General features: G+C 73.3%; 52 protein-coding genes, 1 other RNA gene and 2 pseudogenes (2 of these 55 only partly in view). 31 read left to right on the forward strand and 24 right to left on the reverse strand.

Annotated features, from left to right (window positions below; genetic code table 11):
• The 5 genes in view from ACN267_RS01050 to ACN267_RS01070 are tightly spaced (at most 48 nt apart) and all read left to right on the forward strand, a layout consistent with a single transcriptional unit that may run on beyond the window.
• Positions 1-1,388, forward strand: partial view of a DUF1800 domain-containing protein gene (locus tag ACN267_RS01050; protein ID WP_421487714.1) — the 3' portion only. 589 nt of this gene lie to the left of the window's left edge; only the last 1,388 of its 1,977 coding nucleotides appear in the window; the start codon falls outside the window, past its left edge; the stop codon is at positions 1,386-1,388.
• A gap of 20 nt (positions 1,389-1,408) precedes the next feature.
• The gene (locus tag ACN267_RS01055) at positions 1,409-2,800 is read left to right on the forward strand and encodes a DUF1501 domain-containing protein (RefSeq protein ID WP_307821280.1); all 1,392 of its coding nucleotides are present in this window, start codon (positions 1,409-1,411) and stop codon (positions 2,798-2,800) included.
• Positions 2,797-4,218: a ferric reductase-like transmembrane domain-containing protein gene (locus ACN267_RS01060; RefSeq protein WP_421487715.1), complete on the forward strand. Its 1,422-nt coding sequence runs from the start codon at positions 2,797-2,799 to the stop codon at positions 4,216-4,218. The genes ACN267_RS01055 and ACN267_RS01060 overlap by 4 nt, the downstream gene beginning before the upstream one ends.
• 13 nt (positions 4,219-4,231) lie before the next feature.
• A complete protein-coding gene (locus tag ACN267_RS01065; protein ID WP_204959427.1) occupies positions 4,232-4,822 on the forward strand; it encodes an FMN-binding protein in 591 nt (196 codons plus the stop codon).
• Between the two features lie 48 nt (positions 4,823-4,870).
• Positions 4,871-5,593 carry an FAD:protein FMN transferase gene (locus tag ACN267_RS01070; RefSeq protein ID WP_281902918.1) on the forward strand — a complete coding sequence of 241 codons (723 nt, stop codon included), beginning with the start codon at positions 4,871-4,873 and terminating at the stop codon, positions 5,591-5,593.
• 360 nt (positions 5,594-5,953) lie between these two features.
• Here ACN267_RS01070 and ACN267_RS01075 read toward each other — a convergent pair whose 3' ends face one another.
• On the reverse strand, positions 5,954-6,625 hold the full coding sequence (locus ACN267_RS01075; protein WP_204959426.1) for a bifunctional DNA primase/polymerase: 672 nt from the start codon (positions 6,623-6,625) through the stop codon (positions 5,954-5,956).
• 250 nt (positions 6,626-6,875) lie between these two features.
• On the opposite strand from ACN267_RS01075, the gene ACN267_RS01080 reads away from it, so the two are divergent.
• From ACN267_RS01080 to mctP, 7 genes are all read left to right on the forward strand, one after another.
• Entirely contained in the window at positions 6,876-8,102 is a 1,227-nt protein-coding gene (locus ACN267_RS01080) for a helix-turn-helix domain-containing protein (RefSeq protein WP_204959425.1), read from the forward strand.
• Positions 8,103-8,118: 16 nt separating this feature from the next.
• Positions 8,119-8,700: a flavoprotein gene (locus ACN267_RS01085; protein WP_421487716.1), complete on the forward strand. Its 582-nt coding sequence runs from the start codon at positions 8,119-8,121 to the stop codon at positions 8,698-8,700.
• 90 nt (positions 8,701-8,790) lie between these two features.
• Entirely contained in the window at positions 8,791-9,621 is an 831-nt protein-coding gene (locus ACN267_RS01090; protein WP_204959656.1) for a Nif3-like dinuclear metal center hexameric protein, read from the forward strand.
• Positions 9,618-10,355, forward strand: a complete 738-nt coding sequence (locus ACN267_RS01095) for a zinc ribbon domain-containing protein (RefSeq protein WP_204959423.1) — start codon at positions 9,618-9,620, stop codon at positions 10,353-10,355. Before ACN267_RS01090 ends, ACN267_RS01095 begins: the two co-directional genes overlap by 4 nt.
• Positions 10,356-10,359: 4 nt before the next feature.
• On the forward strand, positions 10,360-11,571 hold the full coding sequence (locus ACN267_RS01100) for a bifunctional RNase H/acid phosphatase (protein WP_421487717.1): 1,212 nt from the start codon (positions 10,360-10,362) through the stop codon (positions 11,569-11,571).
• Positions 11,572-11,769: 198 nt separating this feature from the next.
• Positions 11,770-12,012, forward strand: coding sequence for a DUF3311 domain-containing protein (locus tag ACN267_RS01105; protein ID WP_421487718.1), 243 nt, complete (start codon positions 11,770-11,772; stop codon positions 12,010-12,012).
• Entirely contained in the window at positions 12,012-13,667 is a 1,656-nt protein-coding gene (gene mctP / locus ACN267_RS01110) for a monocarboxylate uptake permease MctP (protein WP_281895290.1), read from the forward strand. Before ACN267_RS01105 ends, mctP begins: the two co-directional genes overlap by 1 nt.
• Before the next feature lie 310 nt (positions 13,668-13,977).
• On the opposite strand, the gene ACN267_RS01115 is transcribed toward mctP, so the two are convergent.
• Positions 13,978-14,457, reverse strand: a complete 480-nt coding sequence (locus ACN267_RS01115) for a MarR family winged helix-turn-helix transcriptional regulator (RefSeq protein WP_204959419.1) — start codon at positions 14,455-14,457, stop codon at positions 13,978-13,980.
• A 72-nt stretch (positions 14,458-14,529) separates the two neighbouring features.
• Between ACN267_RS01115 and ACN267_RS01120 the strand changes: the two genes are divergently transcribed.
• Positions 14,530-15,762 carry an MFS transporter gene (locus ACN267_RS01120; RefSeq protein ID WP_421487719.1) on the forward strand — a complete coding sequence of 411 codons (1,233 nt, stop codon included), beginning with the start codon at positions 14,530-14,532 and terminating at the stop codon, positions 15,760-15,762.
• A 16-nt stretch (positions 15,763-15,778) separates the two neighbouring features.
• Here the strand turns inward: ACN267_RS01120 and ACN267_RS01125 are convergent, their stop codons facing one another.
• Positions 15,779-16,540, reverse strand: coding sequence for a sulfite exporter TauE/SafE family protein (locus ACN267_RS01125; RefSeq protein WP_421487720.1), 762 nt, complete (start codon positions 16,538-16,540; stop codon positions 15,779-15,781).
• A 136-nt stretch (positions 16,541-16,676) separates the two neighbouring features.
• On the opposite strand from ACN267_RS01125, the gene rnpB reads away from it, so the two are divergent.
• An RNA gene (gene rnpB / locus ACN267_RS01130) (RNase P RNA component class A) lies at positions 16,677-17,094 on the forward strand.
• Positions 17,095-17,106: 12 nt separating this feature from the next.
• On the opposite strand, the gene ACN267_RS01135 is transcribed toward rnpB, so the two are convergent.
• Together ACN267_RS01135 and ACN267_RS01140 are read right to left on the reverse strand one after the other, a co-directional pair.
• A complete protein-coding gene (locus tag ACN267_RS01135; protein ID WP_204959406.1) occupies positions 17,107-17,373 on the reverse strand; it encodes a hypothetical protein in 267 nt (88 codons plus the stop codon).
• Between the two features lie 172 nt (positions 17,374-17,545).
• Complete coding sequence (locus ACN267_RS01140; protein ID WP_204959405.1) at positions 17,546-17,743, reverse strand: hypothetical protein; 198 nt, start codon at positions 17,741-17,743, stop codon at positions 17,546-17,548.
• Between the two features lie 89 nt (positions 17,744-17,832).
• Here ACN267_RS01140 and ACN267_RS01145 point away from each other — a divergent pair, with 89 nt between their 5' ends.
• Complete coding sequence (locus tag ACN267_RS01145) at positions 17,833-18,027, forward strand: helix-turn-helix transcriptional regulator (protein ID WP_228543537.1); 195 nt, start codon at positions 17,833-17,835, stop codon at positions 18,025-18,027.
• An 82-nt stretch (positions 18,028-18,109) separates the two neighbouring features.
• On the opposite strand, the gene ACN267_RS01150 is transcribed toward ACN267_RS01145, so the two are convergent.
• The 4 genes from ACN267_RS01150 to ACN267_RS01165 all read right to left on the reverse strand — a co-directional run bounded on the left by ACN267_RS01150 (position 18,110) and on the right by ACN267_RS01165 (position 21,551).
• Positions 18,110-18,583, reverse strand: coding sequence for a hypothetical protein (locus ACN267_RS01150; protein WP_204959404.1), 474 nt, complete (start codon positions 18,581-18,583; stop codon positions 18,110-18,112).
• A 161-nt stretch (positions 18,584-18,744) separates the two neighbouring features.
• A complete protein-coding gene (locus ACN267_RS01155; protein WP_421487721.1) occupies positions 18,745-19,350 on the reverse strand; it encodes a hypothetical protein in 606 nt (201 codons plus the stop codon).
• A 1,335-nt stretch (positions 19,351-20,685) separates the two neighbouring features.
• Positions 20,686-21,183: a roadblock/LC7 domain-containing protein gene (locus tag ACN267_RS01160; protein ID WP_421487722.1), complete on the reverse strand. Its 498-nt coding sequence runs from the start codon at positions 21,181-21,183 to the stop codon at positions 20,686-20,688.
• On the reverse strand, positions 21,180-21,551 hold the full coding sequence (locus ACN267_RS01165; RefSeq protein ID WP_204959401.1) for a hypothetical protein: 372 nt from the start codon (positions 21,549-21,551) through the stop codon (positions 21,180-21,182). Before ACN267_RS01165 ends, ACN267_RS01160 begins: the two co-directional genes overlap by 4 nt.
• Positions 21,552-22,335: 784 nt before the next feature.
• Between ACN267_RS01165 and ACN267_RS01170 the strand changes: the two genes are divergently transcribed.
• From ACN267_RS01170 to npdG, 4 genes are all read left to right on the forward strand, one after another.
• Positions 22,336-22,539 (forward strand): hypothetical protein, encoded by a 204-nt coding sequence (locus tag ACN267_RS01170; protein ID WP_204959653.1) that lies wholly within the window; start codon positions 22,336-22,338, stop codon positions 22,537-22,539.
• An 82-nt stretch (positions 22,540-22,621) separates the two neighbouring features.
• Positions 22,622-23,629 carry a histone gene (locus ACN267_RS01175; protein ID WP_421487723.1) on the forward strand — a complete coding sequence of 336 codons (1,008 nt, stop codon included), beginning with the start codon at positions 22,622-22,624 and terminating at the stop codon, positions 23,627-23,629.
• Between the two features lie 65 nt (positions 23,630-23,694).
• Positions 23,695-25,125 (forward strand): RNB domain-containing ribonuclease, encoded by a 1,431-nt coding sequence (locus tag ACN267_RS01180; protein ID WP_421487724.1) that lies wholly within the window; start codon positions 23,695-23,697, stop codon positions 25,123-25,125.
• 80 nt (positions 25,126-25,205) lie between these two features.
• The gene (gene npdG / locus ACN267_RS01185) at positions 25,206-25,904 is read left to right on the forward strand and encodes an NADPH-dependent F420 reductase (protein ID WP_204959398.1); all 699 of its coding nucleotides are present in this window, start codon (positions 25,206-25,208) and stop codon (positions 25,902-25,904) included.
• Positions 25,905-25,994: 90 nt separating this feature from the next.
• Here the strand turns inward: npdG and ACN267_RS01190 are convergent, their stop codons facing one another.
• From ACN267_RS01190 to ACN267_RS01200, 3 genes are all read right to left on the reverse strand, one after another.
• Positions 25,995-26,507 (reverse strand): hypothetical protein, encoded by a 513-nt coding sequence (locus tag ACN267_RS01190; RefSeq protein WP_421487725.1) that lies wholly within the window; start codon positions 26,505-26,507, stop codon positions 25,995-25,997.
• A 115-nt stretch (positions 26,508-26,622) separates the two neighbouring features.
• The gene (gene panB, locus ACN267_RS01195; protein ID WP_421487726.1) at positions 26,623-27,468 is read right to left on the reverse strand and encodes a 3-methyl-2-oxobutanoate hydroxymethyltransferase; all 846 of its coding nucleotides are present in this window, start codon (positions 27,466-27,468) and stop codon (positions 26,623-26,625) included.
• A gap of 159 nt (positions 27,469-27,627) precedes the next feature.
• Positions 27,628-29,388: an NAD+ synthase gene (locus ACN267_RS01200; RefSeq protein WP_421487727.1), complete on the reverse strand. Its 1,761-nt coding sequence runs from the start codon at positions 29,386-29,388 to the stop codon at positions 27,628-27,630.
• A gap of 245 nt (positions 29,389-29,633) precedes the next feature.
• Between ACN267_RS01200 and glnA (ACN267_RS01205) the strand changes: the two genes are divergently transcribed.
• The 4 genes from glnA (ACN267_RS01205) to ACN267_RS01220 all read left to right on the forward strand — a co-directional run bounded on the left by glnA (ACN267_RS01205) (position 29,634) and on the right by ACN267_RS01220 (position 32,950).
• Positions 29,634-30,983: a type I glutamate--ammonia ligase gene (gene glnA / locus ACN267_RS01205; protein WP_088644813.1), complete on the forward strand. Its 1,350-nt coding sequence runs from the start codon at positions 29,634-29,636 to the stop codon at positions 30,981-30,983.
• Positions 30,984-31,140: 157 nt separating this feature from the next.
• Positions 31,141-31,566 carry a DUF350 domain-containing protein gene (locus tag ACN267_RS01210; RefSeq protein WP_088644812.1) on the forward strand — a complete coding sequence of 142 codons (426 nt, stop codon included), beginning with the start codon at positions 31,141-31,143 and terminating at the stop codon, positions 31,564-31,566.
• A gap of 76 nt (positions 31,567-31,642) precedes the next feature.
• Positions 31,643-32,335 carry a helix-turn-helix transcriptional regulator gene (locus tag ACN267_RS01215; protein WP_204959394.1) on the forward strand — a complete coding sequence of 231 codons (693 nt, stop codon included), beginning with the start codon at positions 31,643-31,645 and terminating at the stop codon, positions 32,333-32,335.
• Between the two features lie 240 nt (positions 32,336-32,575).
• Complete coding sequence (locus tag ACN267_RS01220; protein WP_421487728.1) at positions 32,576-32,950, forward strand: VOC family protein; 375 nt, start codon at positions 32,576-32,578, stop codon at positions 32,948-32,950.
• Positions 32,951-33,179: 229 nt separating this feature from the next.
• Here ACN267_RS01220 and ACN267_RS01225 read toward each other — a convergent pair whose 3' ends face one another.
• Together ACN267_RS01225 and ACN267_RS01230 are read right to left on the reverse strand one after the other, a co-directional pair.
• Positions 33,180-33,647, reverse strand: a complete 468-nt coding sequence (locus ACN267_RS01225; protein WP_204959392.1) for a hypothetical protein — start codon at positions 33,645-33,647, stop codon at positions 33,180-33,182.
• A 235-nt stretch (positions 33,648-33,882) separates the two neighbouring features.
• Positions 33,883-34,818: a S66 peptidase family protein gene (locus ACN267_RS01230; RefSeq protein WP_204959391.1), complete on the reverse strand. Its 936-nt coding sequence runs from the start codon at positions 34,816-34,818 to the stop codon at positions 33,883-33,885.
• 79 nt (positions 34,819-34,897) lie between these two features.
• Here ACN267_RS01230 and ACN267_RS01235 point away from each other — a divergent pair, with 79 nt between their 5' ends.
• Together ACN267_RS01235 and ACN267_RS01240 are read left to right on the forward strand one after the other, a co-directional pair.
• Positions 34,898-35,662 (forward strand): type 1 glutamine amidotransferase, encoded by a 765-nt coding sequence (locus ACN267_RS01235; protein ID WP_421487729.1) that lies wholly within the window; start codon positions 34,898-34,900, stop codon positions 35,660-35,662.
• 1 nt (position 35,663) lies between these two features.
• Positions 35,664-38,687, forward strand: a complete 3,024-nt coding sequence (locus ACN267_RS01240) for a bifunctional [glutamine synthetase] adenylyltransferase/[glutamine synthetase]-adenylyl-L-tyrosine phosphorylase (RefSeq protein ID WP_421487730.1) — start codon at positions 35,664-35,666, stop codon at positions 38,685-38,687.
• 30 nt (positions 38,688-38,717) lie between these two features.
• Here the strand turns inward: ACN267_RS01240 and ACN267_RS01245 are convergent, their stop codons facing one another.
• A complete protein-coding gene (locus ACN267_RS01245) occupies positions 38,718-40,481 on the reverse strand; it encodes a methyltransferase domain-containing protein (protein ID WP_421487731.1) in 1,764 nt (587 codons plus the stop codon).
• Between the two features lie 224 nt (positions 40,482-40,705).
• Here ACN267_RS01245 and ACN267_RS01250 point away from each other — a divergent pair, with 224 nt between their 5' ends.
• Positions 40,706-41,323: a helix-turn-helix domain-containing protein gene (locus ACN267_RS01250; RefSeq protein ID WP_421490364.1), complete on the forward strand. Its 618-nt coding sequence runs from the start codon at positions 40,706-40,708 to the stop codon at positions 41,321-41,323.
• 269 nt (positions 41,324-41,592) lie between these two features.
• Here the strand turns inward: ACN267_RS01250 and ACN267_RS01255 are convergent.
• Both ACN267_RS01255 and ACN267_RS01260 read right to left on the reverse strand, forming a co-directional pair.
• A pseudogene (locus tag ACN267_RS01255) lies at positions 41,593-42,771 on the reverse strand (hypothetical protein); the annotation flags it as partial.
• Positions 42,772-42,912: 141 nt separating this feature from the next.
• A pseudogene (locus ACN267_RS01260) lies at positions 42,913-43,347 on the reverse strand (hypothetical protein); the annotation flags it as partial.
• 44 nt (positions 43,348-43,391) lie between these two features.
• Here ACN267_RS01260 and mptB (ACN267_RS01265) point away from each other — a divergent pair.
• The 3 genes from mptB (ACN267_RS01265) (at position 43,392) to ACN267_RS01275 (ending at position 47,195) form a co-directional block, all read left to right on the forward strand.
• Entirely contained in the window at positions 43,392-44,825 is a 1,434-nt protein-coding gene (gene mptB, locus ACN267_RS01265; protein ID WP_421490365.1) for a polyprenol phosphomannose-dependent alpha 1,6 mannosyltransferase MptB, read from the forward strand.
• On the forward strand, positions 44,809-46,311 hold the full coding sequence (gene mptB, locus ACN267_RS01270) for a polyprenol phosphomannose-dependent alpha 1,6 mannosyltransferase MptB (RefSeq protein ID WP_421487732.1): 1,503 nt from the start codon (positions 44,809-44,811) through the stop codon (positions 46,309-46,311). The genes mptB (ACN267_RS01265) and mptB (ACN267_RS01270) overlap by 17 nt, the downstream gene beginning before the upstream one ends.
• A gap of 140 nt (positions 46,312-46,451) precedes the next feature.
• Positions 46,452-47,195 (forward strand): LamG-like jellyroll fold domain-containing protein, encoded by a 744-nt coding sequence (locus tag ACN267_RS01275; protein WP_421487733.1) that lies wholly within the window; start codon positions 46,452-46,454, stop codon positions 47,193-47,195.
• 316 nt (positions 47,196-47,511) lie between these two features.
• Here ACN267_RS01275 and glnA (ACN267_RS01280) read toward each other — a convergent pair whose 3' ends face one another.
• Complete coding sequence (glnA, locus tag ACN267_RS01280; RefSeq protein ID WP_088644628.1) at positions 47,512-48,936, reverse strand: type I glutamate--ammonia ligase; 1,425 nt, start codon at positions 48,934-48,936, stop codon at positions 47,512-47,514.
• Positions 48,937-49,275: 339 nt separating this feature from the next.
• On the opposite strand from glnA (ACN267_RS01280), the gene ACN267_RS01285 reads away from it, so the two are divergent.
• The gene (locus ACN267_RS01285) at positions 49,276-49,686 is read left to right on the forward strand and encodes an RDD family protein (protein WP_421487734.1); all 411 of its coding nucleotides are present in this window, start codon (positions 49,276-49,278) and stop codon (positions 49,684-49,686) included.
• Positions 49,687-49,772: 86 nt separating this feature from the next.
• Here ACN267_RS01285 and ACN267_RS01290 read toward each other — a convergent pair whose 3' ends face one another.
• From ACN267_RS01290 to lipA, 3 genes are all read right to left on the reverse strand, one after another.
• Positions 49,773-50,462 carry a DUF4191 domain-containing protein gene (locus ACN267_RS01290; protein ID WP_204959385.1) on the reverse strand — a complete coding sequence of 230 codons (690 nt, stop codon included), beginning with the start codon at positions 50,460-50,462 and terminating at the stop codon, positions 49,773-49,775.
• A 77-nt stretch (positions 50,463-50,539) separates the two neighbouring features.
• The gene (locus tag ACN267_RS01295; RefSeq protein WP_204959384.1) at positions 50,540-52,057 is read right to left on the reverse strand and encodes an NAD(P)/FAD-dependent oxidoreductase; all 1,518 of its coding nucleotides are present in this window, start codon (positions 52,055-52,057) and stop codon (positions 50,540-50,542) included.
• Positions 52,058-52,295: 238 nt separating this feature from the next.
• Entirely contained in the window at positions 52,296-53,345 is a 1,050-nt protein-coding gene (gene lipA, locus ACN267_RS01300) for a lipoyl synthase (protein WP_204959383.1), read from the reverse strand.
• 358 nt (positions 53,346-53,703) lie between these two features.
• Between lipA and aspS the strand changes: the two genes are divergently transcribed.
• Positions 53,704-54,990, forward strand: coding sequence for an aspartate--tRNA(Asn) ligase (gene aspS, locus ACN267_RS01305; RefSeq protein WP_421487735.1), 1,287 nt, complete (start codon positions 53,704-53,706; stop codon positions 54,988-54,990).
• Positions 54,991-55,538: 548 nt separating this feature from the next.
• Here the strand turns inward: aspS and ACN267_RS01310 are convergent.
• The 3 genes from ACN267_RS01310 to ACN267_RS01320 form a co-directional block, all read right to left on the reverse strand.
• On the reverse strand, positions 55,539-55,931 hold the full coding sequence (locus tag ACN267_RS01310) for a VOC family protein (protein ID WP_088644634.1): 393 nt from the start codon (positions 55,929-55,931) through the stop codon (positions 55,539-55,541).
• A gap of 4 nt (positions 55,932-55,935) precedes the next feature.
• Complete coding sequence (gene lipB / locus ACN267_RS01315; protein ID WP_204959381.1) at positions 55,936-56,574, reverse strand: lipoyl(octanoyl) transferase LipB; 639 nt, start codon at positions 56,572-56,574, stop codon at positions 55,936-55,938.
• Between the two features lie 88 nt (positions 56,575-56,662).
• On the reverse strand, positions 56,663-56,918 hold the 3' end of the coding sequence (locus ACN267_RS01320) for a DUF2079 domain-containing protein (RefSeq protein ID WP_421487736.1). 1,568 nt of this gene lie beyond the right edge of the window; 256 of the gene's 1,824 nt are visible here — the last part of the coding sequence; its start codon lies beyond the right edge, outside the window; the stop codon is at positions 56,663-56,665.

A 56,918-nucleotide genomic window follows, 5' to 3' on the forward strand; every position in this document is an offset into this window, starting at 1 on the left:
CCCCGAAGGTGCTCGCCGACATCCGTCGGATGGGCATCGACGCCTGGGTGCGTCAGCAGCTCGACCCGGAGAAGATCGCGCCGAGCGCCGCCGAGCTGAAGCTCGCCGAGCTGCCCACCCTCGCCCTGACCAGCCAGCAGGTACGCGACCAGCGGGAGCAGCTCAACGAGCGGGGCGCGCAGCCGGAGAAGGAGATGGTCGACGGCACGCTGGCCCGGCAGATCTGGTCGGAACGGCAGCTCTACGAGGTGATGGTCGACTTCTGGAACGACTTCCTGCACGTCGCGGCGGACTTCGACGGCGGTGAGGCGTACCGGAACTCGTTCGACCGGGACGTGATCCGCAAGCACGCCATGGGCAGCTACCCGGACATGCTGGTGGCGGCGAACAAGCACCCGGCGCTGCTGCTCTACCTCAACCAGAACGACTCCCGCGCCGACGCGGTCAACGAGAACCTGGCCCGGGAGAACCTGGAGCTGTACTCGGTCGGGGTCGACGGCGGCTACACCGAGAAGGACGTCCGGCAGGCCGCCCTGCTCCAGACCGGCCGGGGCGTCGACGACGGAAAGTACGTCTTCCGCCACGACCGGCACTACCGGGGCAAGGTGAAGATCCTCGGCTTCAGCCACCCCAACGACTCGACCGACCCGAAGAAGGCCGACCAGGTCATCGACGCGTACCTCACCTACCTCGCGCTGCACCCGTCGACCGCCAGGTACGTGGCCCGCAGCCTGGCCACCCGGTTCGTCTCGGACACCCCGCCGAAGTCCCTGGTGGACCGGCTCACCCAGATCTACATCGTCAACAAGGGCTCGGTGAAGCCGCTGCTGATGTCGCTGTTCAGCTCCTCGGAGTTCTGGGCGGCGGTCGGCCAGAAGGTCCGCCGGCCGATGGAGTACCTGGTCGCCACCTACCGGACGCTGGGCGTCGGACCGCAGGCCGGGCCGGGTTTCCGGCAGGGCGACAGCAAGCGCACCGCGTTCGCCCAGGGGCTGCGCCAGATCCACGACAAGCTGCGCGAGCTGGGCCAGTACCCGATGGGCCAGCCCACCCCCGACGGCTACCCGGACGTCTACGTCGCCTGGACGTCGGCCGGGACGATGGTCAACGGGTGGAACGAGGCCGCCGACCTGATCGCCGGCCGCCGCACCCAGTTCACCTACACCAGGCCGGAGAAGCTGGTGGCCAGGCCACCGTCGACCGCCGGGGCGTACGTGGACGCGTTGGCGCAGCGGCTGGTGCACCAGAAGCTGTCGACCCGGGAGCGGAACCTGATCCTCGGGGTGGCCGGCGTGTCCGCCACCGCCAAGGTCGACGCCACGTTCGACGGGGCGATCGCCGCCGTCGCGCGGGCGATCCTCGCGTCCCCCCAGCACCACCTGCGGTGAGGCAGACGATGGAGAAGCCGGTGACGCACCCGATGGAGAAGACCGTGCCCGCGTTCCCCCTGCACCCCGAGTGCCCCGACCTGCGTCGGCTCGCCGACGACCCGGCGCAGGCGCTGCTGCGCGCCGAGGCCGACATCGTCGCCGCCGAGAACGCCGCCGAGGCCGACCGCTACCGCCGACTGGAGGACCTGGAGGAGGCCCAGCAGGACGGGCGCGGGGTGACCCGACGGACCTTCGTCGCCGGGGCCGCCGCCACCGCCACCGCGCTGGCCACCGCCCAGTTCGTCACCACCTCCGCGTCGTTCGCGGCGACGAGGACCGGCACCCTGATCCACGTGTTCCTCTACGGCGGGCTGGACGGGCTGAGCCTGGTCGCCCCGGCCGACGACCCGGTGCTGGCCAAGGCCCGCCCCGACCTGCTGCTCGGCGACGACTCACTGGCCCTGGGCCGGGGCTTCAAGCTGACCAGCGCGTTCGCCCCGCTGGAGAAGTGGCTCAAGGCCGGCCAGCTCGGCTTCGTCCCGGCGGCCTCCGACGAACGGCTGTCCCGCAGCCACTTCCAGGCCGCCGACGCCTGCAACCTGGGCGGCCTGCCCAACGAGACCGGTGGCCGGGGCTGGCTGGACAGCCTGGTCGACTCCCTCGGCAAGGGCACCGCGTTCCGCAGCGTCGGCATCGGCAGCACCCTGCCCCGCTCGCTGGTCGGCACCAACGGCGCGCTGTCGCTCAACAGCGTCGGCTCGCTGCGGCTCAACGGCGACGACCGCTACCGGGCGGCCACCGAGAAGGCGATCCGGGGCCTGTTCACCGGGATCAACCACCCGGTGGAGGAGGCGGTGATCGAGGGGATGGGCGCCTTGTCGACCGCCCAGCAGCTCGCCGCGAAGCCGTACCAGCCGGCGGAGGGCGTGAAGTACGAGGGCGTCGGCTACGCCTTCGGGCAGCTCGCCCAGCTGATCAAGGGCGGGGCGAACGTCCGGGTCGCCACGGTCGGGATGGGCGGCTACGACACCCACGAGAACCAGGGCACCCGCTCCGGTGGCCAGTTGCACCGACGCCTCGGCGAGCTGGCCACCGCGATGGCCGCCTTCTTCACCGACCTGGGCGACCGGGCCGCCGACGTCACCATCATGGTGTCCAGCGAGTTCGGCCGTCGGGTCGCCTCCAACGGCGGCGGCACCGACCACGGCCACGGCGGGGTGGTCACCATCCTGTCCGGGCGTAAGCTCGCCGGCTCACTGCTGGGCCGCTGGGACGGGCTGGGCGATCTGGACTCGGGGGACGTCCCCGAGTACAACAACATGTTCGACGTCTACGGCGCGGTGGCGCAGGGCCGGTTCGGGCTGACCACCGCCCAGGTCGACCGGATCTTCCCGCGGCGCAAGTACACCCCGATGAAGCTCTACGCGTGACCTACCGGGACACGCACGCCGCCGGTCGGCGTACCCGGGAGCCGTCCCGGTACGCCGGCCGGCCGGCTGCGTCCGTATCCCCGCCGCCGGCCCGGCCCCGGCGTGGGTCCGCCGGCCGGCGGGTGCTGTCCGGGCTGTTCTGGGCCGGTCTGGTGGCCGCGGTGCTGCCGTGGTGGCTGGACACCCCGGCCGGCTCGCTGACCGGCACCGCCGACGTGCTCACCGCCGCCGGTCGGGTCACCGGCCTGGTCGCCGGCTACCTGCTGCTGGTGCAGGTGCTGATGATGAGCCGCCTCGGCGTGCTGGAACGCGGGGTCGGCGGCGAGCGGCTGTCCCGGGTGCACCGGGATCTCGGCGCGACGCTGCTGGTGGCGGTGCTGGCGCACCTGTCGCTGCTGGTGGTCGGCTACGCGCGGACCCAGGGCAACCCGGTCACCGCCCAGCCGGGGGTGCTGCTGCGCGACTTCGACGACATGGTGTCCGCGTTCGCCGCGGCGGGCATCCTGGTGCTGGTCGGCGGCACCGGCATCCGGGCGGTCCGCCGGGCGCTGCCCTACGAACTCTGGTACCACCTGCACCTGACCAGCTACCTGGCGCTGCTGCTCGGCTTCGGCCACCAGTTCAGCAACGGCGCGCAGCTCTTCCCGCCCGGCCCGGTCCGCACCGGCTGGATTGCCGCATATCTGCTGGTCGCCGCCGCCCTGGTGTGGGGTCGGCTGGTCGCGCCGGTGCTGCTCAACCTGCGGCACCGGCTGCGGGTGGCCGACGTGGTGGCGGAGAGCCCGGACACCGTCTCGATCTACCTGACCGGCCGCCGGCTGCACCAGCTCGACCCGCTCGGCGGGCAGTACCTGCGCTGGCGGTTCCTGGCCCGGGGCTGCTGGTGGCAGTCGCACCCGTTCTCGCTCTCCGCCGCCGCGAACGGCCGCTGGCTGCGGCTGACCGTGAAGGTGGTCGGCGGGCACACCAGGGACCTGCGTGACCTCGACCCGGGCACCCGGGTCTGGGCGGAGGGGCCGTCGGGCACGTTCACCGCCGCGCACCGGACCCGGGACCGGGCCCTGCTGATCGCCGGCGGCAGCGGCATCGGCCCGTTGCGGGCGATGCTTGAGGAACTGCCCGCCGGCGCGGCCCTGATCTACCGGGCCCGCACCCCGGCCGACGTGCTGTTGCAGCACGAGCTGGACTGGTTGGCCCAGGCCCGGCGGACTGACGTCTGGTACGTCGTCGGCTCCCGCGACGACGCCGGTCCCCGCCAGGTGATGAACCCGGACGGGCTGCGCCGGCTGGTGCCCGACCTGACCCGCCGCGACGTCTACCTGTGCGGGCCGCAGGGGCTGGTCGACTCCTCGGTGCGGATGCTCCGGCAGGCCGGCGTGCCCCGCCGGCAGATCCACCTCGCCCCGTTCGAGCTGTAGGAGGACACCTGACATGCGTCGCGCGCTGCTCGCGATCACCGGGCTGGCCGCCGGCACCACCGCCCTGGTGGTGCTCAAGGGCGCACCGCAGGACCGCCAGGTCGCCGTGGACCTGCCAGCCGGTGCGCCGGTCGGCACGGCGGACCGCACCGACCCGGTCACCCCCGGTGCGACGCCGCAGCGGACCGCCGCGACACCCCGGCCGACCGGCCGGCCCGACGCCACCGTCAGCCCTACCCCGGCCACCCGACGGACCACCCCCGGCGGGGACGCCGGCGCCCGCCGCACCCCGGCCGCCGGCCGGACCACCGCGCCGAAGCCCACCACCCGTACGGTCACCGGCCCGGTGGTCTCCACCGAGTTCGGCAACGTGCAGGTGCGGATCACCGTCGCCGGCACCCGGATCGTCGACGCGGTGGCCCTGGAACTGCCCCAGGGCGGCCAGTCCGACCTGCGCAGCGACCGGGTCGACGCTGCCTACAGCGGCACCACCGGCGACGTGGTGCGCCAGCAGGACGCCAACCTGGACACCGTCTCCCAGGCGACCGCCACCAGCGACGGCTACCGGCGGTCGTTGCAGGCCGCCCTCGACCAGGCCCGCTAGGTGGGCGCGGCGTCGACCCGGCCCGGCCTGCGCCGGGTCGAACAGGTGATGGGTACGGCGATCAGCCTGGACCTCGCCACCGACCTGCCCGCCGCCACCCTGCGGGAGTTGGCCGACGAGACGTTCCGCTGGCTGCGGGAGGTCGACGCCCGGTTCACCACCTACCGCGAGGACAGCGAGGTGCGCCGCGTCGACCGGGGGGACCTGCCGCCGGCCGGTGCGTCGGCGGACCTGCGCGCGGTGCTGGCCCGCTGCGCCGACCTGTGGGCCGACACCGACGGCTTCTTCGACGCGTACGCCACCGGCCGGCTGGACCCCTCCGGCTACGTGAAGGGCTGGGCCGCCCAGGTCGCCTCGGACCGGCTGGTGGCCGCCGGGGCGGTCGACCACTGCCTCAACGCCGGCGGCGACGTCCGGGTACGCGGGCACTCGTCGTCCGGGCTGCCGTGGCGGATCGGTGTGCGGCACCCGTGGGACGCGGACGCCACCTGCCTGGTGCTCACCGGCACCGACCTGGCCGTCGCCACCTCGGGCATCTACGAACGGGGGCACCACGTGCTCGATCCGCGCCGGGGCGTACCGGCCCGGGGGTTGCGTTCGGTCACCGTGGTCGGCCCGGACCTGGGTGTCGCCGACGCGTACGCCACGGCGGCGGTGGCGATGGGCGTGGCCGGCATCGGCTGGCTCGACCGGCTCCCCGGCCACCTGCACGCGGTGGTCACCGACGACGGGCGGCTGCTGCGGTCGACCGCCCTGCCGCTGGCCGACTGAGGCGTCGACGTGGTGGCGGGGTCACCTGCCGGTGGGTGCGTTCACCGGGCCGTGCGGTGGGTGCCGGCCGGTCGGGAGCCGGTCGGCCGGGGGCGACCCGGGCGGGAGCCGGCCGGCCGGGTGTCCGACCAGTGGCGGGGCCGTCGCCGGTACGGCGGTTCGGTGCCGCCGGTGTGCCGCATCTCGTCCCTGGCCATGTCGTACCCCCGCTCCGGTGGCGCGTGCGCGCCGTCGTGGTGTGCAACGAGTCCGGCGTGGGCGGGGACGCTGGCGGGAACCCGACCCGGCCACGTCCCGCCGCCTGCGGCCGGCCGGTCAGCGGCCGTCCGTCCGGTGGCCGGCCGGTGTGGGGCTGGCTGGTCAGTGGCCGCGCCGGGGCAGGGGGAGCTGGCCGGGCAGCAGCTCCGGGGTCAGCGTCACCCCGTCGGCCCGCAGGGCGTCGATCAGGCTGTTCTGCAACAGGTACGAGTCGGGCAGCCGCCAGCGGGCCTGTTCCGGGGCGACCGCCCAGCGCACCGGGCCCTCGGGCAGCCGGGTGGGGGGCGCCGGGATCCACGAGCCGGTGCCGTGCCGGACGACGTGGAAGCAGTGTTCCAGCTCGGGGCGCAGCGGGTCGCCGGGGCGGACCAGGAACATCCACCGCCCGGTCGGGGTCACCACCACCGGACCCCGGACGCCCGGCCCGGCGGGGTGCCCGGGTACGGCGTCGAGCAGTCGCCGGCCCAGGTGCGCCGACACCTCCAGCACGTCGAACGCCCGGCCGGTGGGCAGCAGCACCCCGTGCGGGCGGCTGCGCCACCAGGTGGCCACCCGGGCCGGGTCGGTGCTCGCCCCCCGCTCCCAGTTCTCCAGCGCGGGGTGGCAGCCGACGGTGGGACAACCGGCCCGGCCGCACACGAAACGGCTGCGTGCCAGGCAGGCACCGGGGGTCACCTCCCAGCCGTGCACCGCGTACCGGACGGCGATCCGGCGCAGGCGCACCCGTTCGATCGGTGCCAGCTGGGCGACCCGTGGCCCGACGTTCCCCCACATGTCCCGTGCTCTCCTCTGGCTTCGACCGGTCACCGCCACCCCTCACGTCGAGCGCCGTCACTGTCGTGATCCGGGATCGTTTGACCTGACGAACGGCTCGTGCAACTTGCACGAAGGTATGAGAACTGGCTGTACGTGTGACGTACACGCTGTGCGACCAGCGACAACCTGGGCGGACGGATCGGAGACGCCCGGCGTGGGGCGTCCGGAGCCCGACCGGACGACCCACGAGGGGGAGGAACGGCAGAAGATGGACGAGCTTCCGATCGGGCGACGGGTGGCCTACTGGCGCGGGCGACGCAAGATGTCCCAGCAGGTCTTCGCCGACCGACTCGGCAAGTCCAAGAGCTGGGTCGACAAGGTCGAACGCGGGGTCCGCCGGCTGGACAAGTTCTCCGTGCTGTACGAGATCGCCGTGATCCTGCGGATCGACGTGCAACTGCTGCTCGGCAAGGACCCGGAACGGCGTACCGACGCGATGAGTTGCATCGACCAGTTCGAGGTGCAGGAGATCCGGGCCGCCCTGGAGCAGTACTCCTCGATGACCGCGTACTTCGACGGGGTGTCGTACCCGCCGCCCCTGACCGACCTGCGCAAGGCCGTCACCCACGCCTGGCTCACCTACCAGTACGGCCGCTACGCGATGCTCACCCGGGCGCTGCCGAAACTGCTGCGCGACGCCCAGGCCGCCGACGCCGGCTACGGTGGCGAGCCGGGCCGCGACGCCGCCCACCTGCTCGGGCAGGTCTACCAGATCGCCTCCTCGGTGCTGCGCAAACTGGGCGAGTGCGAGCTGGCCTGGCTGGCCGCCGACCGGTCGATGGCGGTCGCCCAGCGCGCCGACGACCAGCTGCTGGCCGGTGTCGCCACGGCCCGGGTGTGCAACGCGCTGGTGGCGATGGGCCGGGCCCGGCCGGCGCTGGAGCTGAACCTCAGCATCGCCAACCAGCTCGCCCCCGGCGGCATGAACGACAGCACGCCGGACCGGCTCTCCGTCTACGGCATGCTGCTGTTGCAGGGGGCGATGGCCGCCGCCCGGTTCGGCGACTCCGACGCCGTCGAGGATCTGCTGTACGGGGCAGGCGAGGCGGCGCTGATGCTCGGCAGCGACCAGAACCACTACTGGACCTCGTTCGGCCCGACCAACCTGGAACTACACCGGGCCGCCGCCGCCGTGGAGCTGGGCGACGGCGGGCGGGCGGTGGAGATCCACCAGCGCATCCCCGAGCCGAGCTTCAACGGGCTGCTGCCCGAGCGGCGGGCCCACCACCTGCTCGACCTGGCCCGGGGCTACGCCCAGCTCGGTGACGTCGCGATGGCGGGGGAGATGCTGCTGCGCGGCGACCGGCTCGCCCCGTCCGAGATCCGCTGCCGACCCATCGCCCACGAAGTGATGACCGACGTGCTGCGTCGCACACGTGGTGCGTTGCCCGCGCCGATTGCGGAGTTGGCTGAGCAGATGGGAGTCGGAGTATGAACACGGCGGCGGCCGGATGAGCGGCAGCCCCCACCAGAGCAGTGAGCACCGCGGAGTGCTCTACGTCATCGCCTGCGGTTCGCCGCTGGCCCGTCACCTCGACCGACTCGTCGGCCTGGCCCAGGACGACGGCTGGGAGGTCTGCGTCGTCACCACGCCCGACGGGGCGAAGTTCGTTGACCGGGCCGCGCTGGCCCGGCAGACCGGGCATCCGGTGCGTACCCACTACAAGAACCCGGGCGACCCGGACCTGCTGCCCCCGGCCGACGCGATGCTGGTCTGCCCGGCCACCGTCAACACGGTCAACAAGTGGGCGGCCGGGATCACCGACACGCTGGCGCTGGGTCTGCTCGTCGAGGGGCAGGGCCGGGGCGTACCGGTGGTGGTGGTGCCGTTCACCAACGTGGCGATGGCCGCGCACCCGGCCTTCCTCAGCGGCCTGCGCCGGCTGGCCGAGTGGGGTGCCACGGTGCTCTTCGGCGACGACGTCTACCCACTGCACCCACCCGGTACGGGGGAACGGCACCTGCACGCCTTCCCCTGGGAGGCGGCGGTGGCGGCCCTACCGGGCCGCTCCCGGGCCACCTCGGCGGCCTGACCCGGCGACGGGCGTGGGCGTGGCCGGCACCGTGCGCCGGTAAGCTGACCGGCCGTGAGCACAACCGCGTCCCCGCCGTCCGTCGCCGATGTGGTTGCCGAGCTGGATCGGCGTTACCCGCCCGCCTGGGCCGAGGAGTGGGACCGGGTCGGTCTGGTGCTCGGTGAGCCCACCGACCCGGTCCGCCGCGTCTTCGGCACGGTGGACGTCGTCCCCGAGACCGTCGCCGAGGCGCTCGCCGCCGGTGCCGACCTGATCGTCGCGCACCACCCGCTGCTGCTGCGCGGCGTCTCCTCGGTCGCCCCGACCACCTGGAAGGGGCGGATCGTGCACGACCTGATCCGCGCCGGGGTGGCCCTGTACGTGGCGCACACCAACGCCGACATCGCCGCGCCGGGCGTCTCCGACGCGCTGGCCGCCCGGTTCGGGCTGACCGGTCTGCGTCCCCTCGCGCCGTCCGCCCCCGGTTCCCCGTCCGCCGGTGGCGGCCGGGGCATCGGCCGCATCGGCGAGCTGCCCGCCCCGCTGACGCTCGCCGAGCTGACCGGGCACGCCGCCGCCGTCCTGCCGGCCACCGTCTGGGGGGTTCGCGCCGGAGGCGATCCCGCGCGTATCGTGCGTACCCTCGCGGTCAGCGGCGGCTCCGGCGACGGCTTCCTGGCCGCGGCGACCGCCGCCGGTGCGGACGCGTTCCTCACCTCCGACCTGCGGCACCATCCCGCCGGTGAGCACCTCGCCGCCGGTGGGCCCGCCCTGCTGGACGCCGCACACTGGGCGACCGAACGACCCTGGCTGGACGACGTGGCCGCCCACCTGCGGGCCGGCTTCGGCGTCGAGACCGTGGTGTCCGACCTGGACACCGACCCGTGGACCGTGCACGCCGCCGCACCCGCGATGGACGACAAGGAGCCCCGACCGTGAAGGCTGAACCCCAGGTCCAGCGCCGCCTGCTCGACCTCCAGGCGATCGACACCACACTCGCCCAGCTCGCTCACCGCCGCCGGTCGCTGCCCGAGCGGGCGGAGCTGGAGGGGCTGGCCCGGGAGCTGTCCGCCCTGGAGGACGAGCGGGTCCGCGCCCAGGTCGCCGTGGACGACCTGGACCGGGACATCGCCCGCCTGGAGAAGGACATCGACCAGGTGCGGGCCCGCAAGAGCAAGGACGAGGCCCGGCTGGCCAGCGGCAGCGGGCCGGCCCGGGAGTTGGAGGCGCTCCAGCACGAGCTGGTCTCGCTCAACCGTCGCCAGGGTGACCTGGAGGACGCCGAGCTGGAGCTGATGGAGCAGCGGGAGACGGCGCAGGCGACCCTCGACGGGATCGAGACCCGCATCGCCGAGGCCAGGGACCGGCGGGCCGCCGTCGAGCAGCGCCGCGACGAGAACCTGGCCGAGATCGCCAAGGAGGAGGAGTTCAAGCAGGGCGCGCGCAAGCCGCTCGCCGCCGACCTCCCCGCCGACCTGGTCACCCTCTACGACAAGATCCGTGAGGACACCGGCCTCGGCGCGGCGCTGCTCACCGCCGGCCGCTGCGGCGGCTGCCGGCTGGAGCTGTCCGGCGCCGACCTGGCCCGGATCCGCCGGTCGGCCCCGGACGAGGTGGTCCGCTGCGAGGACTGCCGCCGGATCATGGTGCGTACCAACGAGTCGGGGCTGTAGCCCGGTGGCGGTGCGCGCGGTCGTCGTCGAGGCCGACGGCGGGTCCCGGGGCAACCCCGGGCCGGCCGGTTACGGTGCCGTGGTCCGGGACCCGGCCACCGGCGAGGTGCTGCTCGAACGGGCCGAGTCGATCGGGACGGCCACCAACAACGTCGCCGAGTACCGCGGTCTGATCGCCGGGCTGGAGGCCGCCGCCGAGCTGGGTGCGGCCGAGGTCGACGCCCGGATGGACTCGAAGCTGGTGGTCGAGCAGATGTGCGGCCGGTGGCAGATCAAACACCCCGGGCTGCGTCCGCTCGCCGCGCGGGCCGCCGCGCTGGTCGACCGCTTCGAGTCGGTCCGGTTCAGTTGGATCCCCCGCGACCGCAACCGGCACGCCGACGCCCTGGCGAACGCGGCGATGGACACCGCCGCCGGCAAACCGTCCCGCGCGACGCCCGTGCCGGCCGGCGGCGAGGCGTCCCGGGTGGTGGCGGGCGTCGACTCGCCGGGCCGGGCGCAGGCCCGCGAGGTGGCCGCCCGTGCCGCCACCCGGTCCACCGGCACCGACCCGGCGACCACCAAGGCGTCCTGGGAGCCGAGGCCGAGCTTCACCGCCACCCGGCTGATCCTGGTCCGGCACGGGGAGACCGAGTGGACCGTGCAGCACCGCTACGCCGGCCGCGCCGACGTGCCGCTGTCCGAGTCCGGTCAGGCCCAGGCGCGGGCCACCGCCACCCGGGTGGCCGCGCTGGCCCCGTCCGTCGCGGCCGTGCTCAGCTCACCGCTGTCCCGGTGTACGGCCACCGCCGAGGCGATCGCCGCCGCGCTCGGCGGTCTGCCGGTACGACCACAGGACGACTGGATCGAGTGCGACTTCGGCGACTGGGACGGGCACACCTTCGCCGAGGTGCGGGACCGGTGGCCCGGCGAACTGGACGCCTGGCTCGCCTCGACCCGGGTCGCCCCGCCGGGTGGTGAGTCGTTCACCGAGGTCGGGCAGCGGGTCGACCGGGCGATGGTGGCGCTGCGGGAGGCGTACCCGGGGGAGACCGTGGTGGTCGTCTCGCACGTCTCGCCGATCAAGCTGGCCCTGCGCGACGCCCTCGCGGCCGGCGACGCCCTCCTGCACCGGCTCTACCTGGACGCGGCGGGTATCTCGGTGCTCGACATGTGGCCCGACGGGGGCGTCGCGGTCCGTTCCGTCAACGACACCGCCCACCTTCCGGTCCGCTGATTCCGGACCGTCCCCGAACCGGCCCGGGATTCCCGGGCCGGTTCGTCGGCGGTCGATGCGCCGCGCCGTTCGTCGTGCCGTTCGGCGCAGCCGGAACACCGTTGGGCGCATCGTCAAGCGCCAATTGATCGTGCTTGGCCGCACCGGGTCGTAGCGTCCGGCCGTTACTGGCCGGAACGACTACCGGAGGTAGGTCAGATGACCGCTGCCGAACCGGAGACGCCGCGCACGGCGTCGTCCAGGGCGAAGGACCACAGCCCCTGGAACTGGTTGCTCTTCATCCCGATCGTGGTGCCGCTGATCCCGGCGCTGTTCAACGCGGACGCGCCCCGGTTGTTCGGTTTCCCGCGCTTCTACTGGCTGCAACTGGTCTGGATCCTGCTCGGGGTGGCCACCACCACGCTGGTCTACCAGATGACCAAGAAGCGGGGAAACCACTGATGTGGCGTGATCATCTGACCGAGATCATCGTTTTCTCGGCACTCTTTTTGCTGGTCAGCGGGATGGGTTTCGTGGCGGCCCGGTGGCGGGCGCCGAAGGACATGGCACACCTCGACGAGTGGGGGCTGGGCGGGCGCAGCTTCGGCGGCTGGATCACCTGGTTCCTGGTCGGCGGTGACCTCTACACGGCGTACACGTTCGTGGCGGTGCCGGCGCTGATGTTCGGCGCGGGCGCGGCCGGGTTCTTCGCTGTGCCCTACACGATCGTCATCTATCCGCTGGTGTTCCTGGTGCTCTGCCGGCTCTGGTCGGTGTCGCACCGGCACGGGTTCGTCACCCCGGCCGACTTCGTCCGCCGCCGGTTCGACTCGCCGGTGCTGGCCCTGCTGATCGCGATCACCGGCATCGTGGCGACCATGCCGTACATCGCGTTGCAGCTGGTGGGCATCGAGGCGGTGCTCAAGACGATGGGGGTCACCGGGGACAGCGCGGTGGCGCGGCACCTGCCGATCATCATCGCCTTCGCGATCCTGGCCGCCTACACCTACCAGTCCGGGTTGCGCGCCCCGGCGCTCATCGCGTTCGTCAAGGACACCCTGATCTACATCGTGATCCTGGTGGCGGTGATCTACCTGCCGTACAAGCTGGGGGGTTGGGGTTCGATCTTCGACGCGGCGGACGCGAAGTTCGCCGCCTCACCCAATCCGAACGACGGCATCCTGCTCAATGCCAACAACCAGCTCCAGTACGTCACCCTGGCGTTCGGTTCGGCGCTGGCGCTGTTCCTCTACCCGCACAGCATCACCGGCGTGCTGGCCAGCCGGAACCGGGACGTGATCAAGCGGAACATGTCGGCGCTGCCGGCGTACAGTCTGCTGCTCGGCCTGATCGCGCTGCTCGGTTTCATGGCGATCGCGGCCGGGGTGAAGCCGCTGCCCGGGGCGAAGGAGGGCACCGTCGACAGCAACACGGTGGTGCCGGTGCTGTTCGACCAGCAGTTCCCGGACTGGTTCGCCGGGGTGGCGTATGCGGCGATCGGCATCGGCGCGCTGGTGCCGGCGGCCATCATGTCGATCGCGGCGGCGAACCTGTTCACCCGCAACATCTACAAGGAGTACCTGAAGCGGGACGCCAGCCCGGCCCAGGAGGCGAACGTCTCGAAGATCACCTCGCTGGTGGTCAAGGTCGGCGCGGTGGCCTGCATCGTCTTCCTCGACCCGCAGTTCTCCATCGACCTGCAGCTCATCGGCGGCGTGATCATCCTGCAGACGCTGCCGGCGGTGGCGTTGGGCCTCTACACCCGCTGGTTCCACCGGGGCGCGTTGATCGCCGGCTGGGTGGCCGGCATGGGGCTGGGCATGTGGATGCTCTACCAGATCCCCAACCCGGCGTCGAAGCGCGCACATTTCGGTGGGTCGGCGTTCCCGCTGTCCGACTTCGGCTTCGACACCAAGAAGACGATCTACGTGGGCATCGTCGCCGTGCTGGTGAACCTGGTGGTGGCGGCGCTGGTCACGCTGGTGCTGCGGGCGGCGAAGGTGGCCGAGGGCGTGGACGGCACCACCCCCGACGACTACTTCGCCGACGAGGGCGACCCCCGCGTCACCCCCGGCCCCGACCGCGACGCCGACTCCGCCCGCGAACCGGTCGCCTGACCCCCACCCCCGACGCCCCGCTCCCAAAGCGGGCTGCCCCGGTCGGGCTGCCCCGGGCTCGCTCCGGGAGCGGGGTGCCCGCCCGCCCCCGTTGATCAAGAGCTTTACGTCAACATCCCGCCGAGAATTGACCCGAACCTCTTGATCACGCGACCGACGTGGCCGTCGGCCACCATCCGGGCGGGTGGGGGCGGGTGGGGGGCGGTGATCAAGAGGTTTGCGTCAACTTCCGGTGTGGAGGTGACGTAAACCTCTTGATCACCGGGGTCGGGCGGGGGAGCGGGGGAGGGGAGCGGGGAAGGGGAGAAGGTCAGCGGCGGCGGGTGCGGGAGTCGAGGGCGTGGTTGAGGCGGGTCAGGAGGGTGGCCAGGGTGTCCCGGTCGGTGGGGGTCCAGTCGGCCAGGATGTCGCCGTAGAGCCGGGTCCGGGCGGCCCGGACGGCTGCCATCCGGTGCAGGCCGGCGGGGGTGGGGGAGATCACCGTGCCCCGCCCGTCAGCGGGGTCGGGGGCGCGGGCGATCAGGCCGTCGCGCTGCAGCGCCGAGACCTGCCGGGTGACCGTGGAGCCGTCCAGGTTGAGCCGGGCGGCCAGCGCCGAGACGTTCTGCGGGCCGGAGGCGTCGAGGTGGCGCAGGATCACGTACGCCGCCCGGTCGAGGACCCGGTGCTCGGCGCTGCCGGTGGCCCGGCGGGTGGCCTCGCCCAGTCGCATGAGTAGGGCCACCTCGGTCTCGATCCGACCGAGGGCGGCCTCGTCCGACTCCGTTCGCGTCGCGTGGTCGTCACTCATAGCTGTACGATACAACGGAATTACCTGTACGATGCAGTTATATGCGGCTTCGGCCGGACGGGAGAGCGCGGAGTGGACCGGCGTACCGAGCCCCACCGCAGTGCCATCTACGCCACCACGCTGGTGGCCTTCCTCGCCATCGCCGGCATCGCCGTGGTGGACCCCATCCTGCCCGCCATCGGCACCGCCATCGGCGTCACCGCCTGGCAGGTCGAACTGCTCTTCACCGCGTACATCGCGGTGATGGCGGTCGGGATGATCCCGGCGACCCTGGCCAGCGGACGCTTCGGCTTCAAGCCGGTGCTCGTCACCGGCGTCTCCGTGGTCGGCCTCGCCGCCATCGCCGCCTCGTTCAGCAACGACATCGTGCAACTGTCCGTGCTGCGCGGCGTGTGGGGGCTGGGCAACGCCATGTTCTTCGCCACCGCCATGGTGGTCCTGGTCAACCTCGCCAACGACCGGGAATGGGTGGTCGGCCTCTTTGAGACCGCGCTCGGCCTCGGCTTCGCCATCGGACCGCTGATCGGTGGCCTGCTGGGGGAGATCAGCTGGCGGCTGCCGTTCTTCGTCTGCGGCATGTTCATGGTGTTCGCCCTGCTGGTGGCCGCCCGCCGGCTCCGCGAGCCGACCCACCGGCAGTCGCCCGTACGGCTGGGCCAGATCTTCGCCACCTACCGCCGGCCGGCGTTCCTCATCCTCTGCGTGGTCACCGCCGCGTACAACTTCGTCTTCTTCGTGGTGCTCGGCTACACGCCGCTCTTCCTCGGCCTCGACGTCATCCCGCTCGGCCTCGCGTTCACCGGCTGGGGTCTCGGCCTGGCCGCCGGCATCCTGCTCATCGGCCACCGGCTCGCCCACCGGATCGGCGCGGTGCAGACCGTCGGGGTGGCGCTGCTCGGCCTGCTGGCCTGCATGGTCCTCTTCGCCACCTCGACCGGCACCGTCGAGTCGCTGGTGGTGCTCGTCGTCGCCGGGCTGTGCATGGGCCTGGCCAACGCCAACCTCACCGACCTGGCCCTCGGCCTCGGCTCCGCCGACCGACGGGTCGCCACCGGCGCGTTCAACCTGGTCCGCTGGGGGGCCGCCGCACCCGCCCCGATCCTGTCCGGCAAGCTCGCCGAGCACAGCCTGGCGTTGCCGTTCTGGGTCGGCTTCGGGGTGCTCGCCGTCGGGCTGCTCGTCTACCTGGCCTTCGCTCACCTGATGGCCGCCGGCTACGGCGAACGGCTGCGCTGGTCCCGCTGGAACCGGGCCGCCCGGCAGGCCGAGCACGCCCCCGAGGAACCGGTCGGCGAGGCGTACTGAGCGGGCCGGTGGCCGCTCAGCCCAGCGCCCGCCAGAGCAGGTAGAGGCCGATCGCCGTACCGAAGCAGACGATCAGGGTCCGGAGCACCACCGGCGGCAGCCGGCGGGTCACCCGGGCTCCCACGTACCCGCCGAGCATGGTGGCCGGCGCGACCACCGCGACCGCCGCCCAGTTGACCGGCCCGAACAGGGCGAACACCACCAGCGTGGTCAACCCCACCACGGCCGAGAGCAGGTTCTTCACCGCCGACACCCGGGCCAGCGTCGCATCCAGCACCAGGGCCAGGCCGGCCACCAGCATCACCCCGAGCGCCGCGCCGAAATAGCCGCCGTACACCGTGCCGACCGCGACCATCGCCTGCACCGTGAGGGTACGGCGGCGCGGGCCCAACTCGGCCGGGTGGCCGACCAGCCGGCGTAGCGGCCCCTGGAAGGCCAGCACCGCAGTGGCTCCGAGCACCAGGAACGGCACCACCAGGTCGAACGCCCGCGCCGGGGTGGCCAGCAGGAGCAGACAGCCGACCCCTGTGCCGAGCACCGCCGTCGGCAACAACGGCCACAGCGTCCGCCGGGGCGGCAGGTCCATCCGGCTGCCCGCCACACTCGCCGCGTAGCCGGGGAAGACCGACACCGAGTTGCTGACGTTGGCCGCCACCGGCGGGATACCAACCGCGATCATCGCCGGGAAGGTGATCAGGGAACCACCGCCGGCCGCCGCGTTCACCGTGCCCGCAGCGAGACCGGCGATGACCAGCAGTACGGCATCGGAGAGCTCCATGGTGCCCAGAGGCTAGTAGGCCCTGATCAGAGCCCCTCCACCGAGTCGACCGCGTACCATTTTCGGCTTCGTTGCGGCCCGGCCCGGGGTGGGATGGGTGCGGGACGCCGCGCCGTTAGGATGGGAACGCGACGGACGAGTCGACCGGGCGGTCGCGTCGGCGGGCTGCGGCCCGCCGCCGAGGAACGTCCGGACTCCACAGGGCAGGGTGGTTGTTAACGGCAACCCGGGGCGACCCGCGGGACAGTGCCACAGAAAACAGACCGCCGACCCCACTCGGGGACGGTAAGGGTGAAACGGTGGGGTAAGAGCCCACCAGCACCCCGGGTGACCGGGGTGGCTCGGTAAACCCCACCCGGAGCAAGGCCAAGCAAGGGCGTCACCGCACGTTGACGACCCGGCGCAGACGCTTGAGGGCTGCCCGCCCGATGTCTGCGGGTAGGCCGCAGGAGCCTGCCGGCGACGGCAGGCCGAGATGGATGGCCGCCGCCGGTGCGGGCCCCGCGAGGGGTACGCGCCGCGCACAGAATCCGGCGTACAGGTCGACTCGTCCGTCGCCCACCAGCTCAGAGCTTCGATCGCGGCGCTGAGCCACCTGCTTCGCGAGTTGTCGTGATGGGGTGCGACGACACGACCCGCACTCCTTCCTTCAGGACGTACAACTCCCGGCGCGCCACCGCATTGCCCTTCTCGTCCAGTCGATAGCCGTCAAGCCACGTCCAGCCGTGGTAGGCGCAAGGTTCTGCGCGGATCTTGATAAGGCGGACGAATACCGGCCGGACGAACTGGGGGCCAGCTGCGCGGGTCAGATGCAGCACGTCACCGGGCTTCACGTCGGTGCTCCCTGTCCCGCCAGGCGCGTAGCGTCCTGCCTGCCGTGGCCAGTCGCGGGCACCCTTCGTCGGAGCACTTGGTGCAGGTGGAACGGTGGTGGAAGTCGACGACGTAACCGGCCATCAGTACGGAGAACGGAGGCTCGGCCGGCCTCTGTGGCATGGGCACGGTTCACCTCCGGCTGGAGCGCATGATGATCCTGGCCCAGCGCCAGACTCCGGCGTTGGCCATCGTCCGCAGTTCTGCGTCCGGGGCGGTGGACAGGTCGGTCCGCCGCCCCGCATCCGGACCGCTCGGGGTGGCGGCGGGTTCGACCGTGACGACGTCCACCGGTTGGTGGGGGCGCTGGAACCACTTGACTCTAGTCATACGTAAAGATTAAACGACTAGAGCGAGTATGAACTAGCCCTCCGTCAAGTTGATACATGCCTAGTCGACGGATGCCTAGCGTCAGCGTCATGGGTAAGAAGCTGCGGTTGGTGGGTTCCGGGGAGATCCGGACCATGCTCGGCGGCGTCTCCCGGCAGCGCGTCTACCAGATCACCAACCGCAGGGACTTCCCCGAGCCGGTGGCCAGCCTCCAGATGGGCAACGTCTGGCTGGCCGAAGACGTCGAGGCGTGGATCGCCACCCGGCGGGGGGACCTGGACTGACTGTGAGCCGGCCTCCGAAGGGTCGCCGTCGCGTGCCGGGTTGACTCCACCCGCTGCCGATAGGCCGGCCGTAGCGCCCGTATCAGTCATGGTCGCGGCAGCCGACCTGGTCGCCGATCTCCTTCGGGATGCCGTACGGGCTGCACTCCAGCGCGCTGCCTTCACCGATCTTCTTCCACCCCTTCGTCGAGTGCGCGAACACCAGCACCCCGTCCCCCTGCTGCGACGGGTCGACGGCGATCACCCCTGCGGTCGCCCACTGCCGGGCGCACTTGATGTGGTCGGGGTCGATCTTGTGCGTCTTCCTGTCCAGCCCGGACACCTGCTGAAGGGTCGCGGCATCGACCGGGCAGGCCGCTTGGGTGGCCACCGGGGTGGCGGACGCCGTGCCGCGCGTCGGCGACGGGCTGCCGGGGGAGGAGGGGGAGGCCGTGCCGCCGGGCGGGGACGACGCGGCGTCCGAACCGGTCACCGGGCCGGACGGCGCGGGGTCGCAGGCGGCGACCGCCGCCAGCAGGGCGAGGGGTACGAGGGCGCGCAGGGCGTTCAGGGACATCGTTCCTCCGGATCGGACGTCGCCGGGACTCTGTGGAGTACACCCCTGGACGGCGGGCGAGGTTGCCGCTGTCGGGCATCCGATCGGGCGGGTGTTTCGCGGTGCAACGACGGGAGTGTCCGGGCGTCGGCGACGCCCGGACGACCTGTTGTCCGTTCAGTTCAGGCGGTGCACACGCGGCCCCCGTCAGCGGTCAGGCTGGCCAGGGAGCACACCTTCAGCAGCGGATAGTGCGGCCCCATCACGGTGGCGGCGGTCTCCGCCGAACTGTCCACCGGCACGTTCTGGGTGGCGTGCGGGAAATTGGCCACCGGCAGCAGGTTCCGCAGCAGCACCATGTGCGGGGCCACCGGATACGAGACGGAGAACGGCAGGAAGGTCGCGTCGTCGACCGCCTCGATGGCCGTCCGCTGCTGCTCCCGGCCGATCACGTACGTGTAGTAGCCGTGTCGGTCGAGGCGGGTGTCGTCGTCGTAGCGGCAACCGAGGCTCGGCGGCGCGTCGGTGAACCGGTTGATCACGACGGGCTTGACCTGGCCGCCGAGGTTGGTGCACATCGAGAAGTAGCGTAGGTCGGCGTGTCGGCGTGGCCAGACGTCCGAATGATTGCCGGTGACCGCCCGGGGCGCCCTACCCCGGATCACCAGCACCTGGTCCGCCGCAGGCGGGGTGATCCAGGCGCCCAGGTAGGCATTGTCCGGGTTGGGGGCGAGGTTCTCCACCTCCGAGGTCCGGGTGAAGAGCTTCTGCCCGGTCTCCTCCGGCAACCCCGGCCCGCCGGGTCCGCCAGGTCCGCCGGGTCCGCCAGGCCCGCCAGGCCCCCCGGGTCCGTGGGGTCCGCCAGGCCCACCCGGCCCGCCGGGTCCGTGGGGTCCGCCAGGCCCACCCGGCCCACTGGGTCCGCCGGGTCCGCCGGGTCCACCCGGCCCGCCGGGCCCGTGCGGCCCGCCAGGCCAACCAGGCTCACCCGGCCCACTGGGTCCGCCGGGTCCGCCAGGTCCACCGGGACCTCCGGGATGCCCAGGCCCTCCGGGATGCCCAGGCCCTCCGGGATGCCCAGGCCCTCCGGGATGACCAGGCCCTCCGGGATGCCCGGGTCCGCCGGGCCCGCCGGGGTGACCAGGCGCACCCGGCCCGTCGCCGGGACCGCCCGCGCCGGACAGCCCCGCCTCCCTGGCGTTCGCGGGTGCCGGGGTGGTGGTGGGGGTGCCACCGCCTCCCGGCGGGCAGGGCGGCAGGGTCTGCGACACCCCGTCGAGGGTGAGGGTCATGCTGGGCAGGGTGACGGCCGCGTCACCGCCGGCCGGCAGATAGACCCGGAAGATGACCGATGCCTTCGCGCCGGGCAGGGCGTCCTCCCGGGCCAGGGGCAGCCGGTTGGTCTGTCCGAAGGCCACGTCGGGGGTGATGGTGAGGGTGAACCGCCCACCCGGCGCGGCACCGGTCTGCCACGGATTCTGGCTGCCCGCGTCCGGCGTGATGAGGTAGTCCGGCATGCTGGAGCTGACGCCATTGCGGGTGAAGTACGTGGGCTTGTCGTCGTACACGTTGAAAGACGCGTATCTGGCGTCGGGAAAGACCCCGGAGAGGGTGATTTCCAGGCCCGGCGTGACCGGATAGATGGTCGACCAGTACGTGGCGGCGGTGTCCGGCCAGTAGGCGTTCAGGCTTGTCGCCCCGTACTTCGACGACCAGGCGCAGGTGGGCATGGTGACGGCGGTGCCGGCGACGCGCTCCGCCTCGGCGGGGGTGGCTACCAGGGGGGCGGCCAGGGCGATCAGCCCGGACAGCAACAGAAACGGTCGACGCGTGGCCCGCGTAGCCGGTGTGGATACAGAGAGTGGCATGCGTCGACTTGATCAGAAATATGTGTCGACATGGTTACTTTCACGGTCAATTATCGTTGCTGTGTCGCACGTTTCAGCGTGTCTGGGATTACTATTTCCCGGCAGTGGAGTTTATTTCGGAAAAGCTACTTCCAGGGGATCTGGTCGGCTGCTGCGGTGGAGTGTGGACAGAGGTCGGGATTCGCCCGTTACCGTAGGTCTTCGTCCCGGCCGGGAGGGGGCACGGCGCGCTCGGCCGTGCCCCCACCGGGTGGCTCAGGCCTCCGTCGGTACCCGGGTCAGCAGGGCCGCGATCCGGCCGGCCACCCCCGGGGCGTGCAGGTGCAGCCGGGCGACGTTGACGGCGTCCGTGCCGATCACGGCGAGCAGGGCCTGCTCGCTGACCGCGTAGACGCTCAGGTAGCCGCCCTGGTTGCGGACCGTGGACTGTTGGAAGTCGCCCTGGCCGAGGCGCATGCCGACCTGCCGGCCGAGGCCGAAGGTGGTCGCGGCGAGCGCGGCCAGATCGTTCGGGTCGACCTCGTTCTGCAGGTTGTGCGTGATGAGCAGGCCGTCGACGCCCCCCAGCACGCAGCCGTGCACCCCGGGGATCTCGTGCCGCAACTCCGCCAGTTCGCGACTGATCGCCGGGTACGGCAGCGAACGGTCCCCGGCCAGCGACGGCGGGAGCTGCCGGGCGGCGGGCGGGGCGGCGGTGCGGGTGGTACGGGCCGAGCGGCGGGGCAGGACGGTTTCGGTCTTGTCCGTGGTCACAGTTCCAGGCTCTCCTCGATGCTGCGCAGCTGGTGTCGGGCCATCGCCAGGTTGGCCCGGCTCTTGCTCACCATCAGGTAGAGGAAGAGGCCCTTGCCGGTGCGGCCGGTCAGCGGGCGGATCAGGTGGTACTGGCTGCCGAGGGTGATCAGGATGTCCTCGATCTCGTCCTCGATCTTGAGCATCTCCAGGGTGCGCATCTTGGCGCGGACGACGTCGGTGTTGCCGGCGGCGGCGACGGTCAGATCGATCTCGCCGGTGCCGCCGGCCACGCCGAGGGTCATGCCGCTGCTGTAGTCGACGAGCGCCACCCCGATCGCTCCGTCGATATTCATCGCGTTCTTCAGGGCGACGTCCAGGCTAGCCACGGTGGTGTTCTCCCGCTTCGACAGGGCGGCGCCGTCGACATCGTCGTCGTCCCGCCCAGGTGACGGGCGGTGGCAGCGCCGCAAGAGGTCTGACGAGGCTCGCACACACCCCCGGGTGGTCGCACTCGGGGCCGCCGCATCGGGGCTGTCCGACCGACCCGCAGCGGCCGGCGGTCCCGTCAAGAGGACCGTGCCGAGGGATGGTCCGGCTCGGGGTGACCTGATACCAAGTACCTGGTTGATGCGGTAGGGCCGGAAGTCCCGGCCCGGTCCGCCAGCGCGCGCCACGGCCGGGCGACCGTCCCGACCGTGGACACCACGCACGACGGTTCAGCCGGACCGGGCGACGGTCCGCGCCATCCGGTCGAAGTGCCGGATCGACTCCGCGTCGAGGCGTTCCACCCGGCTCCCGGAACAGGCCGGCGGCGTCACCGGGCATGGTCAGCGCAGGCTGGGTGACCAGCCCGAGCAGGACCGCGAGATACGGACACCGTCGCCGTCGTGCAGCGCGGACACGTCCCTGTGCTGTCGCGACGTTCGATCCTGCCGGGGCGTCCGGCGTCGTACCACCGGCTTTCCGGCTCACCCCGCGCGGCGTCGCGGCGGCCCCGCAACCCGGGCCGACGCGGTGCCGGCGGGGCTGTTTCCGGCGGTGTCCGGGCAGGTCAGGGCCGATTTTGCGATTCTGCCCCGGACGCCGCCGGACACGTCTACTGTGGATGTGGTCGCGACCAATTGTGGCGATCCGGTGGCGGTCGGGCTGCGCCCGGTGCACAGTGATCTCATGAACGACAGCGGACGTGGTGGGCACTACTACTGGTGCACCCGACACCACCGGGTCGAGACCGATGCCGACGTGTGCCCTGCCAAGCACGTTCTCGGACCGTATCCCTCGGCTGCCGACGCGGAGAACGCCCTGCAGAAGGTGCAGGAGCGCAACGAGGCGTGGGAGGCCGAAGACGCCCGCTGGGCCGGGGAGGGCAACTGAACGGCGCGGGACGGCCCGCGCCGAGGACTCCGTGCCTCCGTGAGGGGGCACGCGGGAGCATGTCCCCAAGGAGGGAACCGAGATGGCCGAAGCAGCAAAGGCCACCACCCGCCCGGCCGCGACGAAGACCGCAGCCGCGCAACGGACCGCAGGCGCGACCCGGAGCACCGCGGCCCGCCGCTCGACTACGACCACGACCGCGGCCCGCAGGGCGTCGGCCGGCCGGGCCACGGCGAGCGCGGCGGGTGCCGGCTCGGGCCGGACCCCGTCTACCGGCACCGCCCGGACGGCGGCGACCGGCACGGCGAAGAAGGCCCCGGCCACCCGGAGCACCGCCTCGAAGTCCGCTGCCTCGAAGGCGCCCGCCTCGAAGTCGACGGCGAAGAAGGCCCCGGCGGCCAGAAGCACCGCGTCGAAGTCGACCGCGCGCAAGGCCCCGGCCAAGAAGACCGCCGCCCGCACCACCGCCGGGGCGGCCAGGAAGACCACCACCGCCGCCCGGAGCACGGCGGCGAAGAAGGCCACCGCGGCGAAGCGGACGACAGCGGCGGCGGCGAAGAAGACCACCGCGACCGCCCGGACCGCCGCCAGGAAGACCACCGCCGCGACGAAGACCACGGCCGCCCGGAAGGCGATGCCCGCCGGTAAGGCGACGGCCGCGTCGAAGACCACGGCCGCGAAGAAGGCGATGCCCGCGAACAAGGCGATGCCCGGCACGAGGAGCACGGCCGCCACGAAGAGCACGGCCGCCAGGAAGACGACGCCGACGAAGACCACTGCGGCGAAGAAGGCCACTGCGGCGAAGAGGGCCACGCCCACGAAGAGGGCCACGCCCGCGAAGAAGACCGCCACGGCCACGAAGGCGCCGGCCGGCAAGTCGACCGCGAAGACCGCTCCCGCGTCGAAGTCGACTGCGAAGGCGGCACCGGCCCGCAGGACCAGCGCGCCGGCCACCCGTAAGGCGGCGGTGAAGAAGACCACGGCCACCACCGCCCGCAAGGCCACCGCCCGTAAGGCCACCGCCCGCACCGCGCCCGCGCGGACGGCGCGGGCCACCACACCGGCGCGCGCCCGCAAGGCCACCGGCTGACCGTACGGAGGCTGCGGTCCGCCCGCCGGAGAGCGGATCACGCGGCACGCTGCCAGGATTGACCCGTGGTCATCCGACGTGTGCTCGCGCCCCGCATCGACTTCGGCGCGCTGCGCCGTGAGCTGGGACTGCCTGACAGTTTCCCGGCCGCGGCGCAGCGCGAGGCCGACGAGGCGGCCGACGCCCCACCGCCCGCCGTGGCCGACCGTACCGACGTTCCGTTCGTCACGGTCGACCCCGCCACCTCCCGTGACCTTGACCAGGCGATGCACCTCAGCCGTCGCCCCGGCGGCTACCGGGTGCGGTACGCCATCGCCGACGTCGCCACCCACGTCCGCCCCGGCGGGCCGCTGGAGGAGGAGACCTGGCGACGCGGGCAGACTGTCTACCTGCCCGACGGCAACGTGCCGCTGCACCCGCACACCCTCAGCGAGGGGGCCGCCAGCCTGCTGCCCGACGTCGACCGGGCGGCCGTGCTGTGGACCATCGACCTCGACGCCGACGGGGCCACCGTCGCCGTCGGGCTGGAACGCGCCCTGGTCCGCAGCCGCGCCAAGCTGGACTACCCGGGTGTGCAGGTGGCCGCCGACGCCGGCCGGCTGCCCGACCCGATCGCGCTGCTGCCCGAGATCGGCGCCCTGCTCACCGCCCGTGGCCTGCGCCGGGGCGCGGTCAACCTGCCGCTGCCCGAGCAGGACGTCGAACCCGACGGGGACGGGTGGCGGCTGGTGCTGCGCGGTCCCGGCCCGATGGAGGACCACAACGCCCAGATCTCGCTGCTCACCGGGATGGCGGCGGCGGACATCATGCTGGCCGGCCGGATCGGGTTGCTGCGCACCATGCCCGCCCCGAAACCGGAGGCGGTGGCCCGGCTGCGCGCGGCGGCGGCCCCGCTGGGCGTGCACTGGCCGGACGGGGTACGGGTCGGCGAGGTGCTGGCCGGGTTGGACGCCTCCCAGCCCCGGGCTGCCGCCTTCGTCGACCAGGCGGCCGAGCTGATGCGCGGTGCGGCGTACACGGCGTTCGACGACGAGCTGCCCGAGCAGCCGGAACACGGCGGGGTGGCCGCCGCGTACGCCCACGTCACCGCCCCGCTGCGCCGGCTGGCCGACCGGTACGCCACGGAGGTGTGCCTGGCCCTGCACGAGGGCCGCGACGTGCCGGAGTGGGCCCGGTCGGCGCTGCCCCGGCTGCCCGAGGTGATGGCCTCGACCGACCGGACGGCGGGCGCGGCCACCCGGGGCGCGATCGAACTGGCCGAGGCGGTGCTGCTGGAACACCGGGTGGGGCAGACGTTCTCGGCGGCGGTGCTGGACACCGACACGCCCCCGAACGGCCCGGCGAAGCCCGGCCGGGTGCCCGGCGGGACGGTGGCGTTGGACGAGCCGCCGGTACGGGCCCGCTGCACGGGGGAGCTGCCGTTGGGGGAGCGGGTCACCGTACGCCTGGTCACCGCCGACCCGGCCGGCCGGAAGGTGCTCTTCGAACGGGCCTGAACCCGGCCCGGCCCGGCGGGGCGGTCGGCGTCACAGCGCCTTGCGCCGCTGGTGGCGTGGCGGTTTGCGAGGATGACGCCATGGCATACGACGCGAGCACCCTCCCCGACGTGTCCGGGCTGACCGTCGGCATCATCGGCGGCACCGGCGACCAGGGACGGGGGCTGGCCTACCGGTTCGCCCGTGCCGGTCAGCAGGTGCTGATCGGGTCCCGTTCCGCGGAGCGGGCGGCCGAGGCGGCGGCCGAGATCGCCGCGCTGCCCCGGCTGCCCGCCGGGGTCGACGTGACCGGCGCGGACAACGACGAGGTGGCCCGCCGTAGCGACGTGGTGGTGATCGCGGTGCCGTGGGACGGGCACGCGGCCACCGTCGGCGCGCTGGCCGGACCACTGGCCGGCAAGATCGTCGTGGACTGCGTCAACCCGCTCGGCTTCGACAAGCAGGGCCCGTACGCGCTGCCGGTCGCCGAGGGCAGCGCGGTGCAGCAGGCGGCGGCCCTGCTGCCCGACTCCCGGGTCTGCGCGGCGTTCAACCACGTCAGCGCACCGCTGCTGGCCGACCCGGAGATCGACCGGATCGACCTCGACGTGCTGATCTGCACCGAGGAACGGGAACTGGTCGACATCGTCGGTGCGTTGGCCGCCCGGATCCCCGGCATGCGCGGCATCTACGCCGGCCGGCTGCGCAACGCCCACCAGATCGAGGCGTTCACCGCCAACCTGATCGCCATCAACAAGCGCTACAAGGCCCACGCCGGCATCCGGGTCACCGACCTCTGAGACCCGACCCCCGCTTCCCGCCGCCGTCCTGGAGGGAAAGTGCCCCCAGGGGGCCGGTGCCCTCCGAGACGGCGGCGGGTGGGGCGGCGGTCAGAAGTTGGTGTCGACGCCGGCCTTCCTGCAGGCGGCGTTCGCCATCGCGCTGGTCTTCTGGAACTCGGGGGCGTCGGCGGCGGTGTCCAGGTTCGGCGCGGTCGCCGCCCGGCCGGACGCGGCCCCGAACGCGGCCAGTGCGGTGACCGCCTCGCTGGTGGGGACGCCGGTGGTGGCCTTCGCCAACTCCTGCGCCATCTCCGTGTAGGCCTTGCGGATCGTCGGCGTGGGGTCGCCACCGGACGTCGCGGCCTTCACCACGTCGGCCTTCGTCGTGTCGGCGATCTTCTTGGCCGCCGTGCAGAGCTTCTTGTCGGCCGCCGGGTCGGCGGCGGCGGTCGGGCCGCCGGTGCCCGGGTCGGTGGTGGTCGGGTCGGTGGCGGCCGACGGGGTGGCGGCGGTGGCCGACGCACCGGCGGACGTCGACGGTGCGGCAGTGGTCGACGGTTCCGCCTCGCTGCACGCCGCGAGGGCCAGCACGGAGACACAGGTCAGGACGACTGTTGACAAGCGAACATGATCCACGGGCGGAACCCTAACCGCTTTTGCCGCACCACGGTCACCCCCGGCCTGCGGTGGCTCGTTCCAGGGCGGTGGGGCGGGGGTGCCGCCCCACCGCCCGTACTCAGAAGGTGTGCTCGGTGGCGGGGAAGTCGCCGCCGCGCACCTCGTCGGCGAACCGGCGGGTCGCCTCGGTCAGTGCCCCGGCCAGGTCGGCGTAGCGCTTGACGAACCGGGGGGCCTTCCCGGTGCGCAGCCCGGCCATGTCCTGCCAGACCAGCACCTGGGCGTCGGTGTCGGGGCCCGCGCCGATGCCGACGGTGGGGATCGCCAGTTCGGCGGTGACCCGCTTGGCGACCTCGCCCGGCACCATCTCCAGCACCACCGCGAACGCGCCCGCCCCGGCCACCGCCCGCGCGTCGGCGAGCACCTCCTCGGCGGTGTCGCCGCGCCCCTGCACCCGGTAGCCGCCCAGGGTGTGTTCGCTCTGCGGGGTGAAACCGATGTGCGCCATCACCGGGATGCCCGCCCCGGTGATCGCCGCGATCTGGTCGGCGCAGCGCCGACCGCCCTCCAGCTTCACCGCGTGGCAGCCGCCCTCCTTCATGAACCGCACCGCCGTGCGCAACGCCTGCGTCGGCCCCTCCTCGTACGAGCCGAAGGGCAGGTCGCCGACGACCAGGGTGTGCCGGGTGGCCCGGACCACGGCGCGCACCAGCGGCAACATCTCGTCGACCGTCACCGGCAGGGTGGTCTCGTAGCCGAACACGTTGTTCGCCGCCGAGTCGCCGACCAGCAGCGCCGGAATCCCCGCCCGGTCGAAGATCCCGGCGGTGTACTGGTCGTACGAGGTGAGCATGGCCCACCGGTCGCCGCGCTCCTTGGCGGCGATCAGGTCGCGGGTGCGGACCCGGCGGGTGGCCGGCCCGCCGTACAGGGCGGTCACCTCGGTCGGGGTGGACTCCACCATGACTGTCTCCTTTCCTCGAGGCCGCTGTCGCGGTCCCCGGGTTCTGCCGCGATCGTCGCACCGCGCGACGGGTCGACGGCAGGGAACAGTGCAGGATTTCACTCCGCCGGGGCGACACCGGCCGACCGGAGCCGGTCGGTGTCGGTCGGGCCCGGCTGCTCAGCCGTCCTCGCGCCAGCGGTTGGTGATCGGCAGCCGGCGGTCCCGGCCGAACGCCTTCATCGAGATCTTCGTGCCCGGCGCGGACTGCCGGCGCTTGTACTCGGCGGTGTCCACCAGCCGCAGCACCCGGTCGACGACCGCCGGGTCGTGGCCGGACTCCACCAGGCCGGCCCGGCCCAGGTCGCCGTCGACGTAGCCGATCAGGATCGGGTCCAGCACGTCGTAGTCGGGCAGGCTGTCGCTGTCGAGCTGGCCGGGGCTCAGCTCGGCCGACGGGGGCTTGCCGATGGAGTTCTCCGGGATCGGCGGGGTCTCGCCCCGGCGGGCCGCGTCGGCGTTGCGCCACTTCGCCAGCCGCCAGATCAGCGTCTTCCAGACGTCCTTGACCGGGTTGAACCCGCCGACCGAGTCGCCGTAGAGGGTCGAGTAGCCGACCGCCAGCTCACTCTTGTTGCCGGTGGTGAGGACCAGGTGGCCCTCCTGGTTCGACAGTGCCATCAGGATCACCCCGCGTACCCGGGCCTGGAGGTTCTCCACCGCCACCCCGGACAACGAGATGTTCGCCAGGAAGGTGTCCACCATCGGCTGGATCGGCTCGACCCGGTAGTCCAGGCCGGTGCGCTTGGCCAGGTCCTCCGCGTCGGCCCGGGAGTGCTCCGAGGAGTGCTGGCTGGGCAGTGACACGCCGACCACCCGCTGCGGCCCGAGCGCGTCGACGGCCAGCGCGGCCACCACCGCCGAGTCGATGCCGCCGGACAGGCCCAGCACCACCGAGGGGAACCGGTTCTTGTTGACGTAGTCGCGCAGGCCCAGCACCAGCGCCTGCCACACCTCGGCCTCGTCGGCCACCGGGGCCAGCAGGCCGCCGTCGGCCGCCGGCCCGTTCGGGGCCGCCGGCACCACCTCGACGGTACGGCGGACCACCCGCATCCCGTCGGCGAGATCCTCGGTGTCGGCCGAGTGCCGGCCCGCCCCGGCCAGCTCCACGTCGTGCACGAGCAGGTGCTCGACGAACTGCGGCGCGCGGGTGAGCAGGTCGCCGTCGGGGGTGACGATCATCGAGTCGCCCTCGAAGACCAGCTCGTCCTGGCCGCCGACCATGTTGACGTACGCGATAGGTGCGCCGGCCTCGGCGGCCCGGCGGCGCACCAGCGGCAGCCGGACGTCGTCCTTGTTCAGCTCGTACGGCGAGCCGTTGATGTTGACCACCAGCCCGACGCCGGCCTGCCGGGCCACCGCGAACGGGCCGCCGGCCTGCCACAGGTCCTCGCAGATGGTCAACGCCACGTCCACCCCGCCCACCCGGACCACGGTCAGGGTGTCACCGGGCACGAAGTAGCGGTCCTCGTCGAAGACGCCGTAGTTGGGCAGGTGGTGCTTGAAGTAGTGGGCCACCACCCCGCCCCGGTGCAGCAGCGCGGCGGCGTTGCGGGCCCCCCGGCCCGGTTGGGCGTCCCCGCTGACCTGCGGCGGCCCGTCGGCGTCCAGGTAGCCGACCACGACCGGCAGGTCGCCGAGGCCGTCGGCGGCCAGGTCGGCGGCGAGCTGCCGCAGCGCGGCCTGCGAGGCGGCGACGAAGGAACGACGGAAGACCAGGTCCTCCACCGGGTAGCCGGTGAGCACCATCTCCGGGAAGGCGACGAGTTGGGCGCCGGCGTCGGCGGCCCGACGGGTCCAGGCGCGGATCAGCTCGGCGTTGCCGGCCGTGTCGCCGACTGTCGGGTTGACCTGGCACAGGGCCAGACGCAGGGTGGGCATGCCCTCATCTTGCCCCAGCGGCAGCCGGTCGACCCGGCGGCTGCGACGAGACGACGGCCACCCTTTCCCGGTCCCCGGCGGGCCCGGTGCTGGTGACGGGGCCGCCCGTTGATCCGGCCGTCGGGACACCGCAGGACGAGCGAGGGCAGGTCGCGTAACGTCTGCTTAACCAGGCCGGTGAAGACTGGGCGGTCAGGACGGACCGGCCGACCGGTGCCGGACGTACGTGGCGAGGGGTTGGGGAAGTGGACCGTCAGCAGGAGTTCGTCCTCCGTACGCTGGAAGAGCGGGACATCCGGTTCGTCCGGCTGTGGTTCACCGACGTGCTGGGCACGCTCAAGAGCGTCTCAGTCGCCCCGGCGGAGCTGGAGGCGGCCTTCGAGGAGGGCATCGGGTTCGACGGCTCGGCCATCGAGGGTTTCGCCCGGGTCTTCGAGTCCGACATGGTCGCCATGCCGGACCCGACGACCTTCCAGGTGTTCCCGTTCGAGGGCGGGGTCAGCGGCGAGAGCGCCCGGATGTTCTGCGACATCCTGCTGCCCGACGGCGGCCCGTCCTGGGCCGACCCGCGCCACGTGCTGCGCCGGATGCTGTCCAAGGCGGCCGAGAAGGGCTTCACCTTCTACACCCACCCGGAGATTGAGTTCTTCCTGCTGGAGAACGGCCCGCAGGACGGCTCGGTGCCCACCGCCGTGGACACCGGCGGCTACTTCGAGCACACCACGCACGCCGTCGCGCGGGACTTCCGCCGCCAGGCCGTGCTGGCGCTGGAGCGGATCGGCATCTCGGTGGAGTTCAGCCACCACGAGGTCGCCCCCGGCCAGCAGGAGATCGACCTGCGGTACGCCGACGCGCTGACCACCGCCGACAACATCATGACCTTCCGGCACGTGGTCAAGGAGGTGGCGCTCTCCACCGGCGTGCAGGCCAGCTTCATGCCGAAGCCGTTCACCGACCAGCCGGGCAGCGGCATGCACACCCACCTGTCGCTGTTCGAGGGGGAGCGCAACGCGTTCCACGACTCCGGCGACCCGATGAAACTGTCGAAGGTGGCGAAGTCGTTCATCGCCGGCCTGCTGATGCACGCCCGCGAGTACACCGCCGTCACCAACCAGTGGGTCAACTCGTACAAGCGGCTGTTCCCGCAGGCGCTGCCGGACCGGATCACCGAGAGCCCGGCGTACGTCTGCTGGGGGCACCTGAACCGGTCCGCGCTGGTCCGCGTGCCGGCGTACGGCAAGCCGAACTCGGCCCGGGTGGAGGTCCGGTCGCTGGACTCGGCGACCAACCCGTACCTGGCGTTCGCCGTGATGCTCGGCGCCGGCCTCAAGGGCATCGAGGAGGGCTACGAACTGCCGCCCGGCGCGGAGGACGACGTCTGGTCGCTGAGCAGCGCCGAACGGCGGGCGATGGGCTACGAGGCGCTGCCGGAGAACCTGTCCGAGGCGATCGACGTGATGGCCGGTTCCGAGCTGGTCGCCGAGGTCCTCGGCGAGCACGTGTTCGACTTCTTCCTGCGCAACAAGCGGGCCGAGTGGGAGCAGTACCGCCGCGAGGTCACCCCGTACGAGCGGCAGCGCTACCTGTCGCTGTAGCGCGGAGCGCCGCCGGCCTGGTCGTCCGTACCGGGCCGGCGGCGGGACGGCCGGCTGCTGCGCCGGTCCGGGGGGTGTCGGGGGTTGCCCGGGGCCGCTATCGTCTCGATCACCGTGCCGGCACCTCCGCCGGACGCAGGAGGTCGGGAGGCTGTCGGTGCTGGAAGATCTGCTCACCGGAGCATGGCAGAGCGTCGTGTTCGGTGTCGTCGGGGTGGCGCTGATGGCGGCCGGCTTCGTGCTGGTCGACGTGCTCACCCCGGGCAAGCTGCGCGAGCTGATCTGGGTGCAGCGCAACGGCAACGCCGGGCTGCTGCTGGCCGCCAACCAGCTGGGTGTCGCCGGCATCGTCTTCACCGCGATCGTGACCAGCTACGACGACTTCGCCAAGGGGCTCGCCTCGACGGTGCTCTTCGGGCTGATCGGGCTGGCCGTGATGGCGCTCGCCTTCGGCGTGCTGGACCTGCTCACCCCGGGCAAGCTCGGTGAGGTCATCTGCTCGGACCAGCCGCACCCGGCGGCCCGGGTCAGCGCCGCCACCCACTTCGGCGCGGCCCTGATCGTCTGCGCCTGCATCGCCTGAGCCGGGGGCCGGGTGTCGTCCGTCCCTGCCGGGGTGGCCGGGGTCGGGTGTCGTACCCCCGTCGTAGCGTGCGGGGGTGAACCGGACGGATCGTCTCTATGCCCTGGTGGAGGAGCTGCGGGCGGTCTCGCCCCGGCCGCGCAGCGCCCGCTGGCTGGCCCACCGGTTCGAGGTGAGCACCCGCACCGTCGAACGTGACATCGTAGCCCTCCAGGAGTCCGGCGTGCCGATCTGGGCCGAGCCCGGTCGCACCGGCGGTTACGTGGTCGACCGGTCGCACACCCTGCCGCCGGTCAACCTGACCGCCACCGAGGCGGTGGCGATGGCGGTGGCCCTGCACCGGCTCGCCGGCACCCCGTTCGCCGTGGCCGGTGGCACGGCGCTGCGCAAACTGCTCGCGGTGCTGCCGGCCGCCGACGCCGCCGACGCGCGCCTGCTCGCCGGCCGGGTGCTGCTGGCCGGCACCGGGCCGACCACGTCCGTCCCGGCCGTCGTCGCCGACGCGGTCGCCGCCCGCCGGGTGCTACGCCTGCGGTACGCCGACCGCTACGACGTGCCCTCGTCGCGCGAGGTCGAGCCGCTGGGCTACCTCGGCAACGACCGGCACTGGTATCTGCTCGCCTGGTGCCGGCTGCGCGCCGGGCTGCGCTGCTTCCGTACCGACCGGATCGTCGGGGTCGAGGCGTTGTCGGAGCGGGTGACCCGGGAGTTCTCCCCGGCCGATCTGGACGTCCCCGCCGCGCGGGTGCGCCGGCTGACCCTGGTCTGACCCGGCATGCCGGCTGCCCGGGTCGGCCGGCGCGTGAGCCGCCCAGGCCGGCCGCGTGGTCGCCCAGGCCGGTCGGTGCGGGGCTGTCCGGACGGATCGGTGCGGGGCTGTCCGGAGGGATCGGTGTGCGTGGCCGGGTGGACCGGGCGGTAAACACCGACAGGACGGTGTCGCGGACACCCGGGAAGCTGGCTGCGAGCCCGCCGGCCGCCCGGTCGGCGGGGGAACAGGAGGCAACGCGTGACCAGCACACCCGTCACCTGGTTCGAGATCGGCACCGACCGGCCGGACGAGACGCAGAGCTTCTACGCGGAGCTGTTCGGCTGGACCTTCACCGAGGAGGGCACGGCCGAGGGCGGTTCCTACCGGACGACCCCAGCGGGGGAGTCGACCGGCATCGGCGGCGGCATCCGGGCTCTCGCCGAGGGCGCACCCGGCTACGCGATCCTCTACGCCGAGGTGGCCGACGTGGCGCAGACCTGCAAGCGGATCGAGGCGGCGGGCGGCACGGTGCTGACCCCGCCCCGGACCACGCCGAGCGGCCTGACCCGCGCCGTGGTGCGTGACCCGGTGGGCACCCACCTCGGTCTCTTCTCCTCGGGCGACCGCGCCTGACGCCAGGGGGCCGACGTTGCGGTGTCCCAGTGCGTCGGACACCACAACGTCGGCCCTGTCGCGTCGATCTTCGGCCCGCCCGGGTCGGTCGGCCCGCCCGGGTCGGTCGGCCCGCCCGGGTCGGTCGGCCCGCCCGGGTCGGTCGGCCCGCCCGGGTCGGTCGGCCCGCCCGGGTCGGTCGGCCCGCCCGGGTCGGTCGGCCCGCCCGGGTCGGTCGGGCCGCAGCGGGTCACTTGTCGGGCGTACCCTCCGGGCCGCCGTGGTGGCCGCGACCGGCCGGACCCGGGAAGACCCCGGCCTCGACGGCCTTGGTGATCGCGTCGGCCTGCTCCTGGGTGAGCTTGCCGTCCTTGACCGCCTGGGCCAGCCGCTCGGCCAGCTTCTCCTGCCGGTCCTGCGGCGACGGGCGCTCCGGCCGGTCACCCTTGGGCCGGTGCTGCTCGCGCACCTTCTCCAGGGCGGCGGTCACCTTGTCGGTGTCCACCCCCAGTTCCTTGGCGAGCGCCTCGGCGAGCTCGTTCTTGCGGTCGGCGCGCTGCTGCTGGTCGGCACCCGGCTCGGCCTCGCTGCTGACGCCGGCGGTCGGGGTCGTCGACTCCTCGGCGAAGGCCACCGTCGGAGCGGCGATCCCCACCCCGAGCACGCCGGCGGCAGCGAGGCCGACCAGCAGCTGCTTCTTCGACATCGTGCGGGACATCAGTCCTCCATGGGTCGGTGGTGATGTTGACGTCACCGACAGTGACCACTGAACCTGGAAAACTCCCGTCCCGACCCTGTCCGCCAGCTGAAAGTTCCACCGCCTCGCCCCGGTGATCAAGAGTTTTCGGTCAGGAACGCGCTTTCCCGCGACGCAAACCTCTTGATCACCGAGGCAAGGCGAGGCGGGAGGAGGGCAGGGCGGGACGGAGCGGTGGGCGGGAGTAGGGGTGGGGTCAGCGGACGGCGGGGGTGGTGGTGAGGGTGCCGGCGGTGGCGTCGAGGGTGGCGGTGGTGCCGACCGGGACGGTGAGCTGGCCGGGGCCGTGGCCGATCGGCAGGCCGCCGAGGACCGGCACGCCGAGGTCGCCCAGCCGGTCGGTGAGCACGTCCACGACGGTCGTGTCCCAGCCGTCGGCGCAGTCGGTGAACTGGCCCACCGCCACCCCGGCCAGGCCGTCGAGCACCCCGGCGCGGCGCAGGTGGGTGAGCATCCGGTCGACCTTGTACGGCGGCTCCTGCACCTCCTCGACGAGCAGTACCGCCCCGGTCAGGTCCGGCATGTCCGGGGTGCCGAGGGTGGCGGTGATCAGGCAGAGGTTCCCGCCGAGCAGCCGGCCCACCGCCCGGCCGGGAACCCGCACCGGGTAGGTCTCCTCGGTAGGCACCGCCGCGACGGTCACCGGCGCGGTGGTCATCAGCGCGGCGTGCAGCGACTCCGCCGAGCGCAGCGGGGTCCGCTCGTCCACCCAGGCCGCCCCGGGGCCGTGCACGCCGGCCAACCGGGCACCCCGCCAGAGCGCGAACTGCAGGGCGGTGATGTCGGAGAACCCGGCCACCACCTTCGGGTCCCGCCGGACGGCGGCCATGTCGATCAGGTCGACCACCCGCTGTGCGCCGTACCCGCCCCGGGTGCAGATCACCCCGCGCACCTGCGGGTCGGCGAAGGCGGCGTTCAGGTCCGCGGCGCGCAGCGCGTCGTCACCGGCGAGGTAACCCCGCCTGGCGTACGCGTTCGGCGCCACCTGCGGGCACAGCCCCCAGCCGGTCAGCAGCTCGATGCCCCGGGCCACCCGCTCCGGCCGGGTCGGCCCGGACGGTGAGACCAGCAGCACCGTGTCGCCCTCGCGCAGCACGGGCGGGCGCAGGACGGACGGGTCGTCGGCGATCACAGCGGCCGAGCATAGCCGCCCCGCCGGGCGGACCGAGGCGTTCCCGGCGGCGGTCGACGCACCCGATAGCCTCGACGGCGTGGGAACCGCACTGGTGATCGAGAACGACCCGACCGACGACCCCCGACGGCTGGGGGAGTGGCTGGCGGAGGGGGGACTTGAGCTGCGGGTGCTGCGCCCGCACGCCGGCGACGAGATCCCCGACGACCTCACCGGGTACGTGGCGCTGGTGGTGCTCGGCGGTGACCAGCACGCCTACCCGGCCCCCGACGGCACCCCCGGCGCACCCTGGTTCCCGAAGCTCGAAGGGCTGCTGCGTAAGGCGGTCCGGCACCGGGTGCCGACCCTCGGCGTCTGCCTCGGCGCACAGCTGCTCGCCACCGCGCACGCCGGCCTGGTCGAGCGCAGCCCGTCCGGCCCCGAGGTGGGCCCGGGAGTGGTCGGCCGGCGCGACGCCGCCGAGAGCGACCTGCTGTTCCGGTACGTGCCGCTGATCCCGGACGTGCTCCAGTGGCACGCCGACGAGATCACCGAGCTGCCCCGGGCCGCCACCCTGCTGGCCGCCTCGACCCGCTACCCGCACCAGGCGTTCCGGCTCGGCGACCGGGCCTGGGGTCTCCAGTTCCACATCGAGTGCGACACCGCCATGATCGCCGAATGGGCGCACGGCTCCGCGCTGCTCGCCGAGCTGGGCTACGACGAGGAGCTGGTGGTGGCCGCCTGCGGCCGGGTGATGGCCGACGTCGAGGAGGTGTGGCAGCCGTTCGCCGTCCGGTTCGCCGCCCTCGCCCTCGGTGAACTGGACGACGACACCCGCCGCAGCCTGCCCCTGCTCGGGCACTGAGATGAGCAGACCGACCAGGGGACGGTTGGCCCGCTACGGGTTCGCCGAGGGTGACGGTGGGGTCCGCGCCGCCGACCTGCTCGGGGCGGACGGCCTCGGGCTGTGGCAGGCCGACGAGCAGGAACCCGCCGACCGGTCGGCGGCCGACCTGCTGGCCGCGCTCTCCCGGGCCGCCGACCCGGATCTGGCGCTGCGCCAGCTGCACCGGATGGTGGAGACCGAACGCCGTACCGCCGACGACGGGGCGACCGGGTCGGAGCTGCTGGCCGCGCTCGCCGCCGACCCGGGGCTGCGCCGCCGGCTGGTCGCCGTGCTCGGGGCCTCCTCCGCCCTGGGTGACCACCTGGTCGCCAACCCCGGACAGTGGACGGTGCTCGGCACCGCCCCGGACGGGCTGGCCCCCACCGCCGACGGGCGGCTGGACCTGGCGTTCGCCGGCCGGCTGACCACCGCCACCGCGCCGGTGGCGGTGCTGCGGCAGGCGTACCGGTTGGCGCTGCTGCGGATCGCGGCGGCCGACCTGACCGGCGGACGCGGCCTGGAGCAGGTGATGTCGGCGCTGTCCGCACTGGCCGACGCCACCCTCGCGGCGGCGTACGAGATCGCGGTGGGCGAGCTGCCGGCGGGCACGCCCCGGCCCCGGCTGGCCGTGGTGGCGATGGGCAAGTGCGGCGGCGACGAGCTGAACTACGTCTCCGACGTCGACGTGATCTTCGTGGCCGCGACCGACGAGGACCTGCCCGCCGCGACCACCGTCGCCGCCCGGCTGATCCACGTCTGCGGGCTGGTCGCCTGGCCGGTGGACGCCGCGCTGCGCCCCGAGGGCAACCGGGGGCCGCTGGTGCGCACCCTGGCCAGCCACCTCGCCTACTACCAGCGGTGGGCCCGCACCTGGGAGTTCCAGGCGCTGCTCAAGGCCCGGCCGGCCGCCGGTGACCTGGCGCTGGCCGGCGAGTGGATCGATGCCCTCGCCCCGCTGGTCTGGCGGGCGTCCGAACGTCCCGAGGCGGTCTCCGACGTACGCGCCATGCGCCGCCGGATCATCGACAACATCCCGCCGAAGGAGCTGGACCGCGAGATCAAACGGGGTCCGGGCGGGCTGCGGGACATCGAGTTCGCCGTCCAACTGCTGCAACTGGTGCACGGTCGGGGCGACGAGTCGCTGCGGGTGCCGGGCACCGTGCCGGCGCTGCGCGCGCTGGTGGCCGGTGGCTACGTCGGGCGGGCCGACGGCGAGGCGCTGCTGCGCGGGTACCGCTTCCTGCGCGGTGTCGAACATCGGCTCCAGCTCCAGGCGCTGCGGCGCACCCACACCGTGCCGACCGAGCCGGCCGCGCTGCGCTGGCTGGCCGCCGCGCTCGGCTACGCCGCCATCCCCGGCCGCAGCGCCGTGGAGAGCTTCCGGGCCGACTGGGTCGCCCACGCCACCGAGGTACGCCGGCTGCACGCCAAGCTGCTCTACCGGCCGCTGCTGGAGTCGGTGGCCCGGGTGCCCGCCGACGGTCTGCGGCTCACCCCGGAGGCGGCCCGGCACCGGCTGGAGGTCCTCGGCTTCGCCGACCCGGCCGGGGCGCTGCGGCACCTGCAGGCCCTCACCGGCGGGGTGAGCCGGACGGCGGCCATCCAGCGCACCCTGCTGCCGGTGCTGCTCAGCGAGTTCGCCGACGCGCCCGAACCGGACCGGGGGCTGCTCAACTACCGCCAGGTCTCCGACAAGCTCGGCAGCACCCCGTGGTATCTGCGGCTGCTGCGCGACTCCGGCCCGGTGGCCCGCCGGCTGGCCCGGGTGCTGTCCTCGTCCCGCTACGCGGCCGACCTGCTGGCCCGGGAACCGGAGGCGCTGCGGCTGCTGGCCGAGGAGAACGAACTGACCCCCCGGCCCCGGGAGGTGCTCTGCGACGGGTTCGCCGCCGCCGCGGCCCGGCACGCCGACCCGGTCGAGGCGACCCGGGCGGTACGCGCGCTGCGTCGCCGGGAACTCGTCCGGATCGCCTGCGCCGACGTGCTCAGCCGGGCCGGCGGGTTGGCCCCGCGACCCGAGCGCGGCGCACCTGCCGGCCCGCTGGCCGACGTCACCCGGGTCGGCACCGGCCTGTCGTACGTCACCGACGCCACCCTGTCCGCCGCGCTGCGCGCCGTCCGGGCCGCCCAGCCGGAGCTGCCCGGCCTGCGGTTCGCGGTGATCGGCCTCGGTCGCCTCGGCGGGTACGAGTCGAACTACCTCTCCGACGCCGACGTGCTCTTCGTCTACGACCCACCGGCCGGGACGGCGGAGAGCACGGCCAGCGCCGCCGCGCACGCGATCGCCGAGGAACTGCGCCGCCTGCTCGGTGCCCCCGCCCCCGATCCGGCGCTCGGCGTCGACGCCGACCTGCGCCCCGAGGGGCGGCAGGGCCCGCTGGTGCGCAGCCTCGCCGCGTACGCCCAGTACTACGCCCGCTGGTCGCGGGTGTGGGAGGCGCAGGCGCTGCTGCGGGCCCGGTTCGTCTGCGGCGACGCCGACCTGGGCACCGAGTTCGAGCAGATGGTCGACCCGGTCCGTTACCCGGCCGACGGGTTGACCCGGGAACAGGTGGTCGAGATCCGCCGGATCAAGGCCCGGGTGGAGAACGAACGGCTGCCCCGGGGCGCCGATCCGGCCACCCACACGAAGCTCGGCCGGGGTGGCCTCGCCGACGTCGAGTGGGCGGTGCAACTGCTCCAGCTCCGGCACGCCGGGGCGTACCCGCAGCTGCGCGGCACGCGTACCCTCGACGCGCTCGCGGCGGCCCGGAACGCCAAGCTGGTCGACCCGGCGGACGCCGTCGCGATGACCGCCGGGTGGACCCTCGCCGCGCAGGTCCGCAACGCGTTGATGCTGGTCCGGGGACGCGCCGGTGACCAGCTTCCCCGGCACGGGGTGGAGCTGGCCGGGGTGGTGCGGCTGCTCGGCGCGGACGACCCGGGTGAGTTCCTCGACGACTACCTGCGCACCGCCAGGCGTTCCCGGGCCGCGATGCAACGCGTCCTCGACGCCGGGGTCTGAGCCCCGGCGTCGGGGACGGGTACGCCGGGCCTACCGGCGGCGCACCAGCACCAGGTGGTCGACCAGGGTGCCGGTCTGGCCGTCGGGGCCGGTCGCCTGCCGCTGCGGCACGTCGAGCCGCTCGACGTGCCAGCCGTCCGGGTCGAGGTCGAGGACGGCCAGGGTCTCCTGCGGGGTGGGGAACCGGGTGTGGTGGTGCGCGGCGTTGCCCCACGGCGGCACCGCCCCGTGCTCGACCACGAGCAGCCGCCCGCCCGGGGCGACCGCCCGCGCCGCCGCCCGCAGCACCTCGGCCCGGGGAAACTCCAGCGGCGACTGGAGGAACTGCGCGGAGACCAGGTCGAACACGCCGGTCGGGAAGGTCCGGGCCAGGTCGTGCCGCTGGAAGTCGACCAGTGCCGCCATCCCGGCGGCAGCCACCGCGGCGGCCGACCGCTCCAGGGCGGCGGTGGAGACGTCGACGGCGGTCACCCGCCAGCCCTGCCGGGCCAACCACACCGTGTCACCGCCCTCGCCGCAGCCCAGGTCCAACGCGGTGCCCGGCGGCAGCGTCCCGGCCACGTCGACCAGGTGCGGATTGGGCCGCCCGCTCCAGTACCGCTCCCGGCCCCGGTACAGCTCATCCCAGTGCCTGGCGGTCGCCTCGTCCACCGGGCCGGCCTGCCCCCCGTCCGGCCCGGCCTGCCCGGCCACGACCCCGGTCTGCGTGTGCGCCGCCCCGGCCTGCCCGGCGGCGGTACGTCGTGCGGCGACGGCCAGGTCGGTGTCCTCCGCGATCAGGTCGGCGTTGAGCGCGGCGGCGGCCTTCAGCCCCGCCGCCGCCGCGGCGATGACGGTGGCCTGCGGATCGGTGACGTTGCCGGCCACCCAGACCCCGGGCACCCCGGCCGCGCCGCTGGCGTCGGCGGCGATCCGGTCGCCGGCGGCGTGCCCGCCGACGACGAAGTCCTCCGGGGCCAACCCCAGCCCGGCGAGGAAGGCGGCCCGGACGCCGAACCGGGGCGCCACCACCAGCGCCTCCCGGGGGACCACCCGCCCGGACCGCAGCCGTACGCCGGTGAGCCGGTCGGCGGTGACCTCCAGCTCCGCCACCTCGCCGTCGACCACGGTGACGCCCCGGGCGGCCAGCCGCTCGGCCTCGTCGGCGGGCAACGGCCCGGCGGTGTGCGTGAAGACCACCACGTCGTCGGTGAGCTGCCGGAACAGCAGCGCCTGGTGGGCGGCCATCGGTCCGGTGGCGAGCACCCCGACGGCCTGGTCGCGCACCTCCCACCCGTGGCAGTACGGGCAGTGCAGCACGTCGCGGCCCCACCGCCCGGCCAGCCCCGGCACGTCGGGCAGCTCGTCGACCAGGCCGGTGGTGACCAGCAACCGCCGGGCGTGCAGCACCCGGCCGTCGGCCAGCGTCACGGCGAACCGCGCCGGCCCGGCGCTGTCGGCCGGGCTGCTCTCTCCTGCGCCGTTCTCTCCGGCGCTGCTCTCTCCTGCGCCACCGGTCGGGTTCGCACCGGTGGTCGCGGGTGCGCCGTCGAGCGGGTGGGCGGCGGTGACGGTGGCGTCGAGCAGGGTCACGCCGTACCGGGCCACCTCGGCCCGGCCCGTCGCGTACAGGCTGGCGGGTGGGACGCCCTCGTTGGTCAGGAAGTTGTGCACGTGGTCGGCCGGGGCGTTGCGCGGGGCGCCGCCGTCGATCACCACCACGTCGCGGCGGAACCGGCCCAGGGCGAGGGCACCGCTGAGCCCGGCCGCGCCGCCACCGACCACCACCACGTCGTGCACCACCGGGTACGTCATGACCACTGCCTCCCTCCGGGCGGGTCCGTCCCGCCGATGCCCCGGATCGTCCGCCCGGCTCACCGTACTGCCAAATTTCTTTGCCGGAATGGCAAACTGGTGCGGTGACCGACGATCACAGCGACCAGACGGCGGCATCCCGACGTGCCGGCCCAAGCCCGGTGCGCGACGGCTCCGGGCGGGCCGCAGCGGCGGGGCAGGGGCCCGGACCGGGGCAGTGGGTGGTGCCGGGCGATACCGGTGTCACCACCGAGGAGGAGGTGCTCACCACCGTCGGGCCGCGGCTGCGGGCGTTACGGCAGCAGCGTGGCGTGACCCTGAGTCAGCTCGGCGCGGCGACCGGGATCTCGGTCAGCACCCTGTCCCGGCTGGAGTCCGGCGGCCGGCGGCCCACCCTGGAACTCCTGCTCGCCCTGGCCCGCTTCCACCGGGTGCCGCTCGACGACCTCGTCGGCACGCCGATGACCAGGGATCCCCGGGTCCACCGCCGGCCGGTCGTCAGGCACGGCGTCACCATCGTGCCGTTGACCCGCCGCCCGGGTGGCGTCCAGGCGTACAAGATGATGTATCCGCCGCAGACGCCGGTGGGGGAGCCGGCCCCGCAGGTGCACGAGGGGTACGAGTGGCTCTACGTGCTCTCCGGCCGGATCCGGCTGCTGCTCGGCAGGCACGACCTCACCCTCGACGCCGGTGAGGTCGCCGAGTTCGACACCCGCACCCCGCACTGGTTCGGCAACCCGTTCGACGTGCCGGCCGAGATCCTCAGCCTTTTCGGCCCCCAGGGCGAACGCCTGCACGTCCGCGCCCGCCCCACCGCCCCCGCCCCCGCCCAGTCGAGTTGATCAAGAGGTTCGCGTCACCCTACCGCGAATCCGTGACGACAACTTCTTGATCACGGGGCAACGGCGTGGTGATCAAGAAGTTGGCGTCGAAGATCCGGGCGGGGCTGACGCAAACCTCTTGATCGCCCGGCCCGGACGGGGTGGTCTGCGGTGATCAAGAGGTTTACGTCAGGAACGGCGACCAGGCTGACGCCAACCTCTTGATCGACGCGAGCGGGCGCGAGCGGGCGCGAGCAGGCGCGAGGGCGGGCGGGGTGGGGGCCGGCGGGTCAGGAGTGGAGGGTCCAGGTGCCGGCGTGGGGGACGGTGACCAGGGTCCAGGGGCCGTCGGCGGTGACGGTGGCGTCGGGTGAGACGGTCAGCCAGGGGGAGTGGCGGATGCGGACCGGGACCTGGCCGGCGGCGGTGGTCCGGAACGTCAGCGTGGCGGCGTCCTGCCGGACCAGCACCCCGGGCCCGGCGACCAGGGGCATCGGGTCGGTCACCGCGTACAACCGCCAGTGCCGGTCCGACCAGACCTCGGTCAGGTACGGCAACCCCGCCCCGACCAGGTCCGCCTCGGCCCGGCCCACCCAGGACAGCGGCGCGTCGGCGACGGCGACGTACTGCACGGCGTACTCGTCCAGCCAGGCCCGGTAGCTGTCGGCGGTCAACGGCACACCGGTGCCGCGGGCCCCGGGGACGGTGGTGAAGAACAGCGGGTTGCGGCCGATGTCGACCTGACGCAGCCAACCCCGAGCCAGCGGCACCTCGCCGAGCTGTGCCGCCTCCCAGTAGTTGCGGGTCGGCGGCACCTCCACCCGCCCGGTGAGCCCGCGCCGGCCCAGCTCGGCGGCGAGCGGGGCGAAGTAGCTGCGATCGGCGGTCGGATCGTCGGCACTGCGGACGTCGGCGGGGACCACCGGGGGCAGCCACCAGCACACCGCCGCCAGCAGCACGGCCAACGCCACCGCGCCGGTCCCGACGGGCGGGCTGACCGGCGGGACCGGTCGGGTGGCCCCGCCGGACCCGGGGGCGGCCCGGCGCGGGAGTCGGGTGGTGAGCCAGGCGGGTGGCCGGGCGGCGGCGGCCAGCACCGGCAGCGCGAACATCGTCACCAGGCGGGTCGCGTTCAGCCCGACCGGGGTGTGCACCAGCGCCGCCGCCAGCACCCCGCCCGCCGACAGCAACGCCCCCACCCGCACCGGCCGGTACGCCACCACCGCCGCCACCAGCAGGCTGACCGTGACCGACCGGAGGGTGTCGGAGCCGCTGATGTTCATCCAGCCGCCCTCACCGAACAACAGCCCGGTGACCGCCAGCGGCACCGCCGCCGCGACCCCGAGCAGCAGGCCATCGGCCCATCGGCGGGTGACCAGCAGCGCCACCCCGACCAGGCCGACGAACAGACCCGCCACCGGGCTGCTCGCCGACGCCAGCGCCGCACCGGCCACCGCCAGGACCGGCCGGCCCCAGCCCCCGCCCCGTGTCCAGCGCCCGCCCCGGCGGTCCGCCCCGGCCGCGCTGCCCCGGCGGTCCGCCCCGCCCGCGCCGCCCCGGCCGTCCGCCCGGCCCCGGGTGCCTGGCGCGAAACCCGGTCCGTCGGGGCCGTGCCGGTCGGCAGGCAGGGTCAGGGCGAGCAGGGCGACCAGCCCGAAAGCCACCCCGAGGGCGTAGGTGACCCGGCCGGAGACCAGGTTGCCGGTGATCGTCAGCACCCCGACCAGGCTGCCGAGCAGCGGCCGGGGCACCCGGGTACGCACCAGCAGGGCGGCGAACGCGGCGGCCGAGACGACCAACGCCAGTGCCCCCGTGGGACGTACCCCGAGGGTCGCCATCAGCGGCGGTGAGACCAGGCTGTAGCCGAGCGGCCGGATGCCGGCGTACCAGCGCAGGTCGACCAGGGCCCAGCCGTGCGCGGCGAAGAAGTCGGCGCGGGCCACCTGGGCCGACAGGTCCGACCCGAGCGGGGGCGACGCCAGCCACACCCCGGCGAGCACGACGGCGACCACGGTGGCCGACCCCACCACCCTGCTGCCCCGCATGCCCACCTCCGGTCCGCGCCCACGCTACTGGCAGCATGACGGACGTGCCTCACCACCTGTCCCGCTGGCTCGGTCTGTCCGGTTCGGTGCTGCTCGCCGTCGCCGCGTACCTCGGGGGTGCGCTGCCCGGGTCGGAGTTGCGACCCACCCCGGTCAGCATCTGGCAGAGCCGGCACGGGCCGCTGATCATCGTGCTCTGGCTGGTCGGCACCGGGCTGCTGGCCTGGGCGTGGTGGACGCTACGCGATCGGGTGCCATCGACCCGGTGGGCGCTGGTCACCGCCGGGCTGTGGGTGCTGCCGCTGCTGGTCGCGCCGCCGCTGGCCAGCCGCGACGTGTACGCGTACTCCTGCCAGGGCGCGAGTTACGCGGCCGGGATCAACCCGTACGAGCAGGGGGTGTCGGCGCTGCCCTGCCCGTGGATCGACACCATCTCCTACATCTGGCGGGACACCCCCGCCCCGTACGGGCCGCTGTTCGTGATGATCGCCGGGGCGGTGGTACGGCTCACCGGTGGTCTCGATCCGGACACCGCGCTGACCGTCAACATCGCCCTGTTCCGGCTGCTCGCCGTGGCCGGGGTGGCGCTGACCGCCGCCTGTCTGCCGACGCTGGCCCGGCGCTGCGGCGTACCGGCGCAGCGGGCGGTGTGGCTGGCGCTGGCCTCGCCGCTGGTCGGCGTACACCTGGTCTCGGGGGCGCACAACGACGCGCTGATGATCGGCCTGCTGGTCGCCGGCCTGGCCGTGGTGGCGGCCAACCCGGGCCGGCGCTGGCCGCTGCTGGCCGGCGGGGTGCTGCTCGGGCTGGCCGGCGCGGTGAAGGTGACCGCGCTGGTGGTGGTGCCGTTCGCGGTGCTGGCCGCGCTGGTCGGGCCGTACCGGATCAGGGCGCTGCTGCACGACGGCCTGCCGGTCGCCGGCGGTGCGCTGGTCGCGGTGGCCGGCGCGACCCTGGCGGCGGGACTGGACTTCGGATGGATCGCCGGCCTGGAACAGGGCGGTCTGGTGATCGCCTGGACCTCACCGCCGACCGCGGTCGGGCAGACCGCCGGCTACGTCGCGGCCCTGTTCGGCGCGGACGTCGACGCGCTGCCGGTGACCCGGACGATCGGCATGCTGGTGCTGGCGGTGCTGCTGGTCTGGCTGTGGTGGCGGGCCCGCACCCGCGACCCGCTGTGGCACGCCGGCCTGGCGCTGGCCGCGACGGTGGCCCTCGCGCCGCTGTTCCACCCCTGGTACTGGCTGTGGCCGATGGCCGTGCTCGCCGCGACGACCCACCGGTCGACCCGGTGGTTCGCGCTGGTGGCGTTGGTCTCGTCGTTCCTGGTGCTGCCGGACGGCACCGGGCTGCCCCGGTTCACCAAGATGCCCGGCGCCCCGCTGATGACGCTGTTGGTGATCGTGGTGGCTGTCCGGTTGGTACGGTCGGCTCGGGCGGGAAGGCGACCCGCCACCGTGGATGCGCCCGCCGACTGAGGAGAGGTGGCCGGTGACCGAGGCCGGCGCACCGACCGGGCGGGCCCGCGTGGCCCGCTACGTCGGGCTGACCGGAGCGGTGCTGCTCGCCGTGGCCGGCTGGCTGGGCGGGGTGCTGCCCGAGGTGCCGCCGACCGGCCCGTGGCGTGCGCCGCACGGCCCGGCCGCCGTGAGCTGCTGGCTGGCCGGCACGGCGCTGATGGTGGGGGCCTGGTGGGTGTTGCGCGCCGGTGCCCCGTCGACCCGGTGGGCGTACGTCACCGCCGGGCTGTGGTCGCTGCCGCTGCTGCTCACCCCGCCCCTGGCCAGCCGGGACGTCTACTCGTACGCCTGCCAGGGCTGGTCGTACGCGGCCGGGCACGACCCGTACCGGGTGGGGGTGGCGGCGGCCGGCTGCCCGTGGGCGGACGCGGTCGCGCCGATCTGGCGGGACACCCCGGCCCCGTACGGCCCGGTCTTCGTCCTGTTGGCCGCCCTGGCTGCCGGAGCCGGCGGTTCCCTGCTCGGCACCCTGCTGGTGCTGCGGCTGTACGCGGTGGCCGGGGTGCTGCTGGTGGCGCTGTGCCTGCCCGGCCTGGCCCGTGCCGCCGGGGTGCCCACCCGCCGGGCGGCCTGGCTGGGGCTGGCCTCGCCGCTGGTCGGGGTGCACCTGGTGGCCGGCGCGCACAACGACGCGGTGCTGCTCGGCCTGCTCGCGCTGGGTCTGCTGGTGCTGGTGCGGTCGCCGGGCCGGACCCGGGGGCTGCTCGTCGCCGGGGTGCTGTTCGGGCTGGCGGTGGCGGTGAAGGCGACCGCGCTGGTGGTGCTGCCGTTCGCGGCGTTGACGGCGGTGCACGGCCGCTACACCCTGCGGGCCCTGCTGCGCGACGGCGGCCGGCTCGCCGGGGCGGTCCTGGCCACCCTGGCGGCGGTGTCGGCGCTGTCCGGCCTGGGGTTGGGCTGGGTGGCCGGGCTGGCCCGCAGCGGGGACTCGCAGCAGTGGACGTCACCACCGACGGCGGTCGGCTTCGTCGTCGACTACGTCGGCGAGTTGGCCGGTCGGCGGCCGGACGCGGTGCCGGTGACCCGGGCGGTGGGCCTGGTGGCGCTGGTGGCGCTGCTGGTGGTGTTGTGGTGGCGGGCGTGGACGGCGCTGCGCCGGCTCAACGACGTCCGGCAGCGGGTGCACCGGCTGGCGGCGGCCCGGCCCCGGGTCACCCTGGGTGCGGCGGGCGCGGCGCTGGCCGCGACGGTGCTGCTCGCCCCGGTCCTGCACCCGTGGTACGTGACCGGGCCGCTGCTGCTGCTCGCGGTGGCGGCGACCCGGACCACCTGGTTCGTGACGGCGGCGGCGGTGGCGGCCTTCCTCACCCTGCCCGACGGCACCTCGGTCGCCCGCTACACGAAGGCACCCGGGGCGATCGCGATGACCGTCCTGGTACTCGCGGGCACGCTCGGGGCGCTGCGCCGGTACCCGACCCGCCGTGACCTGCCTGACCCGCCCTGACGGGCCGGGGTGCGGGGTGGGCGCGGGCTGCCCGGCTCGATCGTCAACTCCGCAGCGTTGACAGTGGACGCACCCACGGTAATCATGTTGGCACGCTGCGACCGGACGGGGACGGCAGCAGAATCTTCTGGAGGGTCTTCATGGGTCGGATCACCGCCGCACTCACCCTGGGTGTCACCGCCCTCGCCGGCACCCTGCTGCTGGGCGTCACGCCTGCGTACGCCGCGACCGAACAGCTACGGCTGGATTTCGACGCCACCCCCACCGGCCAGGTCGAGCCCGGCCCATGGACGTCCGGCTGCTTCGCCGACGTCGCCACCCCTGGCGACTCCGGCTGCATCGCGGTGAGTGCTCCGGGCGGCGTCTCCCGGGCGAGCCGTCCCAGCGGCACGGGCACCAGCCCGGCGCTGGCCTTCCCGGCCACGGGAAGCGCCGTGGTCCAGGTGCCGGACGCCGCGAACCTGAGCCCGGGCAGCCAGGACTTCACGATCAGCACCCTGGTCAAGATCACTTCGGGTCAACTGACCGGCGGGGCCAACCTGATCCAGAAGGGCCTCTTCGCCGACCCTGCCCAGTGGAAGCTCCAACTCGACAACGGCAAGCCCGGCTGCCGCATCGCCGGCACCGGCGTCAACGGCGCAACCTCGCTCCTGCTCACCGCGGACGCCTCCATCGCCGACCAGGGCTGGACGTTCGTCCAGTGCAAGCGACGCGGGGACGTGCTGAGCCTCGTCGTCGACAACCAGGTGGTCAAGACCGGGTCCGGGGCCACCATGAACATCACCAGCACCGCGAAGGTCAACATCGGTGCGAAGGGTCCGGGCCTGACCAACAACGACCAGTTCCGCGGGGAGTTGGACAACGCGGTCTTCAGCACCAACTGACGCTGTGTCGCATCGGTGGGCGGGCCAGGGCCGGCCCACCGATGCGACGCCGGACGCGGTCGGGCCGGCCCGGCGGTCGGTCCTCACCGGCCGGCGCCCGCCTCGCCGCCCGGCCGCGGGGACCACCCTCTGGTGCCCGAACTCGACCTGACGGGACGCGGCTGCCGTCGACCCGGTGCCGGGCCCGGCGAGCGGCACGAAACGGCGGCCACGCCCGGCTGTGAGCCGGGCGTGACCGCCGTCCGTGAGGTTGTAACCCACCTGTCGCCAAGATCAGTGTTGATCCTGTTGGTGCAGGTCAGTGCCTTGATCTACCTCAGCAGTCGAAGTACATCGCGAACTCGTGCGGGGTCGGGCGCAGACGCACCGGGTCGACCTCGTTGGCCCGCTTCCACCCGATCCAGGTGGAGATCAGGTCGGGGGTGAAGACACCGCCGTCGAGCAGGTAGTCGTGGTCGGCCTCCAGGGCGTCGAGCACCTCCGGCAGCGAGCCCGGCACCTGCTTGACGTCGCCCCACTCCTCCGGCGGGAGATCGTAGAGGTCCTTGTCGATCGGGGCCGGCGGCTCCATCTTGCTCTTGATGCCGTCCAGGCCGGCCATCATCATCGCCGAGAAGGCGAGGTACGGGTTGCTGGACGGGTCCGGCACCCGGAACTCGACCCGCTTGGCCTTGGCGTTGCTGCCGGTGACCGGGATGCGGGTGCAGGCGGAGCGGTTGCGCTGCGAGTAGACCAGGTTGACCGGGGCCTCGTAGCCGGGCACCAGCCGACGGTACGAGTTGACCGTCGGGTTGGTGAACGCCAGCAGCGACGGAGCGTGGTGCAGCAGGCCACCGATGTACCAGCGGGCGGTGTCCGACAGGCCGGCGTAGCCGGTCTCGTCGTAGAACAGCGGCTCGCCGTTGAGCCAGAGGCTCTGGTGGGTGTGCATGCCGGAGCCGTTGTCGCCGAAGAGCGGCTTGGGCATGAAGGTGGCCGTCTTGCCGTTGGCCCAGGCCTCGTTCTTCACGATGTACTTGAAGAGCTGGAGCTGGTCACCGGCGTGCAGCAGGGTGGAGAACTTGTAGTTGATCTCCGACTGGCCGGCGGTGCCGACCTCGTGGTGCGAACGCTCCACGGTGAAACCGCCGTCGACCAGCCGACGCACGATCGAGTCGCGCAGGTCGGCGTAGTGGTCCACCGGCGGCACCGGGAAGTAGCCGCCCTTGTACGCGGTCTTGTAGCCGCGGTTGCCGCCGGCCTCCTCACGCCCCGTGTTCCACGCGCCCTCGACCGAGTCGATGTAGTAGAACGACTGGTGCGCCGAGGTCTCGTGGCGGATCGAGTCGAAGATGTAGAACTCCGCCTCGGCGCCGAAGTACGCGGTGTCGGCGATGCCGCTGGCGGCGAGGTAGGCCTCGGCCTTCTTGGCCACGTTGCGCGGGTCCCGGGAGTAGGCCTCACGGGTGAACGGGTCGTGGATGAAGAAGTTGAGCGCGAGGGTCTTCTGCGCGCGGAACGGGTCGATGAAGGCGGTCGCGACGTCCGGGAGCAGGAGCATGTCCGACTCGTGGATCGCCTGGAAACCGCGGATCGACGAACCGTCGAACGCGAGACCGTCGGTGAAGACGCTGTCGTCGAAGGACTCCACCGGCAGGTTGAAGTGCTGCATCACGCCGGGCAGGTCACAAAAACGTACGTCGACGAACTTTACGTCCTCGTTCTTGAGGTATCGCAGGAGTTCCTCGGGATTGGCAAACACACGTCCTCCTGGCACGTCCACTCCGGTGGCTGGGCTCTGGCGACGCTATGACCATGGGGTTGCTCGCCCGTGTCTCCAATGTTTCTGCCGTGTTACGCCGCTAGCGGAGCGTCATCTGCGCCGCTCAGTACCCGCCGGGTTGTCCGTTCGGACGATACCGGCTGAAGCGCTGTATCGCTGTTCAGGATGAAAAGACCGAATTTGCACAGACTGCGGGAACGCCCCCGGAGTCCACCTGCTGGTCGTCCCGGGGCCATCCTGGAGCGGTTCCGGAGCGTCCGCCGCCCGACGACGGGCTGCGGGGCGGCCCCGGGCCGGCGCTGACTACCCTGGACCACCGTGACGAGTCCGCCCGCTGCGGCACCGGTGCCGCCCGCCACCGACCCCACCTTCGACCCGCCCGGCCTCGGCCGACGGTTCGGTGCCCTGGTGATCGACTGGGTGCTCTGCCTGCTGGTGTCGAACTTCTTCGCCGACCCGGTCCGTGACGGCTGGGCCCCGGTGCTGGTGCTCATCGTCGAGTACGGCTTCTTCCTCGGCCTCTTCGCCCAGACCCCCGGCATGTGGATCACCAGGCTGCGCTGCCTCGACTGGTCCGACGGCGGGCGGCTCGGGATCCCCCGGGCGCTCCTGCGCGGCCTGCTCCTGGCCCTGGTGGTACCGCCCCTGATCATGGACGCTCAGCGTCGTGGCCTGCACGACCGGCTCACCGGCGCGGTCATCGCCGACGCTCCCCGCCCCGCCCGCTGAACCAGCACCACCCCGCTGGCCCCGGACCCGACGCGAGCCGGACCCGACGGACGGGCCCGGCTCGCGGAGGCGTACCGGATGGGGGTTCAGCGGCCCCGGGTCTGGCGGAACGCGCGGCCCGGCGGCCGCATGTTCTTGGGAATCGCGCCCTTGGGCATCTGCGGCCGGGCGGTGAGCGCCTTGAGCCGCTTGTCGAGCGAGTTGACGTCCTTGCCGTTGAGGGTGCGCGGCAGCCGCATCAGGGTCATCCGCAGCTTGCGGATCGGCAGTTCGCCCTCGCCCTGGCCGATCACGTAGTCGTGCAGCGGCGCCGAGCCGATGACCTTGGCCAGCCGGCGCTTCTCCTGGCCCAGCAGGCCCCGGACCCGCTGCGGGTGCCCCTCGGCCAGCAGGATCACCCCGGGCCGGCCGATCACCAGGTGCACCATGTCCATCTGGGTGGTGGAGCTGACCGCCGGGGTGACCCGCCAGTCACCACGCATGCTCTCCATGATCTGCGCCGCCGCGCCGGGCTGCCCCTCGGCCGCGTTCATCATCGCCTTGTTGGACCGCAGGTTGAGCACAACCAGCAGCGCGAGCAGGGCGAACAGGATGCCGATCGGCAACCAGAGCCAGCCCCAGAGGATCACCGCGACCACGGTCAGCGCGAGCGGGATCAGCACCGCCCCGGCGGCCAGCGGCGCGAACCACCTGTCCTGCTTGGCGGTGAACCGGAACACCATCCCGATCTGCTTCAGCCGTTGGCCGAACGACACCTTCTCCTGGGGCTTTGCCATGCCGCCGAGTCTAGTGGTCGCCGCCAGGACGGATGATCCCCGGCCGGTGCTCGGCCGGGGCCCGACCGTGCCGGCGGTCAGCCGGCGGGCGAACGGTCCCCGACCGGCGCGGTACGGGGCCGGGGCACCACCGGCGCGGCGCGGCCGGTGCCGCCCTCGCCACGAGCGGCGTCGGCGCTGCCGCCGCCCTCCTCGTGGTAGTCCTCCTCGACGTTGACCGCCCAGACGTCGTGGTCGGTGCCGTCCAGGATGTTCTCGGCGGCCAGCATCGCGGTGAGCATGGAGTGGTCCTGGTTGTTGTACCGGTGCATGCCGTTGCGACCCACCGGGTGCACGTTCGGCACCGCCTCGGCCAGCCAGCGGCGGATCACCTCGACGGCCTCGGCGTACCCCTCGTCGTAGACCGGGTAGGCCTTCGGCATCCGCACCACGTACCCGGTGGTGACCGAGCCGGGGCGGACCAGGCCGAGCCGCTCCAGCTCGGCGGTGCCGAAGGCGACCAGCTCCGGGTCGGGGGTCGACCACAGCTCGTCGCCCTCGTTGACGAAGTACTCCAGGCCCAGGCAGGTGCCGCCGGCCCGGACCATCTCCGGCGACCAGGCGCCGTAGTTCTGGATCCGCCCGACCTGCACCCCGGGGGTGTGCACGTAGATCCAGTTGTCGGGGAACCCGGCCTCGGCCGGCACCACCAGCGCCACGGTCAGGAAGTCCCGGTGCCGCAGCGCGTCGGCGGCCTCGCGTACCTCGGTCGGCGCGGGCGGGTCCATCGCCCGGACCAGGGCCGAGATCGGCATGCTGGAGACCACGTGGTCGGCGGCGATCCGCCGCTGGCCGGACGGGCCGTCGACGGTCACCGCGACCGCCCGGCCCTCCTCGCGGTGCACGGTGTGCACGGCCGTCTCCAGCTCGACCGTCCCGCCGCCCTTGACCACCAGTTCGGCGCAGCGTTCCCACATCATCCCCGGGCCGAGCCGGGGGTAGCGGAACTCCTCGATCAGGCTGGTCACCTCGGTGCCGCCGCGTTGGGGCAGCAGCGCGCCCCGGATCGCCGCGCCGAGGGAGAGGTTGCGGATGCGCTGGGCCGCCCAGTCCGCCTGCAGCTCCGTCGCGGGGATGCCCCAGACCTTCTCGGTGTACGTCTTGAAGAACATCCGGTACAGCCGGGCCCCGAACCGGGCCGACACCCAGCCCTCGAAGTGGCTCTGGTCGGCCGGCGGACGCACCCGCGCCCACAGGTACGACCCGACGCACCGGCACGCCTCCCACACGCCCAGGTTGCGCAGCGCGTTGCCGGCCCGCAGCGGGTAGTCGAAGAGCCGCCCCTGGTAGTGGATGCGGCTCATCCGGGGGCGCAGCAGGAAGTCGTCGTCGGAGAGCAGCTCGTGCCAGAACGCCTCGACCCGGGACACCTTGGTGAAGAACCGGTGCCCGCCGATGTCGAACCGCCAGCCCTCCCGCTCCACGGTGCGGCTGATCCCGCCCACCACGTCGTCGGCCTCCACCACGTCGACCGGGGCGTGTCGCCGGGTCAACTCGTACGCGGCTGTGAGGCCGGCAGGGCCGGCGCCGATGACAACCGTGTGCGGCTGCGCCATCAAAGACACCACCATCGATGAGTTGCGGGTCAGGGCTGGCGGAATCTAACACGATCCCGCCGTGCCCGGACAGCGTCGCCGAATCGACGCCGAGCTGCGGCCCGACACCTCTTGCGGGTGCCGCCGAGGTCTGGGAAGATCGACACACTCGAATGCCCGGCGGGTGTCGTCGTGCCGGTGTTCCTCCGCAGTCGTGCCCGGTGGTTTTCTGCGGGCGTGGCCCGGTGGCGTCCCAGGGTCAGCCGACGGTGACCGGGGTGTCCTGACGGGCCGCCAGCGCCTGCTGGTAGAGCCGCCCCGCCCGGTACGACGACCGCACCAGCGGCCCGCTCATCACCCCGGCGAAGCCGATCTCCTCGGCCTCCTCGCGCAGCTCGACGAACTCCTCCGGCTTGACCCAGCGGGTCACCGGGTGGTGCCGGGGGGTGGGGCGCAGGTACTGGGTGATGGTGATCAGCTCGCAGCCGGCGGAGTGCAGGTCGCGCAGCGCCTGGGAGACCTCGGCCCGCTCCTCGCCCATGCCCAGGATCAGGTTGCTCTTGGTGACCAGGCCGGCGGCGCGGGCCTGCCGGATCACGTCGAGCGAACGCTCGTAGCGGAACGCCGGACGGATCCGCTTGAAGATCCGCGGCACCGTCTCGACGTTGTGCGCCAGCACCTCCGGCCGGGCCCCGAACACCTCGGCGAGCTGCTCGGGGACGGCGTTGAAGTCGGGGATCAGCAGCTCGACACCGCAGCCGGAGCGCAGCGCGTGGATCTGCCGGACCGTCTCGGCGTAGAGCCACGCACCGCCGTCGGGCAGGTCGTCGCGGGCCACCCCGGTGATGGTGGCGTAGCGCAGGCCCATGGTGGCCACCGACTCGGCCACCCGACGCGGCTCGTCGGCGTCGAACTCGGCCGGCTTGCCGGTGTCGATCTGGCAGAAGTCGCAGCGCCTGGTGCACTGGTCGCCACCGATGAGGAAGGTGGCCTCCCGGTCCTCCCAGCACTCGTAGATGTTGGGGCAGCCGGCCTCCTGGCAGACGGTGTGCAACCCCTCGCGCGAGACCAGCCCCCGCAGCTCGGTGTACTCCGGCCCCATCTTGGCCTTGACCTTGATCCACGGCGGTTTGCGCTCGATCGGCGTCTCGGCGTTGCGCGCCTCGATCCGCAGCATCCGTCGCCCCTCGGGGGCGACCGTCGCGGAGCGCGCTGCCTGCTGGGTCGTCGGCGCGGAGTGCTCGATCGTCACAAAACCGAGCCTACGCCCGACGGCGGCGATCGATGCACGTCGGGCGACCGGCGTCACGTCACCGGTCTTGTGACACCGGCCACCCGGCGACCGGAAAAGCCCGTTACAGGCCGACGGAACGGGTGCTAGCGTGCCGGCAGAGCTGTGACGGAGCCGAGTAACGCCCCGATCCGCCAGTGCAGAGAGCCGCCGGTTGCTGGAAGGCGGTCTGACGCCGGGGCGCGAAGACCCTCCCGAGCCGCGGGAAGAACGGCGTGCCCGCACGCCCAGTAGAGCCCGCCCGGCTGGCCCCGGTGAAAAGGCGACGAATGAGGCTCCCGCCACGGCGGGAGCGAAGGTGTGGTGGCACCGCGAGGTTCCCGCTCGCCCACACCTCCCGGGGATCGCGTTGCGATTGATCGAGGAGGTAACCGCCGTGCAACGCATCCTTTCCGCCCACCTGCCCACCCGCACCGGCACGACCGTGCGGATCGCCGGCTGGGTGCACCGCCGCCGACTGCTCAAGTCGGTGGCGTTCCTGATCGTCCGGGACGCCACCGGCCTGACCCAGGTGGTGGTCACCGACCCGGCCGTGCGGGCCGCCGTGACGGCACTGCCCGAGGAGACGGTGGTCGAGGTGGTCGGCACGGTCACCGCGAACGGCACCGCGCCCGCCGGAGTCGAGCTGACCCACCCGACCGTACGACCGCTCGGCCCGCCCGCCGTACCGCCGCCGTTCGACCTGTACCGGCCGGCGCTCACCGCGACCCTGCCCACCCAGCTCGACCACGCGCCGGTGGCGCTGCGGCACCCGACCCGCGCGGCGGCCCTGCGGATCGCGGCGGCGGCGGTGGCCGGCTTCCGGGCCACCCTGGACACCCATGACTTCGTGGAGGTGCACACCCCGAAGGTAGTTGCCACGTCCACCGAGAGCGGGGCGAACGTCTTCGCCCTGGACTGGTTCGGTCGACCGGCCTACCTGGCCCAGTCGCCGCAGTTCTACAAGCAGCTCATGGTGGGCGTCTTCGAGCGGGTCTACGAGGTGGGGCCGGTGTTCCGGGCCGAACCGCACGACACCGTCCGGCACCTGGCCCAGTACACCTCGCTCGACGCCGAGCTGGGCTTCGTCGACGACCACCGGGACGTGATGGCGGTGCTGCGGGACACCCTCGCCGGGATGCTCGCCGAGGTGGCCCGGCGGGCCGGCGGCGCGGTGGCGACCCTGGGCCTGACCCTGCCCGAGGTGCCGGCCGAGATCCCGGCCGTGCACTTCACCGAGGCGCTGCGGATCGCCGGCGCACCCCCCGACGAACCCGACCTGGCCCCCGCCCACGAGCGGACGCTGGGGGAGTGGGCCCGCGCCACCCACGGGTCGGACTTCCTCTTCGTCACCGGGTACCCGATGGCGAAGCGGCCGTTCTACACCCACCCCGACCCGGCCCGGCCCGCGTACTCGAACGGGTTCGACCTGCTCTTCCGGGGTCTGGAGCTGGTCACCGGCGGGCAGCGGCTGCACCGCCACGCCGACTACCTGGCGGCCCTCGCGGCGCGCGGCGAGCCGGTCGAGCCGTACGCCGGCTACGTGGACGCGTTCCGGCACGGGATGCCGCCGCACGGCGGCTTCGCGATCGGCCTGGAGCGGTTCGTGGCCCGGCTGGTCGGCGCGGCCAACGTCCGGGAGGTGACCGCCTTCCCGCGCGACCTGCACCGGCTGACCCCCTGAACCGCCGGGTGTCCGCGCGAACGAGCTGGGCCGGCCTGGAGGCTGGTGGGGCGGACCGGGCCGGGCGGCCGTGCCGACGATGCTGGCCTGCGGCGGCCGCCTGGTCTGCCCGGCCGTCCGTGGTCGCCCACCGGGCTTGCACTCTGGGTAGCGGCCTCACCGGTGTCGCCGTTGATTGCCCTCCGTGATCGGTGCGGGGTGTAAGTGAAGCCCGTTCTTGTCACGTCTCAGCCCCGCACCACGCTGATCAGGGGTTTCGTCGCTACCTCTCCCTACCCCACCTACCTGCCTATCCGCGCTTTGCTCTGCTGCCATCGACGCGACGGTCACTTTCCGGATGCGGTGCCTCCAGGGCAGCAGAGCAAAGCGGGGGAGAGGGGTAGGTGCTACCCGGTAGCTTTTCTTACGCTGCGTAGCGGCCTGAGCGGCCTGAGCGGCCTAAGCGGCCTGAGCGGGGTTGCGGCGGACGGCGCTGGGCGGCAGCGTGGCGGATCCGGTGCCGGTGGATCTGCGGCGGCCCGACGACGGGTGCAGCGGGGGCAGCGGGGTCAGGCCGGGCCGAGCAGGTCCCAGCGGTTGCCGGCGATGTCCCGGAACACGGCCACCCGACCGTACGGTTCGGTGCGCGGCGGCGTCACGAACTCCACGCCGGCGTCGACCATCCGCCGGTGGACGGCGTCGAAGTCATCGACCCGGAGGAAGAAGCCGACCCGGCCGGCGACCTGGTCACCGACCGCCGCGTCCTGCCGCTCGCCGTCGGCGCGGGCCAGCAGGATGCCGGTCTGCGCGCCGGGCGGACGGACCACCACCCACCGTTTCGGGCGGCCGTCGTTGGTCAGCGAGGGCGCGTCCTCGACCAACTCGAAGCCGAGAATCCCGGTGAAGAACGCGATGGCCGGGTCGTAGTCGGCGACGACGAGGGTGACGAGGTCGATCCGCACCGGCTCAGCCGAGCAGGGTGGGCAGGTGCCGCTCCACCACGGGCAGCACCTCGGTCACCGGGACCGGACGGCCCAGCTCGGCGGTGAGCGAGGTGGTGCCGGCGTCGGCGATGCCGCAGGGCACGATCCGGTCGTAGTACGACAGGTCGCAGTCACAGTTGATCGCGAAGCCGTGCTGGGTGACCCCGCGGGCGACCCGGATGCCGATGGCGGCCACCTTGCGGGCCGGCCCCCGGCCGTCGGCGGGCACCCAGACGCCGCTGCGCCCCTCGACCCGGCCGGCGGTCAGCCCGAACTCGGCGCAGACGTCGATCAGCAACTGCTCGGTGCGGCGGACGTAGGCGACCACGTCGACCGGGTCGGGTAGCCGGACGATCGGGTAGCCGACGAGCTGCCCCGGACCGTGCCAGGTGATCTTGCCGCCCCGGTCGACGTCGACGACGGGGGTGCCGTCCATCGGCCGGTCCCAGGGCTCGGTGCGCTTGCCGGCGGTGTAGACGCTCGGGTGTTCCAGCAGCAGCACGGTGTCGCCGCGCTCACCGGCCACCACCGCCGCGTGCAGCCGCCGCTGCTCGTCCCACGCGGTCGGGTAGTCGACCACGCCCGCCCGGACGGCGGTCACCCCGGAAGTCGTCACGCTCACCCTGCCACCCTAGCCCCGCCCGCCGCCGCCGCGCCCCGTGAGCCTCGTCGCGCCACCGTGGGTGACCCCGCAGAACGGTATGCACCGGTCAGGCGGCGGGGACCGTCCAGAGCCACACGTCGTCCACCCGGCGGGGCTCGCCGAGCAGGGCGGTGGCGGTGCGGCGCAGGGCGTCCTCGTCGAGGTCGTACTTGGCCCCGTGCACCTCGTCGGGGAGGACGACCGCCTCGACCCCCCAGGACCGCAGATCCGCCCGGGACAGGCGGATGCTGCCCTCGGTGACGATCGGCACCAGCCCGGTCCGGCCGGCCTGGTCCATCAGCGTGTCGAAGGTGCGCGGCGGC

It is taken from the genome of Micromonospora sp. WMMD734, from assembly GCF_049178975.1.
Lineage (GTDB): Bacteria > Actinomycetota > Actinomycetes > Mycobacteriales > Micromonosporaceae > Micromonospora > Micromonospora wenchangensis.

What these genes read in the sequence shown, in the direction of transcription:
- ACN267_RS01065 (WP_204959427.1), top strand. Translation starts at nt 4,232, where the DNA reads ATGCGTCGCGCGCTGCTCGCGATCACCGGGCTGGCCGCCGGCACCACC.
- ACN267_RS01070 (WP_281902918.1), top strand. Translation starts at nt 4,871, where the DNA reads ATGGGTACGGCGATCAGCCTGGACCTCGCCACCGACCTGCCCGCCGCC.
- ACN267_RS01075 (WP_204959426.1), bottom strand. Translation starts at nt 6,625, where the DNA reads ATGTGGGGGAACGTCGGGCCACGGGTCGCCCAGCTGGCACCGATCGAA.
- ACN267_RS01080 (WP_204959425.1), top strand. Translation starts at nt 6,876, where the DNA reads ATGGACGAGCTTCCGATCGGGCGACGGGTGGCCTACTGGCGCGGGCGA.
- ACN267_RS01085 (WP_421487716.1), top strand. Translation starts at nt 8,119, where the DNA reads ATGAGCGGCAGCCCCCACCAGAGCAGTGAGCACCGCGGAGTGCTCTAC.
- ACN267_RS01105 (WP_421487718.1), top strand. Translation starts at nt 11,770, where the DNA reads ATGACCGCTGCCGAACCGGAGACGCCGCGCACGGCGTCGTCCAGGGCG.
- mctP (WP_281895290.1), top strand. Translation starts at nt 12,012, where the DNA reads ATGTGGCGTGATCATCTGACCGAGATCATCGTTTTCTCGGCACTCTTT.
- ACN267_RS01115 (WP_204959419.1), bottom strand. Translation starts at nt 14,457, where the DNA reads ATGAGTGACGACCACGCGACGCGAACGGAGTCGGACGAGGCCGCCCTC.
- ACN267_RS01125 (WP_421487720.1), bottom strand. Translation starts at nt 16,540, where the DNA reads ATGGAGCTCTCCGATGCCGTACTGCTGGTCATCGCCGGTCTCGCTGCG.
- ACN267_RS01140 (WP_204959405.1), bottom strand. Translation starts at nt 17,743, where the DNA reads ATGACTAGAGTCAAGTGGTTCCAGCGCCCCCACCAACCGGTGGACGTC.
- ACN267_RS01145 (WP_228543537.1), top strand. Translation starts at nt 17,833, where the DNA reads ATGGGTAAGAAGCTGCGGTTGGTGGGTTCCGGGGAGATCCGGACCATG.
- ACN267_RS01150 (WP_204959404.1), bottom strand. Translation starts at nt 18,583, where the DNA reads ATGTCCCTGAACGCCCTGCGCGCCCTCGTACCCCTCGCCCTGCTGGCG.
- ACN267_RS01170 (WP_204959653.1), top strand. Translation starts at nt 22,336, where the DNA reads ATGAACGACAGCGGACGTGGTGGGCACTACTACTGGTGCACCCGACAC.
- ACN267_RS01175 (WP_421487723.1), top strand. Translation starts at nt 22,622, where the DNA reads ATGGCCGAAGCAGCAAAGGCCACCACCCGCCCGGCCGCGACGAAGACC.
- npdG (WP_204959398.1), top strand. Translation starts at nt 25,206, where the DNA reads ATGGCATACGACGCGAGCACCCTCCCCGACGTGTCCGGGCTGACCGTC.
- panB (WP_421487726.1), bottom strand. Translation starts at nt 27,468, where the DNA reads ATGGTGGAGTCCACCCCGACCGAGGTGACCGCCCTGTACGGCGGGCCG.
- ACN267_RS01200 (WP_421487727.1), bottom strand. Translation starts at nt 29,388, where the DNA reads ATGCCCACCCTGCGTCTGGCCCTGTGCCAGGTCAACCCGACAGTCGGC.
- ACN267_RS01225 (WP_204959392.1), bottom strand. Translation starts at nt 33,647, where the DNA reads ATGTCCCGCACGATGTCGAAGAAGCAGCTGCTGGTCGGCCTCGCTGCC.
- ACN267_RS01240 (WP_421487730.1), top strand. Translation starts at nt 35,664, where the DNA reads ATGAGCAGACCGACCAGGGGACGGTTGGCCCGCTACGGGTTCGCCGAG.
- ACN267_RS01245 (WP_421487731.1), bottom strand. Translation starts at nt 40,481, where the DNA reads ATGACGTACCCGGTGGTGCACGACGTGGTGGTGGTCGGTGGCGGCGCG.
- mptB (WP_421487732.1), top strand. Translation starts at nt 44,809, where the DNA reads ATGCGCCCGCCGACTGAGGAGAGGTGGCCGGTGACCGAGGCCGGCGCA.
- ACN267_RS01275 (WP_421487733.1), top strand. Translation starts at nt 46,452, where the DNA reads ATGGGTCGGATCACCGCCGCACTCACCCTGGGTGTCACCGCCCTCGCC.
- ACN267_RS01290 (WP_204959385.1), bottom strand. Translation starts at nt 50,462, where the DNA reads ATGGCAAAGCCCCAGGAGAAGGTGTCGTTCGGCCAACGGCTGAAGCAG.
- ACN267_RS01295 (WP_204959384.1), bottom strand. Translation starts at nt 52,057, where the DNA reads ATGGCGCAGCCGCACACGGTTGTCATCGGCGCCGGCCCTGCCGGCCTC.